The sequence below is a fragment of the Stutzerimonas zhaodongensis genome (genome assembly GCF_003696365.1).
In the GTDB taxonomy this organism is placed as follows: Bacteria; Pseudomonadota; Gammaproteobacteria; order Pseudomonadales; family Pseudomonadaceae; genus Stutzerimonas; species Stutzerimonas zhaodongensis.
On sequence record NZ_RFFM01000003.1, the window covers coordinates 288358 to 344780 of the forward strand.

47 protein-coding genes (1 of these 47 running past the window's edge) are annotated in these 56423 nt (G+C 58.7%); 21 read left to right on the forward strand and 26 right to left on the reverse strand.

All coding sequences use genetic code 11. The features are described 5' to 3' along the window. The 3 genes from EA797_RS15465 to EA797_RS15475 all read right to left on the reverse strand — a co-directional run. Nucleotides 1-371, reverse strand: the 5' portion of a protein-coding gene (locus EA797_RS15465; RefSeq protein ID WP_122166764.1) for a LysE family translocator. 223 nt of this gene lie to the left of the window's left edge; only the first 371 of its 594 coding nucleotides appear in the window; the start codon lies at nt 369-371; its stop codon lies off the left edge, out of view. Nucleotides 372-475: 104 nt separating this feature from the next. Beyond that, nucleotides 476-1327: an AraC family transcriptional regulator gene (locus tag EA797_RS15470; protein WP_122166765.1), complete on the reverse strand. Its 852-nt coding sequence runs from the start codon at nt 1325-1327 to the stop codon at nt 476-478. 141 nt (nt 1328-1468) lie between these two features. Further along, the gene (locus tag EA797_RS15475) at nt 1469-3487 is read right to left on the reverse strand and encodes a response regulator (RefSeq protein ID WP_122166886.1); all 2019 of its coding nucleotides are present in this window, start codon (nt 3485-3487) and stop codon (nt 1469-1471) included. 438 nt (nt 3488-3925) lie between these two features. Between EA797_RS15475 and EA797_RS15480 the strand changes: the two genes are divergently transcribed. Further along, on the forward strand, nt 3926-6505 hold the full coding sequence (locus EA797_RS15480) for a bifunctional diguanylate cyclase/phosphodiesterase (protein WP_122166767.1): 2580 nt from the start codon (nt 3926-3928) through the stop codon (nt 6503-6505). A gap of 44 nt (nt 6506-6549) precedes the next feature. Here EA797_RS15480 and EA797_RS15485 read toward each other — a convergent pair whose 3' ends face one another. After that, nucleotides 6550-9135, reverse strand: a complete 2586-nt coding sequence (locus EA797_RS15485) for a bifunctional diguanylate cyclase/phosphodiesterase (protein WP_122166769.1) — start codon at nt 9133-9135, stop codon at nt 6550-6552. Between the two features lie 428 nt (nt 9136-9563). Here EA797_RS15485 and EA797_RS15490 point away from each other — a divergent pair, with 428 nt between their 5' ends. Further along, the gene (locus EA797_RS15490; RefSeq protein WP_122166771.1) at nt 9564-10769 is read left to right on the forward strand and encodes an MFS transporter; all 1206 of its coding nucleotides are present in this window, start codon (nt 9564-9566) and stop codon (nt 10767-10769) included. A gap of 14 nt (nt 10770-10783) precedes the next feature. Here the strand turns inward: EA797_RS15490 and EA797_RS15495 are convergent, their stop codons facing one another. Further along, complete coding sequence (locus EA797_RS15495; RefSeq protein ID WP_122166773.1) at nt 10784-11695, reverse strand: LysR family transcriptional regulator; 912 nt, start codon at nt 11693-11695, stop codon at nt 10784-10786. A gap of 110 nt (nt 11696-11805) precedes the next feature. Here EA797_RS15495 and EA797_RS15500 point away from each other — a divergent pair, with 110 nt between their 5' ends. Continuing rightward, a complete protein-coding gene (locus EA797_RS15500; protein WP_122166887.1) occupies nt 11806-12231 on the forward strand; it encodes a VOC family protein in 426 nt (141 codons plus the stop codon). 15 nt (nt 12232-12246) lie between these two features. Here EA797_RS15500 and EA797_RS15505 read toward each other — a convergent pair whose 3' ends face one another. Beyond that, nucleotides 12247-12579: a gamma-glutamylcyclotransferase family protein gene (locus EA797_RS15505; protein WP_122166775.1), complete on the reverse strand. Its 333-nt coding sequence runs from the start codon at nt 12577-12579 to the stop codon at nt 12247-12249. Nucleotides 12580-12608: 29 nt separating this feature from the next. Beyond that, nucleotides 12609-13433 carry an AraC family transcriptional regulator gene (locus EA797_RS15510; protein WP_122166777.1) on the reverse strand — a complete coding sequence of 275 codons (825 nt, stop codon included), beginning with the start codon at nt 13431-13433 and terminating at the stop codon, nt 12609-12611. A 195-nt stretch (nt 13434-13628) separates the two neighbouring features. On the opposite strand from EA797_RS15510, the gene EA797_RS15515 reads away from it, so the two are divergent. Continuing rightward, entirely contained in the window at nt 13629-14426 is a 798-nt protein-coding gene (locus EA797_RS15515; RefSeq protein WP_122166779.1) for an alpha/beta fold hydrolase, read from the forward strand. A gap of 342 nt (nt 14427-14768) precedes the next feature. After that, on the forward strand, nt 14769-15185 hold the full coding sequence (locus tag EA797_RS15520; protein ID WP_122166781.1) for a hypothetical protein: 417 nt from the start codon (nt 14769-14771) through the stop codon (nt 15183-15185). Here the strand turns inward: EA797_RS15520 and EA797_RS15525 are convergent. After that, complete coding sequence (locus tag EA797_RS15525; RefSeq protein ID WP_122166783.1) at nt 15182-16822, reverse strand: Na+/H+ antiporter; 1641 nt, start codon at nt 16820-16822, stop codon at nt 15182-15184. The genes EA797_RS15520 and EA797_RS15525 overlap by 4 nt on opposite strands. A 564-nt stretch (nt 16823-17386) precedes the next feature. On the opposite strand from EA797_RS15525, the gene EA797_RS15530 reads away from it, so the two are divergent. Beyond that, nucleotides 17387-19066: a tannase/feruloyl esterase family alpha/beta hydrolase gene (locus EA797_RS15530; RefSeq protein WP_122166889.1), complete on the forward strand. Its 1680-nt coding sequence runs from the start codon at nt 17387-17389 to the stop codon at nt 19064-19066. A 264-nt stretch (nt 19067-19330) separates the two neighbouring features. Next, nucleotides 19331-21328: a methyl-accepting chemotaxis protein gene (locus tag EA797_RS15535; protein WP_122166785.1), complete on the forward strand. Its 1998-nt coding sequence runs from the start codon at nt 19331-19333 to the stop codon at nt 21326-21328. Between the two features lie 51 nt (nt 21329-21379). Here the strand turns inward: EA797_RS15535 and pcaD are convergent, their stop codons facing one another. The 7 genes from pcaD to EA797_RS15570 form a co-directional block, all read right to left on the reverse strand. Continuing rightward, nucleotides 21380-22168, reverse strand: coding sequence for a 3-oxoadipate enol-lactonase (pcaD, locus tag EA797_RS15540; protein WP_122166787.1), 789 nt, complete (start codon nt 22166-22168; stop codon nt 21380-21382). Nucleotides 22169-22337: 169 nt separating this feature from the next. Next, nucleotides 22338-23543 carry a 3-oxoadipyl-CoA thiolase gene (gene pcaF, locus EA797_RS15545; RefSeq protein ID WP_122166789.1) on the reverse strand — a complete coding sequence of 402 codons (1206 nt, stop codon included), beginning with the start codon at nt 23541-23543 and terminating at the stop codon, nt 22338-22340. Then, nucleotides 23540-24319, reverse strand: a complete 780-nt coding sequence (locus EA797_RS15550) for a CoA-transferase subunit beta (RefSeq protein WP_122166791.1) — start codon at nt 24317-24319, stop codon at nt 23540-23542. The genes pcaF and EA797_RS15550 overlap by 4 nt, the downstream gene beginning before the upstream one ends. After that, nucleotides 24316-25188, reverse strand: a complete 873-nt coding sequence (locus EA797_RS15555; RefSeq protein ID WP_122166793.1) for a CoA transferase subunit A — start codon at nt 25186-25188, stop codon at nt 24316-24318. The genes EA797_RS15550 and EA797_RS15555 overlap by 4 nt, the downstream gene beginning before the upstream one ends. A 151-nt stretch (nt 25189-25339) precedes the next feature. Beyond that, nucleotides 25340-26182, reverse strand: a complete 843-nt coding sequence (locus EA797_RS15560) for an IclR family transcriptional regulator domain-containing protein (RefSeq protein WP_122166795.1) — start codon at nt 26180-26182, stop codon at nt 25340-25342. Between the two features lie 237 nt (nt 26183-26419). Beyond that, complete coding sequence (locus tag EA797_RS15565; RefSeq protein WP_122166796.1) at nt 26420-28045, reverse strand: methyl-accepting chemotaxis protein; 1626 nt, start codon at nt 28043-28045, stop codon at nt 26420-26422. Between the two features lie 183 nt (nt 28046-28228). Next, entirely contained in the window at nt 28229-29122 is an 894-nt protein-coding gene (locus EA797_RS15570) for a LysR family transcriptional regulator (protein ID WP_122166798.1), read from the reverse strand. Between the two features lie 152 nt (nt 29123-29274). On the opposite strand from EA797_RS15570, the gene EA797_RS15575 reads away from it, so the two are divergent. From EA797_RS15575 to EA797_RS15590, 4 genes are all read left to right on the forward strand, one after another. Next, a complete protein-coding gene (locus EA797_RS15575) occupies nt 29275-29973 on the forward strand; it encodes a CoA transferase subunit A (protein WP_122166800.1) in 699 nt (232 codons plus the stop codon). A gap of 22 nt (nt 29974-29995) precedes the next feature. After that, nucleotides 29996-30652 (forward strand): CoA transferase subunit B, encoded by a 657-nt coding sequence (locus tag EA797_RS15580; protein ID WP_122166802.1) that lies wholly within the window; start codon nt 29996-29998, stop codon nt 30650-30652. A 188-nt stretch (nt 30653-30840) separates the two neighbouring features. Then, complete coding sequence (locus EA797_RS15585) at nt 30841-32022, forward strand: acetyl-CoA C-acetyltransferase (RefSeq protein WP_122166804.1); 1182 nt, start codon at nt 30841-30843, stop codon at nt 32020-32022. A gap of 134 nt (nt 32023-32156) precedes the next feature. Beyond that, on the forward strand, nt 32157-33497 hold the full coding sequence (locus EA797_RS15590; RefSeq protein WP_122166806.1) for a short-chain fatty acid transporter: 1341 nt from the start codon (nt 32157-32159) through the stop codon (nt 33495-33497). 258 nt (nt 33498-33755) lie between these two features. Here EA797_RS15590 and EA797_RS15595 read toward each other — a convergent pair whose 3' ends face one another. Next, entirely contained in the window at nt 33756-35438 is a 1683-nt protein-coding gene (locus EA797_RS15595) for a methyl-accepting chemotaxis protein (protein ID WP_122166808.1), read from the reverse strand. A 474-nt stretch (nt 35439-35912) separates the two neighbouring features. Between EA797_RS15595 and EA797_RS15600 the strand changes: the two genes are divergently transcribed. The 4 genes from EA797_RS15600 to EA797_RS15615 are packed head-to-tail and all read left to right on the forward strand — an operon-like array spanning nt 35913 to nt 40707. Continuing rightward, on the forward strand, nt 35913-37451 hold the full coding sequence (locus tag EA797_RS15600) for an MBOAT family O-acyltransferase (protein ID WP_122166810.1): 1539 nt from the start codon (nt 35913-35915) through the stop codon (nt 37449-37451). 21 nt (nt 37452-37472) lie between these two features. Then, a complete protein-coding gene (locus EA797_RS15605) occupies nt 37473-39392 on the forward strand; it encodes an HAD-IIIC family phosphatase (RefSeq protein WP_122166812.1) in 1920 nt (639 codons plus the stop codon). Continuing rightward, a complete protein-coding gene (locus EA797_RS15610) occupies nt 39389-39637 on the forward strand; it encodes an acyl carrier protein (RefSeq protein WP_122166814.1) in 249 nt (82 codons plus the stop codon). Before EA797_RS15605 ends, EA797_RS15610 begins: the two co-directional genes overlap by 4 nt. Before the next feature lie 2 nt (nt 39638-39639). Then, complete coding sequence (locus tag EA797_RS15615) at nt 39640-40707, forward strand: hypothetical protein (RefSeq protein ID WP_122166816.1); 1068 nt, start codon at nt 39640-39642, stop codon at nt 40705-40707. Nucleotides 40708-40774: 67 nt separating this feature from the next. Here the strand turns inward: EA797_RS15615 and fahA are convergent, their stop codons facing one another. Together fahA and hmgA are read right to left on the reverse strand one after the other, a co-directional pair. Beyond that, nucleotides 40775-42097 (reverse strand): fumarylacetoacetase, encoded by a 1323-nt coding sequence (gene fahA / locus EA797_RS15620; RefSeq protein ID WP_425275580.1) that lies wholly within the window; start codon nt 42095-42097, stop codon nt 40775-40777. Between the two features lie 16 nt (nt 42098-42113). Then, nucleotides 42114-43418, reverse strand: a complete 1305-nt coding sequence (gene hmgA, locus EA797_RS15625; RefSeq protein WP_122166818.1) for a homogentisate 1,2-dioxygenase — start codon at nt 43416-43418, stop codon at nt 42114-42116. Between the two features lie 100 nt (nt 43419-43518). On the opposite strand from hmgA, the gene EA797_RS15630 reads away from it, so the two are divergent. The 4 genes from EA797_RS15630 to EA797_RS15645 all read left to right on the forward strand — a co-directional run bounded on the left by EA797_RS15630 (nt 43519) and on the right by EA797_RS15645 (nt 46162). Next, nucleotides 43519-44292 (forward strand): IclR family transcriptional regulator, encoded by a 774-nt coding sequence (locus EA797_RS15630; protein ID WP_122166820.1) that lies wholly within the window; start codon nt 43519-43521, stop codon nt 44290-44292. Nucleotides 44293-44406: 114 nt separating this feature from the next. After that, entirely contained in the window at nt 44407-44601 is a 195-nt protein-coding gene (locus EA797_RS15635) for a hypothetical protein (RefSeq protein WP_122166822.1), read from the forward strand. Between the two features lie 548 nt (nt 44602-45149). Next, on the forward strand, nt 45150-45857 hold the full coding sequence (locus EA797_RS15640) for an AzlC family ABC transporter permease (protein ID WP_122166824.1): 708 nt from the start codon (nt 45150-45152) through the stop codon (nt 45855-45857). Next, entirely contained in the window at nt 45854-46162 is a 309-nt protein-coding gene (locus EA797_RS15645) for an AzlD family protein (protein WP_122166826.1), read from the forward strand. The genes EA797_RS15640 and EA797_RS15645 overlap by 4 nt, the downstream gene beginning before the upstream one ends. A gap of 78 nt (nt 46163-46240) precedes the next feature. Here EA797_RS15645 and EA797_RS15650 read toward each other — a convergent pair whose 3' ends face one another. Then, complete coding sequence (locus EA797_RS15650; RefSeq protein WP_122166828.1) at nt 46241-46450, reverse strand: hypothetical protein; 210 nt, start codon at nt 46448-46450, stop codon at nt 46241-46243. Nucleotides 46451-46764: 314 nt separating this feature from the next. Here EA797_RS15650 and EA797_RS15655 point away from each other — a divergent pair, with 314 nt between their 5' ends. Together EA797_RS15655 and EA797_RS15660 are read left to right on the forward strand one after the other, a co-directional pair. Beyond that, on the forward strand, nt 46765-48399 hold the full coding sequence (locus EA797_RS15655; protein WP_122166830.1) for an acyl-CoA synthetase: 1635 nt from the start codon (nt 46765-46767) through the stop codon (nt 48397-48399). Between the two features lie 183 nt (nt 48400-48582). Next, nucleotides 48583-49371 carry an alpha/beta fold hydrolase gene (locus tag EA797_RS15660; RefSeq protein WP_122166832.1) on the forward strand — a complete coding sequence of 263 codons (789 nt, stop codon included), beginning with the start codon at nt 48583-48585 and terminating at the stop codon, nt 49369-49371. Between the two features lie 182 nt (nt 49372-49553). On the opposite strand, the gene EA797_RS21890 is transcribed toward EA797_RS15660, so the two are convergent. The 7 genes from EA797_RS21890 to EA797_RS15695 form a co-directional block, all read right to left on the reverse strand. Next, on the reverse strand, nt 49554-49691 hold the full coding sequence (locus tag EA797_RS21890) for a hypothetical protein (RefSeq protein ID WP_208644460.1): 138 nt from the start codon (nt 49689-49691) through the stop codon (nt 49554-49556). Between the two features lie 1507 nt (nt 49692-51198). Then, entirely contained in the window at nt 51199-52146 is a 948-nt protein-coding gene (locus tag EA797_RS21705) for a hypothetical protein (RefSeq protein WP_147456821.1), read from the reverse strand. 133 nt (nt 52147-52279) lie between these two features. Continuing rightward, complete coding sequence (locus EA797_RS15680; RefSeq protein WP_122166838.1) at nt 52280-52918, reverse strand: SMI1/KNR4 family protein; 639 nt, start codon at nt 52916-52918, stop codon at nt 52280-52282. 694 nt (nt 52919-53612) lie between these two features. After that, entirely contained in the window at nt 53613-54584 is a 972-nt protein-coding gene (locus EA797_RS15685) for a hypothetical protein (protein ID WP_122166840.1), read from the reverse strand. A 78-nt stretch (nt 54585-54662) separates the two neighbouring features. Next, on the reverse strand, nt 54663-55436 hold the full coding sequence (locus EA797_RS15690; protein ID WP_122166842.1) for an HNH endonuclease: 774 nt from the start codon (nt 55434-55436) through the stop codon (nt 54663-54665). An 83-nt stretch (nt 55437-55519) separates the two neighbouring features. Continuing rightward, the gene (locus EA797_RS21710; protein ID WP_147456822.1) at nt 55520-55954 is read right to left on the reverse strand and encodes a hypothetical protein; all 435 of its coding nucleotides are present in this window, start codon (nt 55952-55954) and stop codon (nt 55520-55522) included. A gap of 74 nt (nt 55955-56028) precedes the next feature. After that, the gene (locus EA797_RS15695; protein ID WP_244214131.1) at nt 56029-56370 is read right to left on the reverse strand and encodes an immunity protein Imm33 domain-containing protein; all 342 of its coding nucleotides are present in this window, start codon (nt 56368-56370) and stop codon (nt 56029-56031) included. Nucleotides 56371-56423 lie beyond the last annotated feature (53 nt).

The window sequence follows — 56423 nt, forward strand, 5'->3', positions numbered from 1 at the left end:
GCCATCATCCACGTCTTCGGGTTTATCAGCTGCAAAGCCGCCCCGCCCCATGCCCCGATGCGCATGTCGGCCGCGTCTGTGTCCAAGGGCTCATCAGCGCTGCGCCAGAGTTTCCAGGCCAGCAGCGTGATCCAGCCAACGCCCAACCAGGCCATCGCATTTTGCACAGCAGGTAGCCGCATCAGTAATTCGCCCAACCCCAGGCCGACCAGCATGACGATCAGTGCGGCACTCAAGCAGGCGCCCGTCAGCAGAGGGAGAGCAGCGCGCCAACCGAAACGGGCGCTGCTGCTGAGCACGAGCATGTTGGTTGGCCCGGGGGTGATCGAAGCGACAAAGGTGAACAGTACAAACGGAAGAAGCTGGTTCATCGCCGCCCCCTTACAACGGGCCGGGTGGCGGTGAATGAAAGGTAATCGATGGCAGGCATGGGCAGGTCTCCAGTTTCGACCCTGCCACTTTGTCTGTGTTTGGCTCAGCGGTCTGGAAGGTTTGAGCAGCTTTTTCGATACGCCGCGGGACTAAGACCGTAGGCCCGGCGAAACCATCGTCCGAGGTGGCTCTGATCGGCAAAACCCAGCTCCATTGCAACGTTCGCAGGTGCCAACCCCTGCCGAAGCAATTTGCGAGCGGCGCTTAGTCGAAGCTGGACTAGATAGGCGTGGGGTGCCAGCCCGAAAGAAGCCTTGAACACTCGGGACAAGCGAAAGCGGTCGACCCCAGCCACAGCTGCAAGCTCATCGAGGCCGAGGTCCTGGTCAAGATGGGCATGGAGGTAATCCCTGGTCCTTATCGCAACCGCCGGCAGCGGCGCGGGAGTCTCCAGGCGCTTGCGCCAGTGCATCCGCCTCGACAGTACATCCAGCAAACCGTCGAGTGCGGCATGCCGAACGATGCGCAACTCGTCGAGGTGAACGGCCTGAAACGCGTAGGCGATGTGCCTTACCAGGCCCGGCTCATCGGCGAGGGTTTCCTTGAAACTGGGCAGGCAATCGCTCGGCGCGTCTTCGAACAACCCACGCAGTTGGGCCTCCAGCCAATGAGGCTGCAGGTAGAAAGTCGAATAGGTGAAGCCGCCGGGGGTCGGCGCACGGCCATCGTGGATCTCGCCTGGCTCCAGCAGAAACGCCTGCCCCACGACGCTGCTGTGCAGTGCCCTGCGGCATTGGAACTGCTGGACGCCCTGCTCCGTAACGCCGATGAGGTAGCTGTCATGCCAATGCGGATCGTAGGCATGACCTTCGAAATGCGCACGGATGGTCTCGATGCCTGTTTCGGCATCCAGCTTCAGGTCGATCCAGCTATTGCCAGATTTGCTGTCGCTCATACCTTCCCGCCACCCGCTCGCTTTCGAAATGAGGATTATGGTCTGAAGCCCAGGCTAGGGTTCTAGAACATCTGTGCAGACTACAGGGTGATCAGCGTGCAGCGCGTGCCTTCAAGCTTCGAACCGCATGCGGGCCACGAGCTATATCCGCAACACGCACGACACCGTCTCGGCCAGCGAATCCAGAGTGAAGGGCTTGGTCATCAACTTCATCCTCGGCCCCAGAAACTCCGAACGAGTGGCTGCGTTTTCCGCATAACCGCTGATGAACAAGACCGGCAGATCCGGTCGGTGCTGCTGAACGATTTCAGCAAGCTGCCGCCCATTCAAGCCGGGCAAACCAACGTCAGTGACGAGCAGATCAACCGCGCTCATCTGGCCCAGCAGCTTCAACGCTTGCTGGCCGTCTTCGGCGAGATGCACGCGGTAGCCCAAATCCTGAAGCGCACTGTCGAGCAGTAATCGAACGGAGTCGTCATCCTCCACGACGAGGATCGTCTGGCCGGCGCCGGCCACCACCTCAGCATTCGCCGCGCTGGAAACGGTTTCGCTGGATGACGGCTGCGCCACAGGGATGTGCAGCGTGATCGAAGTACCGACGTCCTCGGTACTGGTCACGGAAATGAACCCACTGCTCTGCTGGACGAAGCCATAGACCATGGACAACCCCAATCCAGTCCCCTGCCCCAAGGGCTTGGTCGTGAAGAACGGCTCGAAAACCTTCGCCAGCATGGAAGCCGGAATACCGACGCCCGTATCGGTCACATCGATGGCGACGTAGAGTCCAGCGCTGCCGCCCAGGTTGGCAGCTTCTGCGGCATCAAGCTGCGCAACGCGCGTTGCGATCGTCAAGGTGCCACCGTCCGGCATCGCATCGCGCGCGTTGATACTGAGGTTCAACAGCGCGTTTTCCAGCTGATTGGGGTCCACCTGCGCCAGGCCGATATCGTCCATCAGCCGAACATCCAGGCTGATTCGTTCTGTCAGGGTCCGCCGCAAGAGATCAACCAGCGAGTTGATCAAGGGATTCACAGCCACGGCGCGGCTTTCCAGCGATTGTCGGCGCGAGAAGGCAAGTAAGCGCTGGGTCAGTGCAGCAGCGCGGCTAGCCGATGCATGCGCGGCGGACATATACCGATCGAGGTCACCGTACTGTTGTCGGCCGATACGCAAGCGCATCAGATCCAGCGCCCCGATCACTCCGGTGAGCATGTTGTTGAAGTCGTGAGCGATGCCGCCAGTGAGCTGGCCGACCGCATCCATCTTCATGGACTGGCGCAATTGCTCCTCGGCGCGGGCGCGCTCCTGGCTTTCCAGCGTCAGCTTTTCCAGGGCGTCTTCCAATGCACGGGTGCGCGCCTTTACCTGGGCTTCGAGATCATCGTTGAATCGACGTAACGTTTCCTCGTTCTGTTTCACCGCGTTGATATCGATGACCACCAGTGCCGCGCCTTTGACCTTCTGATTGGAATCGTACAAGGGCACGGCGCTGATGCGGGTCCAAAGCTCGCCACCACCTTCCGGGTAATAACGGAAATCGGCACTCGCAACTACTTCGCCACGCAATGCACGTGCACCCGCAAACTGATCACGCGGCAGCGGTTGCCCGCTGCTATCCAGGCCAACCCAGCGTCCAGTGTGGGCAGGGTCATTTGATGGAATGAGCTTATTGGGGACGTAGCGCTCGTAGTGGGGGTTACTGAGTACGGTCGCTCCCTTCATGTCGATCAGACAGACACCAACAGGAAGATGCTCGACCAGGCTCTCCAGCGTGGTGCGCTGTTCGGCCAGTTCGATCATGCGGTCACGAATTTCGAGCTGACGCTGCCGAGATCGCCACACGGTTGCCACGGTGCTGAGCAAAGATGCTGGACCCAACGGCTGTTCCAGCAGCACCAGCTCGGTGATGCTGGACGGAAGTCGCGCTCGCAATGTCTGAAAATCGGCACGCGACATGCCCCGACACTGCGATATCAGAATGAAGGGAATCCCCGACCACCCGTGCCCATCGTTCACTGAAGCAGGAAGCTCGGTGAGTGCCGGAACGAAGGTATCCATGATGATGACAGCGCCGACCCGATGGTCCAGTTGGCCAAGCATCGCCGCCAGATCCGTGCAGACGACCGCCTCATAACCTTCTTCGCCAAGAAGCTGAACCATACCGGCGCACTCTGCGCCGTCGGACGCACCAATCAGCAAAGGCTTCCTTTCGGATGAAACGTGTAGGGTCACATCGATGCTCGTCAGTGAATACTCGGAACTACGCTTGGCCGTTCTCGACCACCGCACCAGACTCGAATTGGCGCATCGATGAAACCTTGACCAGATTTCAGATGCAGCAAGGGCGTTCGACCAGAGTTGGCTGAAACGCCCGGAGCGTCGGGGCACTCGTGGCGGGAATGGTACAGGGACCGAATCGTAGGTGGCGATGGGTTTCTTACCACCTGTTTGCATCCACGCAGCCAGAGACTCGGCTCTCCACGCCGCTCACCGCTGGTCGGAATCTGCTGCGGCAACACCAACGTCGCGTAGGTGGCCGCCGATATAGATTCTGCGACCTGTCGGTCGCGCATCCAGTACGAGTTCCGGCGAGATCAGATGACTCTTCATACCGCAGCGAATCCTGTTTCATCGTCAGCGGGTTATACCGCCATTACCCGCAAGGCGTCCCTCAGCTTTGTCTACGTCGTCGCAGCGCTGTTCATTACCGCAGGCCTTGCGCTGGTTTACCTGTGCCTTGCACTGGACGAGCATCAGGTCAGCCACAGCGAAACGGATGCTGCCAGAGCAATGGAAAGCCGCCAGGACAAGATAGGCACGGCACTGGCGGACTACGCATTCTGGTACGACGCCTACAAGTACATGCACGACGCCATCGACACGGCATGGGCCTATGAGGGGGACAATATCGGCCCGTCGCTGTTTTCTACGTACGGCCTGGACGGTGTGTTCGTTCTTGGTCCGGACGCCACGACCCGCTACGGCGTCATCAATGGTGCTCTGGGCGATACGCCGGCCACCGATTGGATCACAGGAGACATTCCTGCTTTGCTTCAAGAAGCGCGCGATAAATCTGCGGACGATGCGATCGCCTACGCCTATTTTTCCGTAGCGGGTGTTCCGGCCGTCATGTCAGCGGCGGTTATGCGCCCCGACAACAGCTTCGACGACTTCACTGCGCTGTCTTACCTGGTCTACGTCGACGTACTGACGGAGGCGAAACTCAAGGTCATCGATCAGGCTTTTGACCTGGATAACCTGAAAGCAACCCTGGGCAACCTGCCCGATGCGTCGAGCCCGAAATTGACGCTGCAAGCGAAGGTGGGTGCGCCCGTAACTCTTCAATGGAACAGCGAAGATCTTGGTTTATCGCTGCTGAAGACCTACTTGCCGTTGCTCTTTCTGGTCGGGGTACTGGTTGCGGTTCTGGTCTGCTGGCTGCGCAAGCGCGTTCTGCACGCTACCCATATGATCGATGCGGCTCAGCAGGCTTTGCAGATCAGCGAACAGCGTTTCAAGAACATCTCCGAGGCGTCATCGGACTGGATCTGGGAAACCGACTCTGAGCAGAACCTGACCTATCTCTCCGACCGGTTTTGCCAGTTGACCGGGCTGCCCCGCGAGCAATGGCTCGGCCGTCCGCTGTTCGAGTTGCTTGCGTATGACACCCGACTGTTGGCAGTAAGTGCGGAGCTCGGCGCCAGCAATGCACGCCGACCAATACCGTGCGAGATGAATGCCGCCAACGACAGCCTGCGCTATTGCCAACTTTCCGCTCGCGCGGTGCGTTCAGGCGCGCAGCTGTTGGGCTTCCAGGGCACCGTGTGCGATATCACCGAAGAGATCGAAGCCAAGGCACGTATCGAGCACATCAGCCAGCACGATGCCCTGACCGGCCTCGCCAACCGCCACCGCCTGAACCACTTCATCAACAGCCGTTTGAGCGAAGGCTTGAACGCTGATCGACCGGTGTATCTGCTGGCGCTGGACCTTGATCGCTTCAAACCCATCAACGACGCATTCGGTCACGCCGCGGGCGATCTGGTGTTGCGCGAAATCGCGAATGCATTGAACAGCTGCACCCGCTCGACCGACCTGGTAGCGCGGCTGGGTGGGGACGAATTCGTCGTGGTTGCTACCGACTGCAAGAGCCCCGAACAGGCCGAAGGGCTCTGCCAACGCCTCATCGATCGCATCAACCAGCCGATCACGATAGCCGGCAACGAAGTCAGCGTCGGTACCAGCATCGGTGTGGTGTGTGCTCCTTTCGATGGAATCACCGGCGAAGACCTGCTGCGCTACGCCGACATTGCCCTGTACGAGGCCAAATCCAGCGGTCGCAACATGTTCCGATTCTACGAGCCGGCCATGAACGAACGGATCATGGAGCGTCGACAGCTGGAAATCGACATGCGACACGCCTTGCGCAGGCGCGAGTTCCGCCTGGACTTCCAGCCGCGCTACGAAGCGGCCGGCCAGCACCTTGTCGGGGCCGAAGCACTGGTGCGCTGGCATCACCCTACAAAGGGGCTTCTGCCGCCGGACAGCTTCATCCAGTTGGCCGAGGAGACCGGTCTGATCATCGAGCTCAGCGATTGGGTAATGCAGGAGGCCTGCATGAACGCCTTGACCTGGGGAGACACCATGATGGTCTCGGTGAACCTCTCTTCTGTGGAGTTTCAGCGTAACGACCTGGTTGAGCGCGTCGCGGCTGCATTGAAGATCACCGGACTCTCACCCGAGCGACTGGAGCTGGAAATCACAGAAAGCGTAATGCTCGAAGATGCCGCCGCTGCGCTGATCACCATGAACCAACTCAAGGCACTGGGCGTTCGGCTGTCGATGGACGACTTCGGTACTGGCTATTCTTCGCTCAGCTACCTGCGCACTTACCCGTTCGACGGAATAAAGATAGACCGCAGCTTCATCTCGGGCCTTGATCACTCGCAGAGCAGCGAGGCTATCGTGCACGCCATCGTCAGCATGGGCCACGCCCTGTCCTTGACGGTCACGGCCGAAGGCATAGAAACGGTCACGCAGCTCGGAAAGCTGACCGAGCTGGCCTGCGATCAGGCGCAAGGGTTCTATCTGGGGCGTCCTATCGCATCCGAGCCGTTCAAGCGAGTCGTGTCTGAGCATCAGGCGCAAGCGACCCATCGAGCGACCGCCGGCCGCTGAGCGCTGAGCGCTGAAGCCGATTCGAACCGCTGGCTCGCGGCCAGCTAGCTAGCCTGTCGGTCAATAATGAAGTCGTCGAGCCTGGACAGCGGCATGGGTTGGGCAAAGAGGTAGCCCTGCGCCTCATCACATGAGGACCGGACGAGCTGCTGCAGCATGTTCGAATCCTCGACGCCTTCTGCCACGACCCGCATGCCGAGCGAATGGCACATCTCAGTCACGGCTTTTATGAAATCCATTGTGCTGTCCGTCCCGGACGATGGCCCAAGGAAGGATCGATCAAGCTTGACGACATCGATCGGGTACTGCCGAAGGTAGGCGATGCCGGCGTAACCCGTACCGAAATCATCGATGGCTAGCCTGACGCCGATATCGCACAGCTCACGCAGGAGCTGGTGTGAGGTGTCGGTGTCTTCAATCAGCCCGGACTCGGTGAGTTCCAGTTCCAGGTCGCTTGCCTTCATGCCCGACGCTTCCAGCGCATGGCGAACATCGCTGCAGAGGGTCGGCGATTTGAGTTGAACGGGCGACACGTTGACCGACAGCACCAGATCGATCCCGATGCGCTCGACCAACAACTGAATGTCTGCACATGCCTGCCGCAATACCCAGCTGCCGATCTTGCAGATCAACCCGGTGGCCTCGGCAATCGGAATGAAAGCGTTCGGCGGGATCAGTCCCTTGGTCGGATGATTCCACCTGATCAATGCTTCTACGCCGCAGGCCATATCGTCACCAAGGCGAATGCGCGGCTGGTAGTGCAGCACGAACTCGTCGCGCTCCAGCGCATCGCGCAAATCCAGCTCGAGCGCCATGCGGTTCTTGGTCTCTATGCTCATCTCCGCGGAGAAGAACTGGATTCGCGTGCCGCCCGCATCCTTGGCCCGGTACATGGCGATATCGGCATGCTGCAACAGCTCGTCGATCGTGGTGTCGGGGTTTGGGTACAAGCACATGCCCATCGAGGCCGAAGGATGGTAGCGGGTGCCCAGCACATCACAAGGCAGCTGAATGGCGCGCAGAAGATCGGTTGCAATCAGCTCGGCCGACCGTACACCGTCCGGCAGATGCGCAACCACGACGAACTCGTCACCACCCAGCCGCGCAACCAGATCCCCCGTGGGTAGAGCCTGGCGAAGCCGGTGCGCAATCTGCACCAGCAGCACATCACCATAACCGTGCCCCATCGAATCGTTGACTTCCTTGAACCGATCAAGGTCGATCAGCATGATCATCAGCTGCTGGCCTTCGGGAATGAAGTTGACCAGCTCGCGCAGATGGTCGTTCAGATAAGTCCGGTTGGGCAGTCCGGTCAGTGCGTCATGGGTCGCCAGGTGGTTGAGCCGGTGTTCGGCCTGCTTGCGGTCGGTGATGTCGGTCAAGCCACCGGACCACTCCTTGATATTGCCGCGTTCATCGAAGATCGGCACCGCATGCCCGGACATGTAACGGTACTGCCCGTCCCTGCGGCGTACGCGGTATTCGGCGCGCTTGTTGGTGAAGACCGAATGCATTTCACCTACCACCTCCTCAAGCTCGGGACGATCCTCAGGATGCACGGCATCCAGCCATCCCTTGCCGCAGGCTTGCTCGAAGGTCTGTCCAGTGAACTCGCTCCACTCGCTTTGCGGTTCGATGATGTCTACAGCAGGGCTCGTCGCCCAGGTCAGGCTGTTCGTAGCCTTCACCAACCCGCGGAAGCGACGCTCATTAGTCGCCATTCGTTGTTCGGCCTTGGCACGGGCGCGATTGGCTCGATCACGCTGTACCACCAAGGCCGCTGTATTGGCCAGCAGCGTAATGCCCTCCTGCTCCACTGCCGAAGGCACGGAGCGCACATTGCTGTAGCAGGCGATGGTCCCCATGATCTCCCGTTCGGTAGAGAGGATCGGGGTCGACCAGCAAGCGTGCAGGCCGTGCTCAAGCGCTTTGGCGCGATGTTGTTGCCATTTGGGATCGGTATCAATGTCCTCAGTGATGCTCGGCTGGCCAGTGCGGACCGATACGCTGCAGCTCGTTTCGTTGGAGCCGGTATCCATGCCGTCCAGTGACCTGACGAAATCATCGGGAAGGCTGGACGCTTCGATGAACCGTAATTTGCCGTCCTCGTCCAGTCTCATGATCGCCGCGCGGATGACTCCGGCCGACTGCTCCTGGGCAGACCGAGTGAGCTCAACCAATACCTCGGCCAGCGGTGCGCCAACTACTGCAAGCTCTAGCGCACGCATTTGGCCCTTGGCGATGGCCTCCGAGCGGCGACAGTCAGTCACATCCTGGCTGATGAAGTGCAGTGACCTGAACTCGGGATGCGCGGTAGAGCGCCCCATGACACTGACCGTCTGCACGCCTGTGTCACCGACCAGCACACGACATTCGAACCGCACCTCATCACCAGTCGAGAGCGCAATGGCGACATGTTCGGCGACGCCATCGCGGTCTTCGGGATGGATATGTTCGAGAAATTCGGTTAGCGAGGTGCTGCCCAGTGAACAGGCGTCAAGCGCGTGGGTGACCGCCTCGACCGCGGCTCTCGCGTCATTTAGCGAGTCGTCGAGTTCGACGTACCACTCCAGCAAACCAGCAGATTTGAGCGTAAAAGCCAAGCGGGATTGGAGATCTGGTTGAGCCATGCAAGTTCACCAACGAAGGGGCTGCGAATACCGTTTTCGACCCCTGCCGATACGCGCCGTTCTTATGGCGCGAAGCAAAGATGAGGGTTTCGTACAAGCGTAGTGCAAGAACACCACAATCCCCTGAGCTACGCCATTGAAAACCGGGTTGCCAACGTCCGATCCAGCCTGCCCCCGAGATGGATGGCAATTCGTATGCAGGCGATCGCAACGCCAGCGACCCATGCTTATCGGCCATGCCGTTCGACCACTCTGCGACAGACCGCCTGATCAATTCTGCCGCAACGCCAGAGGCACGCTTGGGCTCGGCCCAGGATGGACGCCACGAAACGGCAGCCTCTCGAAATTCGCCGTTCTAGAACAAGATGGTGCGCGCAGTTTGGCGGTGGCACATTTGCACACCTACCCACGCCCTCTTTTGGATTTTCATGGCCATCAGCAATGCCCGTGCCGGCTCAGCACCCTCATCCAGCAGCCCACTGGCGATGCGAATCATCGGCGGTGTTGCGCTGGCGCATCTGATCAACGATCTGATTCAAGCGGTGTTGCCGGCGATCTATCCGATGCTGAAGGCCAGCTATGGCCTGACATTCACCCAGGTCGGGCTGATTACCCTCACCTTCCAGCTGACCGCCTCGCTGTTACAGCCCTGGATTGGCTATCACACTGATCGCCATCCCAAACCATGGTTATTGCCAGCCGGCTCGGTGTGCACCTTGATAGGCATTGTGATGGTATCCATGGCCGGCAGCTTTTCCATGATTCTGCTGGCGGCCGCCTTGATTGGCATCGGATCTTCGACCTTCCATCCGGAAGCGTCCCGCGTCGCGCGATTGGCTTCCGGTGGCCGTTTTGGCCTGGCGCAATCGACTTTCCAAGTTGGAGGCAATGCAGGTTCGGCGTTCGGCCCGCTCTTGGCAGCGGCCATCATCATTCCGCACGGCCAGGGCAATATCGCCTGGTTCGCGCTGTTCGCCATCCTCGCCCTGTTCGTGCTGTACCGGATCAGCCGCTGGTACGCCGAGCACCTTGCCCTGTTCAAGCTCAAGCAGGGTCAAGCCGCCACGCATGGCCTGTCCAAAAGCCGGGTGATGAGCGCGCTGATCGTGCTCGGCCTGCTGGTCTTCTCCAAGTATTTCTATATGGCCAGCTTCACCAGTTATTTCACGTTCTACCTGATGGAAAAATTCGACCTGTCGATAGCAAGTTCACAACTGCACCTGTTCCTGTTTCTAGGGGCGGTGGCTGCAGGAACCTTCTTCGGCGGGCCAATCGGCGACCGGATCGGCCGCAAGGCGGTGATCTGGTTCTCGATCCTTGGCGTAGCGCCGTTCACCCTGGCGCTGCCACATGTCGACCTGTTCTGGACCGCCGCTTTGAGCGTCATCATCGGCTTCATTCTGGCGTCTGCGTTTTCGGCCATCGTTGTTTACGCTCAGGAATTGGTGCCTGGAAACGTTGGTATGATCGCGGGTCTTTTTTTCGGTCTGATGTTCGGCTTCGGCGGGATTGGGGCGGCGTTGCTTGGGCATCTTGCCGATATATACGGCGTCGAGTATATGTACTTTCTTTGTTCGTTCCTGCCGTTGTTCGGTGTGCTGGCGGTCTTTCTTCCGAGGACCAAAACGTCATGATGTTCTGCCGAGGTTCATCGCCGCTGGCCACTGGCAAGCACACCCAAGTCACCTTCACCACCTTCTACCCTCTCCTGCAGGCAGCGGCGGAACAGCTGATGCAGGGGCGAACGGTGCGTGCTGTAGCGGCTAACGAGCATCAGCTCACGATAGAAGGTCGCCGCACCTAGGGAAATAATGCGAACCGACGGCGTACGCTCCAGCCACAGTCCGGCTTTTGGTACCAGGGCAACGCCCAGCCCGCTTTCAACCATCTTGACGATGGCATCCAGCTCATCCAATTCGAGCCCGGGACGCACATCCAGATGGTGCTTGCGCAGGAACTGACTTACCTGGCGCCCACCGAATGAGCTGCGGTCGTAACGTACGAACGGATGCTCCTCGATCAGCTTGAGCGGGTCATCGCCCTGGATGGTCAACGGCGTAATCAACACGAATGGCTCCTTGACGATCAGCTCGGCGTGCAGCTCCTTCGCAAGTGCATGGGGGGGCCGGATCAGAATCGCCAGATCGATATCCCCAGCGTCGACCTGGGAAAGCAGGTTCAGCGAGACTCCAGGCACCAGCTTCGGCACAAGGCCTGGCGCCTCCTCGCGCAGCCGCAACAATGTGCCTGGCAAGAGTCCTGTTTGTACCGTCCCGATTGCGCCTATGCGCAGCTCGCCGCGAAAGTCGTCGAGCGACTCGGGCTGGCCCATCAGTGCAAAGGTTTCGATGATCTGTTCGGCCAGTGGCAGCGCGCGCAACCCGGCGGCATTCAGATGCGCCGAGCGGCCGGTTCGATCGAAAAGACGAAGGCCCAACGCCTCTTCGAGGTTCTTCATCTGAGCGCTCACGGCGGACTGCGTGAGGCCGACCGTGTTGCCTGCTGCAGCGAAACTGCCGCACTTGGCAATGGCCAGTAAAGTTTTCAATTCACGAATCATAGGCGCTTCACTGATCGAAATTTTCGAGGCTCGGCTAGAAAGATACGCGCTGTAGGGAGGTGCGACAAATTGGCAAGATGGCCTTCACGTCGACTGCACAGGTAGCCCTGATGAGCCTTTCACCCTTTCACCTTGCGATACCCGTTTATGACCTGCCCTCTGCCCGGCGCTTCTATGGCGAAGTATTTGGCCTGGCAGAAGGCCGCTCATCCGAGCACTGGGTGGACTTCGACTTCTATGGCCATCAACTGGTCATTCACGAGCATCCGCGAACCGCATCGCAAGAAGCTGCCCATACCAATGCCGTGGACGGCCACGACGTTCCAGTCCCGCATTTCGGCATCATTCTGAGCTGGCCTGAATGGGAGGCACTGGCCAAGCGATTGCGCGCCCGTGATACGCAGTTCGTCATCGAGCCGTATGTCCGATTCCAGGGTCAGGTGGGCGAGCAAGCTACGATGTTTCTCTTCGATCCCTGCGGCAATGCCCTTGAATTCAAGGCTTTCAAGGACATGAGCCAGCTGTTCGCCAAGTAGCGTTTCCAGAAGCAATCAGCCAGATTTGAGTGCGTAGAGATAGGCTTGGACGTGCTCGCCATTGGCAAGCCGAACGGTGGTCAGGATACGCCGATAGGCGTCTCCCTCGAGCTCGTCGAGCCTGGCCCAATGCTTGGGCAGCTCATCTGAGCTGAACACCAAACCCTCTATAGCTTGGCCGTGGTCGTCCAGGTCGAGGCCAGGATAGCCCATCGCGGCTCCCCACCCTTCGGCTCGCAAAGTGCCCGTAACACTGGCGGGCAACCAGGTACCCGGAACGTCAGCGAGGATATGCGCATTGGGGCGGCCAGGCGCAAGCGTGCCATATACGAATAGTCGCTCAGTCATGTCGTGCCCTCGTAGAACTACCGTGCCTTTTATGCGTTGGCTGCGGCTTGCCATTCCCTAGGGCTCGCACCTGTCTTGCGACGGAACGCGCGGGCGAGCGCGGAGGGGCTCTCGTAGCCAACCTCATCGGCAATCAGAGCGATGGGCCGCCCTTCGCGCAGACGCTTCTGCGCCAGGCTGATCCGCCAACTGGTGAGGTAATCAGCAGGCGTCTGCCCGACCACAGCGCGGAAACTGGCGGCGAAACTTGCGCGCGACATGTTCGCTTCAGCCGCCAGTTCGGCGACGGACCAAGCGCGCTCAGGCTCGGCATGCATCATTGTCATCGCGCGGGCCAGACGTAGATCCGCCAGGCCAGCCATCATCCCCGACGTCATTGCATGGCTGGCCATGAGATGACGCAGCATTTGCACGATAAGCAGCTCGAACAGACGCCCCATGACCGCCTCTCGGCCGCAATTGCTGGCCAGCGCCTCTTCGAACAGCCAGCTCAGGGCGCCGTCGAGAATAGGCGCTTCGGCCACCGGCAGTAACAGCACGTCTGGCAATGCCGCCGCCAAAGGATTGTTCTCACCGCCGTCAAAGCGCAACGTCGCGCAGACCAATCGCGCATGCTCGGTTTCATCAGCAATCATCCGATGCCGATAGGGCCGTGGAAACACCATGACAGTCGGTTCGGTCAGCTTGACCTCGCTGTTGTCTGCCAGGCGCAGGGTCATGCTGCCTTCTCGCAACACATGGATGTAGCCCACCTGATCCCCGGTTTCAAATGCCGCCACGCCACAAAGGGCTCCGCTGTGATAAAGCCCTGCACTCATGCCGAAATGAGTCAGCAGGCTGGATAAACGATCCATGAAAATCCTCGATTAGACGATCAGTTGCATATTGTCGACGTTTTGAATCCTAAGCACCGGTGCAGCTGCGCATTATGTCCCTGCACCTGACGCAGGCATCGAGAAGTACCGGCGGTTTCAGTGAGGGTGCGCCGCCCCGGATACAGCCTGGGTAAACCGAAACCTAGCCATCTCAACGAAAGGTAGATCAACGTCATGACCAGTGCATCCAAAACTCGCAAAGCCGTAGCAGCCACCGTTCTTGCAGCCGCGTCCACGCTCGGTAGTGCCATGGCCGTCGCCGCCAAGCCAACCGTAATTCTTGTGCATGGGGCGTTCGCAGAATCATCCAGCTGGAACGGCGTAGCTGCCCGCCTCATCGACCAGGGTTACCCGGTAATAGCGGCCGCTAACCCGCTGCGTGGCGTGGCAAACGATGCGAAGTACGTATCCGATCTAATCGAACACACTCCAGGGCCGATCGTTCTGGTTGGCCATTCCTACGGCGGCAGTGTCATCACCAATGCCGTGAAGGGCAGCAGCAAGGTCAAAGCACTGGTCTACGTTGCCGCATTTGCCCCAGACATCGGCGAGAGTGCGGCGACGCTGGCAGGTAAGTTTCCGGGAGGCACGCTCGGCCCAACGCTGGCGGAACCGGTGCAACTGAGCGATGGCAATGAGGACCTCTACATCCAGCGGGACAAATTTGCCGAGCAGTTCGCCTCGGATGTCCCACCGGCTGAAGCAGCACTCATGGCGGCCACCCAGCGGCCAATCACCGCCGCGGCCCTCAATGAGGAAAGCCTGGACAACGCTTGGAAATACGTCCCGTCCTGGTTCGTCTACGGCACTGGCGACAAGAACATCCCCGAAGCTGCGCTGAAGTTCATGGCTGATAGGGCCGGATCGCAGAAAACGGTAAGCATCCCAGGTGCTTCCCACGTTGTGATGACCTCCTACCCTGCCGAAGTCGCCGCGCTGATCAGCGAAGCTGCCGAGGCCACGAACAAGTAGGAGATCGCGAAAACAGTACCGACCAGTGAGCGCTCACTGGTCGGTGTTTTCTATTTCAACAGAACGCTGATTACCGCTATTGAGATCGCAACGGGCCCAAGCTTCCAAGGGTTATGTGGAACGCAACGGTCAGGAGCGAGAACGGCTTCGCCAAAAAAGATCGCCGTTTCGCTGTACGGCGTTAAACAAAAACGCTGCCGTACCGATAACCCGGCATGCCAAGCGGACCTTGCAAAGTGGATGTAGGGACGCCTTGGATTTCTCTGCTGGTTTCGTCGCTCCGCAGCCCTATCGCAAGGCTTTCGGAACCAGCATCACACCCTGCATACGGAAGCCTTCACTGTGCAACTTATCGATAACCGAGCGCTGATCAACGATGCCCTGAGCCAGTCCGCGACACTTACTGGGGGGCGGTTCGATCATCGATACTGGTTGAGAAAGGTGACGGATGTGAAGTTGGTGATCATCTCCAAGCCGGAGGTGCTGTTCGACCTCTCGATCAAGGTATTCATCCCGCTGGCGCCAGGCCAGAAGGCGCCACTGACTTATGGCGACGGCTGGTTCAACTGGCATTTCCTTGGAAGCAAGAGCGCTGTGGTGACTATTGCGCGGGAAATACTTTCCATCGCGATGCGCAATCAGAAGGCCAATTCAGCCGTGCTACAGGCTTGGTTGATCGAACTGGTGTCATTCAAGAACAGCGATCACACGATCGCTGTGCTCGAGCCCGAACCTCAGCAGGATCAGGCGGGGCGCTAAGCCGTCTCACCTGCACCTAGCGCGGCCTCTTCATAATCGAGTTCGCGCAGCAGCGTCTGCAGCATCTGCTCATCGATCTGATGACGTTTTCTCATCCGATACATTTCCTTGCGCTGAACAGCGATGGCCTGGACGCGAATGTCACGCTCGAGTGCCAGCGTTTCTCGCGCCTGGTTGGCCCGATCGTGATGGTCCATCAGCGCCTCGATGTCATGCCGGTAGGATTCGGTAACCCGCGCGGTGACCTCGCTGCGTAACAAGGCATCATCCGCGTGCTCGGCCGGATTGGCCTGCTTCCAGTTCTCCAGCCAGCTGACCGCCGCCTGAGCAGCCAGCCGGCGTGCTTTCTTCAATTCTTCCCGATGCTCTTCCAGCTCGTTGTTCGGCAAGTGCCTGAGGAAATAGGGGATGCCCAACGCACCGACCAGCAATGACAGGATGATGACCGCCGCAGCCAGGAAGATCATCAGGTCCCGACCGGGGAATGGCGTGTCGCCAATCATCAGCGGAATGGAAAGCACGCCCGCCAGCGTGATCGCACCGCGCACTCCGGCCACCGCGCTGAGTGCAGAGAACAAGCGCAGCGGCTTGGGTTGAACCGTCTTGCCGAGCATGCGTCGCACCCGCCCCTCGCCCCAGTGGTAGGCATAGACAAATACGAAGCGCACCACCAGCAGCAGCGCCATGATCGCCAAGGCACTGAAAACCAGCATCGGCATGTTGTAGCTCTCTTGCCCAGCCCCTTCCCAGACGCGCTGCACGATGCGCGGGAACTGCAAGCCCAGCAGCAGGAACACCAGGCCATTGAAGCTGAAGTCGAGCATTTCCCAGATGCTGCGATTGAGAATACGCGTACTGGTTTTCACCGGCAGCATGTCGATCCGGCTCTGAACCATACCCGCCGCCACTGCCGAGAGAATGCCCGACATACCGGCGTGCTCGGCAAGAAAGAACGCGGCAAATGGCAGCAGCAGGATCATCACCACGTACGTGGCGGGATCGAACAACCCCCGCGCCGTCATCCACTGCTTGCCCTTGCCCACCGCCCAGCTCAGCCCTGCACCGATCAGCAGCCCGCCGACCGCGATAACGAAGAACTCACCTGTCACCGTAACCAGCGAAAAGCTGCCGGTAATCGCTGCGGCCAACGCGAACTTGAAAGAAACCAGGCCGGTGGCGTCGTTCATCATCGCCTCGCCTTCCAGCTGGTGGGCCATATGCCGAGGCAGCCGCCCCTGAGCGATGGCGATGACTGCCAGCGCATCGGTTGGCGACAGGATGGCAGCCAGCGCGAATGCTGCTCCGAGTGGGATCGCTGGCAGCAGCCAATGAATGAAGTAACCGACTACCACCAGAATGATCAGCACCAATACCAGTGCCATTGCGGTCATTTCAGCGCCGTGCTCGGTGAACTCGCGCTTGGGGATCTTCCAGCCGTCGTAGAAAAGCAGGGGCGGAATGAACAGCAGCATGAAGATCTCGGGACGCAGTTCGACCCCCATGCCGAACGGCGGGAGTGCCAGCAGGCTTCCCATGATGATTTGCAGAATGGGCAACGGCAGCGGAACGACGTTGGCCAGGATGCGGCTGATGCCTACCGCCAGCAAAAGCAGAAAAATCAGATAAAGCGTTTCCATGAGGCAAGCAGGTCTCGACAGAGAAAAGAACTCGCGACGCGGCAATTGCGCGCATGCGACAAAAGTATAGTCAGTGGTTTGGGAATATCCCGATCATCTGTCAGATCGGATAGAGCTAAACGGCGTAAGCACTTGAGCCAGTGCAGTACTAGCGAAGACGTCACCTACCTGCCCTGTCGTCACGCAGCTGAAAGCATTGAGGGGGCATTCAACCGTACCGCCTGTCGAAAACGTCCAGACTGTCAGACAGGGTGTCCAGCCGGCGTGACAATTCTGCGATTGATGTAGCGAAAGCTGGACCTTTCTGGTGACCCGACGTGGCTTATGGATCGTTGCGTGGGCCGCCAGAGCGCGCGGATGACTGTATCCGACCGGCCATCGGCAATTGCCTGCCAATCGGCTCGGCTGGCATAGCTTTGGCTCGGCTTCCGTCAGCCCGACCGCTGCCCTGCGTTCTATTCGGGCACTTCAGCTCGAGAGTCGAGCATGACCAACAACAAGAAGAAGGATGCCCACATGACTGCTCCCTGCCCCTTCAGCAGCAACCGCAGACGACCGCCCCGGATGCTGCTCGCCACCCCTGCCCTGCTGGCACTCGTGATCGCCGAGTCGAGTCTCGCGGCCAGCTGCAACGAACTGCTCGGCACTCGCATAGCTGCCGACGCCATCGCTCTGCCCACTTCCGGCGCATCTGTAACCTCGGCCGCACTGCTGCCGGGAGGCGGCACCGCGCCGCAGGCCTACGGCGCCTACTGCGAGCTGAACGTCGAGATTGCACCAGTCGATCCGAGCGCGCCGACGATAAAGATGCGTATCGCTCTGCCAGAGCAGTGGAACGGCAAGGCAATGATGTTCGGTGGCGGGGGCTATAACGGCACGGTGCCCAACGTTGCCGGCAACGTACCGGCCGGGCCGCTGGACCAACCAACCCCGCTGGGGCGAGGGTATGCAGTTTTTGCTAGCGACTCGGGCCACGTCGCCAACCCGGTCAACCCTGGCGACTTCGCCTGGAATGAAGAAGCGCTGGCCAATTACGCCCATGACGCGCTGAAGAAGACCCGCGATACGGCAGTTCACTTGATCCAGCTGCGCTATGGGCGTGAGCCTGTGCGCAGCTACTTCGCTGGCGGCTCGACGGGCGGCCGCGAAGCGCTCGCGGTGGTGCAGCAGTGGCCAAGAGATTTCCAAGGCGCAATTGTCCTCTACCCAGCTTACAACGCCGCAGCGCTGGACTTGCAGTTCGGACGCATTACCCGTGCGCTGGCTGCGCCGGGCGCCTTCCCCAGCCTGGAGAAGCGATCAGTACTGCTAGAAGCCGCGATGCAAGCCTGTGACGGGCTTGATGGCGCTCTCGACCGGGTGATCAGCAATCAGGCCGGCTGCAACGCCTCGTTCGATCCTGCCAAAGCCAAGCTAAACGGCCGCCCGCTGCGCTGCCGCAGCGGAGCCGACACCGGTGATGATTGCCTGTCCGATGCTCAGATCAACGCACTCAGGGTGTTCAATACGCCGATTCGCTTCAGCCAAACTTTGGCCAGTGGCGAGCGCGGCTATCCGGGTTTCAACACTTGGGGCACGGATCTTGGACGTCCCGGGACCGGGCTGCAGTTGGTAGTCAACCGCCTGGGTCTCAATACCCTCCAGCCGGACTATCCCATGCCCGTGCACGGGACCGGCTTTGCTGACGGCGCGCCTTATCATTCCGGCTTCTGGGATGATAAGGCGCGCTACTTCGTCACCCGCAATCCGTCTTTCAATTCGCTCACACTGGATCCGGCCAACCTCGGACCATGGCAGGCGCGGGTGGATTCGCTGTCGCTGCGCCAGGACGTCAATCAGACCGACCTCACCGCTTTTGCGGCCAATGGCGGCAAGATCCTTATGGCCCATGGAACCTCGGATCAGCTGGTCAGCACACGCGCCACGGCTGACTACTATCGGCGGGTACAACAGGACATGGGCATGGGTCGCACCCGGCATTTCATGCGCTATTACGAAATCCCCGGCTATGCCCACGCAGCCAGCACGGTATTCAACGCCGCCTGGGACTCGCTGACAGCGCTGGAAAACTGGGTCGAGTCTGACGTTGCACCCAGACGGCAAGTCGTGACCGACACCGTCGCCGTGCCCGGCCGCACTCGCCCCCTTTGCGAGTATCCCGCCTGGCCGAAATACAAGGGGCGAGGCGACGTAAACGATGCCTCGAGATTCGTCTGCGTGCGTAGCCGCGGTCATCACAACTAGCTAGCGAGCCGAGACGGAGTGACTTGGTACAGCCGAGCCGCTCCGTTCTTTTTGGTACTCGACCGTGAAGGCCATTGCCCTAGCGTGAAAACGCACACCCCGGCAACTACCTAGTCGATAGCACTCGCCGGATAGGCTCATGCACCAGGGCGCCTGCAGCTCGACCATCTATCCAGTCTTGATCAAGCTTCTTGAGCTAAAGCCGATACCTCACCGTTGCCGCGTCCCAACCGGACGGCCGACTTGACTAGAGGTTGCTCATTCATGTTCTCGCTTCAAACCATCAAGGCTCGCTATACGGTCGCGTTCGTAGCCTTCGTGCTCGTGATCGTTCTTTTTACCGTGCTGGGTATCAAACGTTTCGTGACGCCCCAGCTCATTGCGGCTGGCGAGTCCATCGTGATCTCAGAGGTCAACGAAATCGGCCAGCGCATTTCGATCGAACTGGCGCAGGTCGCTGCGCAGGCACGAAGCATCACCCAAACCGTTCCCATGCTGGACAGCGATGAAATCGACCGCGTTCTACCTGGTCTGGTGGACCAGTACGGTGACGTGAAGGTGTTCGGCGGCGGCATCTGGCCCCTGCCGGACAAGCGCACCCCGGGTCGCGCCAAGCACAGCACCTTCTATCATCGCGATCAGTCCGGAAAGCTGGTGGTCAACACCCACTGGAACTCCCCTGAATCGCTGAACTATTTCGAACAGCCCTGGCACCGTGGCGGGCTGCAGGCGCCGCGTGGCCAGTGCGTCTGGGCAGCCGCCTACAAAGACGACGCAAGTGCTGAACCGCGCACAAACTGCGCGATGACCATCTACAAGGACGGTGCCGCCTGGGGCGTCTCCACCATCGACCTTACTCTGGGCTTCTTCAACCGCCTGGTTGCGGAAAAGCAGGACGAGATCCAGGGTGAGGTCATGGTCGTCGAAGCCGATGGCAAGATCCTCAGCAACCAGCCGCAGTTGAGCGGCAACATGGTGCTGCGTAACGTATCCGAGCTCTCCAGTCAGTCGCCCTTCATCGCCACCATTCAAAAGGCGCTTGCCGGCAGGTCGCAGCAGCTGCACCGCGAAACCTACAGCAGCAAGGCCGGCGAGGAGTTCAGCTTCTTTCTGACACCTATCGAAGGGACCCCCTGGCTGCTGGCCGCCGCGCTTCCCACTGCTCATCTCGAAGCGAAAAGCGATGCCATGCTCAAGGCCCTGGCTTATCTCCAGATCCCCATGGTGCTGATCCTGATGGCCCTGATGATCGTGGCGTTGAACCAGCTAATGAAGCGCCTTGGTGTGCTGCGTTCGAACATCGATGCGCTGTCGGCTGGCGATGCCGACCTGACCAAGCGAATCGACATCAAGGGCCATGATGAAGTCGATCAGGTTGGCCGTTCGGTCAACGGATTCATCGGTTATCTGCAGAACATGATGATCGACGTGAGCGATGCGACGACACAGATCCAGAGCGAGATTGGCCAGCTCAAGCAGCTTTCCCGATCGACCAACGATGCGCTGGCACGGCATGCGTCGGAAACGGATCAGGCAGTTACGGCCATCAACGAGATGAGTTCGACTGCCGAATCTGTCGCCCAGAGCGCAAGCGATACCGCCGCCTATACACAGACCGCCAACCACAACGCATTGTCTTCGAAAATGGTGGTCGATGATGCCTCCAACAGCGTCCGCGCATTGGTAAGCGAAGTCGAAAGCGCTACCGCGAAGGTGCAGGCAATGGAAACCGACGCCAAGCGTATCAATGATGTGCTGGGCGTCATCGGCGATATCGCCGGGCAGACCAACCTGCTTGCATTGAACGCGGCCATCGAAGCGGCGCGCGCTGGTGAACAGGGCCGCGGTTTCGCGGTGGTCGCTGACGAGGTTCGTGCCCTGGCCGCACGGACTCAGCAGAGCACTTCAGAAATCAACGAGATGCTTCACCGCCTGCAGCAGGCCGTGGGTTCAGCTGTTCAGGCTATGGAGCAGACCAAAGTCAGCTGCCAGGCGACTGCTGACAAGACGGCTCAGGTCACGGTTGGCCTCGACGAGATGACCAGCTCGGTCGTCCATATCAATGATCTGAGCACTCAGATCGCCACCGCAGCGGAGGAACAAAGCGCCGTGGCCGAGGAAATCAACCGAAACATGGTTGCGGTTCGCCACGTTGTCGATGAGCTGGTGGAAAGCGGTGTGAGCGTCGATCGAAGCACCGAGTCGTTGCTCAGTTCGAACGGCCGCCTCACCGCAGTCGTGAGCCGCTTCAGGGTGCGCTGATTTTCAGCCTCATAAACAGAAAGGCCCTTCGGGGCCTTTCTTGTTGATCGATCAGCTGCGCAGAAAGTCGAGAACCTGCTGGGTAAAGCCCTCTCCCATTTCAACGTTGGACAGGTGTGCTGCGTCCAACTCAACCAGCGCGGCGTTTGCGATGTGTGCTTGCATGAAGCGGCCATGCTCAGGTGTGGTGACCGGGTCGCGAGTACCGCATACAACCAATGTTGGCACCTTGATTGCGCCCAGCTGCTCACGGAAGTCGGCGTCGCGGACCGCCGCGCAGTTTGCTGCATAGCCCTGGGGTGAGGTGCCGGCGATCATCTGGGTTATGCGGTTGACCTCCGCAGGCTGCTGCTTGGCGAATGCCGGAGTGAACCAGCGGGATATGGAGGCGTCTCGCATGTCTCGCATGGCCTGCTCGCCACCTTGTAGCACGGTCTCGATGCGGTCGCTCCATACCTCATCGGTTCCGATCTTCGCACCGGTGTTGCAGAGCACCAGGCGCGTCAGCCGTTCGCCAGCGTTGATTCCAAGCCACTGGGCAATCAGGCCGCCCATGGACAGCCCGCAGAAGGCGAAGCGGTCGACACCGAGCGAATCCACCATAGCCAGCACGTCACGGCCCAAGTGCTCGATGCTGTAAGGGCCGGGTGTGACGGACGAGCCGCCATGGCCTCGGGTGTCGTAGCGCAGAACGCGAAAGTGTTCAGTGAACGCCGGAACCTGCGCATCCCACATACCGAGCGATGTGCCCAGCGAGTTGGACAGCACCAGCACCGGGGCGTCGACCGGGCCATCGAAACGATAATTCAGTTCGCCATCGGCGAGCTTTACGGTGGGCATCGCAACCCTCCTGGAGTCGAATTTTAAAGGTTTGCAATGAGTGAGCCGGGCGCTGCACAAGCGATGCGCGGCAAACCCATCAAGGCTGTGAAAACAGTGGTGGGCTTCATCCCACCCTACCAGCGCACAGTTCTTGTAGGGTGGGCTTCAGCCCATCACGGCGCGCCGCTTAGACTTTCTCGACCGCCAGGGCCAGGCCCTGCCCTACGCCTACGCACATGGTCGCCAGCCCGAGTTTGCCGCCGCATTTCTCCAGCGCATGTACGGTGGTCAACACCAGACGCGCGCCGCTCATGCCGAGCGGGTGACCCAGGGCGATGGCGCCCCCTTGCGGGTTGACCTTCGGGCTGTCGTCTTCAAGACCCAAATCACGCGTGACCGCCAGCGCCTGAGCGGCGAACGCCTCGTTCAGTTCGATCACGTCGAAGTCGCTTACCGCAAGGTTCAGCCGCTCACACAGCTTGCGCACTGCCGGCACCGGGCCGTAGCCCATGATGCGCGGCGCTACGCCAGCGCTGGCCATGCCGAGCACCTTGGCACGCGCTTTGAGGCCGTATTTCTGTACTGCTTCGGCACTGGCGAGAATCAACGCAGCGGCGCCATCGTTGACGCCGGAGGCATTACCCGCAGTAACGGTTTTATCCGGCCCGTTGACGGGTTTCAGCTTGGCCAGCGCTTCGGCTGTGGTATCCGGGCGCGGGTGTTCGTCGACGTCGACCACGGTGTCGCCCTTGCGGCCCTGAATCACCACCGGGACGATTTCTTCTGCGAAGAAACCTTCAGCCTGCGCCTTGCCGGTGCGCTGCTGGCTGCGCAGCGCAAAGGCATCCTGATCTTCGCGGCTGATCTTGTGCGCTTCAGCGACGTTGTCGGCGGTCTGCGGCATGGCATCGACGCCGTACATTTCCTTCATCTTCGGATTGATGAAGCGCCAGCCGATGGTGGTGTCCTCGATCTTCTGGGTGCGGCCGAACGCAGTGTCGGCCTTGCCCATGACGTAAGGTGCGCGGGTCATGGATTCGACGCCGCCTGCGATCGCCAACTCCATCTCGCCACAGGCGATGGCGCGAAAGGCACTGCCCACGGCATCCATGCCGGAGGCGCAGAGTCGGTTGAGCGTCACGCCTGGTACGGTTTCCGGCAGTCCGGCTAGCAGCGCGGCCATGCGCGCGACGTTGCGGTTGTCTTCGCCGGCCTGGTTGGCGCTGCCCATGAACACTTCTTCGATAGCCGCAGGGTCGAGCCCGGGGTTGCGCTCCAGCAGCGCCTTGATCGGGGTTGCGGCCAGGTCATCGGTACGCACGGCGGCCAATGCGCCGCCGAAGCGGCCGATGGGCGTACGTACGGCGTCGCAGATAAAGACTTCGCGTGTCACTCGTCACCTCCAGCTTGTCCGTGGGCGGCGGCGGTGCGGGCCTCGAGGGCACGCAAGGCCTCCAATTCATTGTCGGTCGGCGGCGTGGTCTCGCCGAGCTCATCAGCGAAACGGATCGCCCAGCCAGTGTTCTCGATCACCTGCTCGCGGGTCACGCCCGGATGCAGCGAGGTCACTACGAACTCGTTGGACCCGGCTTCCGGCTCCATGATGCAAAGATCAGTGATGATTCCGACTGGCCCCTGCCCCGGCAAGCCCAACCGCTTCCTGTGATCGCCGCCTTCACCGAAGCCCACCGAGGTAATGAACGCCAGCTTATCCACGAAGGTGCGATGGGACTGCTTGAGGATGATCAGCACCTGCTTGGCCGACCCTGCAATTTCCGGCGCACCACCCGCACCTGGCAAGCGAACTTTCGGTTGGTGATAGTCGCCGATCACCGTGGTGTTGATATTGCCGTACTTGTCCACCTGCGCCGCGCCGAGGAAGCCGACATCGATACGCCCGCCCTGCAGCCAGTAGCGGAAGATCTCCCCGGTGGGCACCACGGTATCGGCAGTCTCGGCCAGCTCACCGTCACCGATGGAAAGCGGCAGTACCGAAGGCTTGGCGCCGATCGGCCCGGATTCATAGATCAGCACGACGTCCGGCGCGTGGGTCAGGCGCGCCAGGTTGGCCGCCTTGGATGGCAGGCCGATGCCGACAAAGCAGACGCTGCCATTGCCCAGACGACGGGAGGCGGCGACAGTCATCATTTCGTTAGTGCTGTAGTTCATCGCTTGGCCTCCTGCTGTGCGGCCAGCTTGGCCCCTATCTTTTCTTGAAAGACTGAAAAATCGTCGGTGCCGCGGATGAACTCGTCGACCCATGCGCAGAACGTGTCACGGTCCCGAGCGATGGGGTCCCACTGTTGGTAGAAGCGATTGTCGCGTTCGTAATAGCCATGGGCGTACGAAGGACGTGCGCCACCGGGCACCACGCAAACGGCGGTCAGCGCCCAGGTCGGGAGGACACAGGCATTCATCGGCGCCTCTAGATCATCGACCACCTCCTCGACCGTAACGATGCAGCGCTTGGCCGCCAGCGCAGCTTCCTTCTGTACGCCAAGAATCCCCTGTATCAGCACGTTGCCCTTGCGATCAGCCTTCTGTGCATGAATGACCGTTACGTCCGGACGCACGCTGGGTACGGCTGCGAGGGTCTCGCCAGTAAAGGGGCACTCGATGAACTTGATCATCGGGTTGACCTTGGGCAGATCGGAACCGAGGTAGGCGCGCAGCACCGCGAACGGCAGACCGGAGGCGCCAGCAACATAGGCATTGGCCAAGTCCGCATGGCTGTGCTCTTCGATTTCCAGCGGCTGCGGCCACTGCTTCTCCACCGCGTCGCGCAGCCGATGCAGCGAGCCTACGCCCGGATTGCCGCCCCAGGAAAACACCAGCTTCCTGGCACAGCCGGCACCGATCAGCAGGTCGTAGACAAGGTCGGGCGTCATCCGCACGAGGGTCAGGTCTTTTTTGTTCTGGCGGATCAGTTCATGTGCAGCTGCAGTGGGGATCAGGTGTGTGAAGCCTTCGAGTGCAACGGTGTCGCCGTTGCTGACGAAGCGATCTACCGCGTCACGAAGGGAAAGAAGTTCGGCCATGGTCTGTCTCAGGTTGATGTCTGGATGCGCCAGCGAACGCGCTTGCGACCCACACTAACCATCGAACAAAACCCGGACAATCCGATAATCGCTTACCTGTGCGATTAACGAACGGAAATACAGCTTCACGACTAGGGTGGCTAGTGAGCCGTCAGTGAAACAGTCTCGTGCTCAGTTCTTTGCTGGCCTCGAGCAATACCGGCAGAAAGCGCGCTTCCAGCTCTTGCCTGGACACGCGGCTGGCGTGCGTACCGACATTGAGCGCAGCCAGAACCTGCCCGGCAGAGTCCTTCAGCGGCACGGCCAACGAGCGCAGTCCGACCTCCAGCTCTTGATCGATGATGACCCAACCCTTCTGCCGAATCTCTTCCACCGACGCCCGTATGGCCTCTGCGGTATGCAACGTTCGGCTGGTCTTGATCTGCAGATTGGCATGCTCGAGATAGTCGGTCAGCGCGGCATCGTCCAGCGCCGCAAGCAGGATGCGCCCCATGGACGTGCAGTACGCCGGCAGACGGCTGCCAACGCTCAGATCCACCGAAATCAAGCGCTGTGGTGTAGCCGAACGCGCGACGTAAAGGACCTCGTCGCCCTCCAACGTGGCCATGGAGCAGGCCTCGTGCAGCTCATTGCTGAGCCGGTCCAGAATGGGTTGAGCAGTGACCGCCAGCGGCGTTGAGGACAGATACGCATGACCGAGCGTCAGCACTTTGGGCAGTAACGAATAGGTGCGCCCGTCAGTGGTGGCGTAGCCGAGTTTGATCAGCGTATGCAGGCAGCGCCGCACCGCTGCACGCGGTATTTCGGTTCGGTGGCTGATCTGTGCGATGGTCAGGTGGCGCTTGCGCTCCTGAAAGGCATGGATCACAGCCAGCCCGCGGGCCAGCGACGTCATGAAGTTGGGATCGCCGGTCAACGCCTCAATGCGTTTGGCGGGCGAGGCGATAATCGCCGGTGCCATCGATGCAATGCTGGGACGGGTTTCATCACTCATGGTCAGGCCGCTGGGTCAGATGCGATGGGCGATTATCGTCCGATGGGGCGATAATCGCAAAAGCGTACCTGTGGTAATGCCAACGATCGGCTCATGCAGCAATCCCACTGGCTTATAGGTCGTCCGGGACAATGCTCAAGCATAGAGGCCGAGACTGTCCCATCTTTGCGAGCGAGGATTGCTAAGCGCCTGCCCCGCCGTGAGTGTGCGGGGCGTTTCCATCAAAAGGCCTGACTCCTACACGGAGAAGCGACCAACCAGGGCGCGAAGCCCGACGGCGAGCTGTGCCAGTTCCTGGCTGGCAGCGCTGGTCTGGTTGGCGCCAGCGGAGGTTTGCATGGATAGATCGCGGATGTTCATCAGGTTCCGGTCTACTTCACGTGAGACCTGTGCCTGCTCTTCCGATGCGCTCGCAACGACCAGGTTGCGCTCGCTGATGGTCGCAATCGCAGCGGCGATCTGATCCAGTGCCTGCCCGGCGGCCTGTGCCACAACCAGAGTCGAGTGCGCCTGCTGGTTGCTCTGCTGCATGGCATGCACTGCACTTTCGGTCCCGTGTTGGATGCCGCCAATCATTTCTTCGATTTCCTGCGTTGACTGCTGGGTTCGGTGAGCCAGGGCCCGCACTTCATCGGCTACCACGGCAAAACCACGTCCGGCGTCACCGGCACGGGCGGCTTCGATCGCGGCGTTCAGCGCCAGCAGATTGGTCTGTTCGGCGATGGCGCGAATGACGTCGAGTACCTTGCTGATGTCGCGGACTTTCTCGGCGAGCTGGCCGACCTGGCCAGCCGTCGTGGTGACACCTTGCGCCAGTTCGTTGATGGACTGAACGGTACGGCTGACTTGCTGCTGACCCTCGCGCCCTGACTGCTCCGATTGCCTGGACGCTTCGGCAGTGGCAACGGCATTACGCGCAACCTCATCGACCGCTGCGGTCATCTGGTTTACGGCAGTGGCAGCTTGTTCGATTTCGCTGTTCTGTTGCTGCAGACCGCGACTTGAGTCCTCGGTCACCACGTTGAGTTCTTCAGCGGCTGATGCCAGCTGAGTGGACGAGTCCGAGATGCTCATGATGGTTTCACGCAGGCTGGCCTGCATGGCTTTCATCGACTCCAGCAGACGAGCGGGTTCGTCCTTGCCGACCACCGTGATGGTCTTGGTCAGATCGCCTGAGGCTACGATCTCAGTCACTCGTACAGCTTCAGCCAATGGTTGAACGATGCTGCGAATCAGCAGCCAGGCCAGGAGCGCGGTAACCAGCATGGCCACAACAATGGTAGAGATAACAGCGATACGGGAGCTGTCGTAGGTATCAGCTGACAGATCGGCCGCCACTTTGAGTCCAGCGTTGTTGAAGTCACCGAGAGCGATGAGGGTCTTCATCAACGCGTCGGCATTACCCAGCAGGGTCACATTCAGGTATTCACGTGCTGCATCGGCTTGGCCCTGGCTTACATAGTCCAGGACCTGCTGTTGGTCTTTCAGATATACCTGGTATGCACGGCTGTAAGCGTCATATAAGGCCTGCTCTTCAGCGCCGGTAATGTAGCCCCGGTACTCCGTGCTCAGTTTTTCGACGGACGCTTTCAGCTCACTGATGTTCGACGCGTTTTTCGTCAGCGCAGCCTGATCGGTGAGCACCATCGAGCGAAGCGTGAAGATCCGCTGACGCAGGATCGCCTGGTTGATTTCCTTGAGCGTCGCCAGCGACGGCATCCAGTTCTGGCTAATGTCATCCGAGGCGCTGTCCATCTTCGCCATCTGCATCAGTGAAAACGTACCAAGGCACAGCAAGAGGAGCGCAACCAGACCGAAGCCAAGTGCAGCGCGCGGAGCAATTCCGATGTTGCGTAGAGACATGAGTGTCACCTATCCGAAAGTTAGCCAACTGCGCACCGAAAGGCGGAGACGCCATGGTGCTGGCGGACGCGCGGCCGAGCCGAAACGGTCCATGCTGACTTATCGGTCGATATCGCAGGCGCTCCAGCACCGTCGATCTGTTTGTTGATTTAGATCAATAAGCGGGCACCTGCTGAATCGTCGTCAGCTTCGCGGATAACCCGTGGCAGCACAGAGCGCATCTGCAATCGCCTGGGCCGCAACCGAGAGTTCATGGCCGGGTTTGGTCAATATGCCCACCCGCTTTTCGATAACGGGATCGCTCAGAGCAACGCATTGCGCGCCGACCTCCAGCATCTGCGCGCAGCACAGGGCGGGCACCGCACTGACGCCCAGACCGCAGGCCACCATGCGGCCAACGGTTGCGAGCTGGTGGCTTTCGAATTGCACTGGGAGATTGCGGCCGCGCTGACGAAGATGGTCCTCAAGCATGAAGCGCACCGTGGACGGTCGCTGCAAGGTGATGAAAGGCTGCTCGAGCAGGTCATCCCATACCAGCCCATCGCTGACAGCAAGCGTTGAATCTGCCGGAACAACCGCCACGAAGCGATCCGTGTAGAGCGGGATGAAACTCAACGGCATGCTCGATTCCGGCTCGAAGGCGATGCCCAGCTCTACCTGTCGATCACGCACCATCTCCATCACTTGCTCGTTGATTACGTCATGCACCGTGACACTGATCGATGGATACTGATCGCTGAAGGCACGCAGTATTGCCGGCAACAGGTTGCCTGCGAATGACGGCATCGAGGCAAGCGTTACCCTGCCCTGTTTCAAGGTGAAGCGCTGACGCAATTCGTCCTCGGCATTGTCCCAGTCGGCCAACAACCTGCGTGCCAGTGGCAGCAGCGCCTCACCTTCGGGCGTCAGGCTCACCGCACGCGTCGTACGACTGAACAAACGCCCGCCCATGCCGTCTTCCAGCGCCTTGATGGTCAGGCTCAAAGCCGATTGCGACAGATGCAGCCGCTCGCAGGCTTGAGCGAAGCTCAAGGTATTGGCTACCGCTAGAAAGGCACGCAGCTGTTTGACGGTCATGCTTGGTTCACTCTGCACGCTGTGAAGCGCACGTATTTATTGATTTATTAGTTCAATTAATAGCGCTTAAAAATCAACTTAACAAATCCACAGAGGAAAGGAACACTCGGGAGCACGACCTTCGGGTCACCAACAACAAGAAGGAAAGGTTTATGGCTGGTTTCGACAAGCGCGTGAATTCCTATGCCGAGGCGCTAGAAGGCCTGGAGGACGGCATGACTGTCCTGGCCGGTGGCTTCGGGTTGTGCGGCATCCCTGAAAACCTCATTGCCGAGATCAAGCGCAAGGGCACTCGCGATCTGACAGTGGTTTCCAACAACTGCGGCATCGACGGCTTCGGCCTCGGCGTTCTGCTGGAAGACCGGCAGATCCGCAAGATGATCGCGTCCTATGTTGGCGAAAACGCCTTGTTCGAAAAGCAGTTGCTCGATGGCGAGCTCGAAGTCGAGCTGACGCCTCAGGGCACTCTGGCCGAAAAAATGCGCGCAGGCGGCGCCGGCATCCCTGCGTTCTACACCGCGACCGGGTACGGCACGCCCATCGCCGAGGGCAAGGATGTGCGTGAATTCAACGGCCGTCCGCATATCCTTGAGCACGCCATCACTGGCGACTTCGCCATCGTCAAAGGCTGGAAGGCCGACCGCTACGGCAACGTCATCTACCGGCACACCGCGCAGAACTTCAACCCGCTCGCTGCGGCAGCCGCCAAGGTCACCGTGGTCGAGGTCGAGGAAATCGTCGAGCCCGGAGAGATCGACCCCGCCCAGATCCACACGCCCGGCATCTACGTCGACCGCATCATCTGCGGCACCTTCGAAAAGCGCATCGAGAAGCGCACCGTCCGCAGCTGATCACAAGAATAAGGAACTGACGATGGCACTTTCCCGCGAACAAATGGCTCAGCGTGTCGCCCGCGAACTGCAGGACGGCTACTACGTGAACCTTGGTATCGGCATCCCGACTCTGGTCGCCAACTACGTGCCCGAGGGCATGGAAGTGATGCTGCAATCGGAGAACGGCCTGCTCGGCATGGGCGCCTTTCCCACCGAGGCGGAGCTGGACGCCGACATGATCAACGCCGGCAAGCAAACGGTCACGGCACGCGTCGGCGCCTCGATTTTCAACTCCGCCGAATCCTTCGCGATGATCCGTGGTGGGCATATCGACCTGACCGTCCTGGGCGCTTTTGAAGTCGATGTGCAGGGCAACATCGCCTCTTGGATGATCCCCGGCAAACTGGTCAAGGGCATGGGTGGTGCCATGGATCTGGTCGCCGGTGCCGAGAACATCATCGTGCTGATGACCCATGCTTCGAAAGACGGTGAGTCCAAGCTGCTGCCCAAATGTACGCTGCCGCTTACCGGCGCCGGCTGCATCAAGCGGGTGCTGACCGATCTCGCCTATCTGGAGATCGAGAACGGCGCCTTCATCCTCAAAGAGCGGGCGCCGGGCGTGAGCGTCGAGGAAATCATCGCCAAGACAGCCGGTGAGCTGGTGGTGCCGGATCATGTTCCGGAAATGACGTTCTAGATACGCATGACATTCTTTGGGAACGCAAGTTAGACCCATCGACTGTGAGGGCCAGCGGCTGGTTATTGCCAGCAAGCTGGCTCCTACGGAGGGGTGCGTGTTCAGCAACGCATGCGTTGACGACTTCCGTAATTTAGAAAACGACACACCAGCATCACAACAACATCCAATTCAACTGGAGCCCGACTATGCAAGACGTCGTTATCGTCGCAGCAACCCGTACCGCTATCGGTGCCTTTCAGGGCGCACTGGCCAACATCGCCGCGCCGGACCTTGGGGCCGCCGTTATCAAACACCTGCTGGAACAGACCGGGCTGGACCCCGCCGAAGTCGACGAAGTCATCCTCGGGCAAGTCCTGACAGCCGGCTCCGGCCAAAACCCAGCCCGCCAGGCTTCGATCAAGGCGGGCCTGCCCCACGCGGTGCCCTCCTTCACCCTGAACAAGGTCTGCGGCTCGGGCCTCAAGGCGCTGCATCTGGCTACTCAAGCGATTCGCTGTGGCGATGCGGATGTGATCATCGCTGGCGGTCAGGAAAACATGAGCCTGGCGCCCTATGTACTGCCCAAAGCACGAACCGGGCTGCGCATGGGCCACGCCGAACTGGTCGACAGCATGATCAGTGATGGTCTATGGGATGCCTTCAACGATTTCCACATGGGCATCACCGCCGAAAATCTGGTCGACAAATATGGGATCAGCCGCGAGGCACAGGACGCCTTCGCCGCGTCATCCCAACAGAAAGCGGTTGCTGCCATCGAGGCTGGTCGTTTCAAAGATGAGATCACACCGATCGAGATCCCTCAGCGCAAAGGCGAGCCGCTGCGCTTCGACACCGACGAGCAACCGCGTGCCGGCACCACAGCCGAGGCGTTGGCCAAACTCAAACCCGCTTTCAAGAAGGACGGCTCGGTCACTGCCGGCAATGCCTCCAGCCTCAACGATGGCGCCGCCGCGGTACTGCTGATGAGCGCAGACAAGGCCAAGGCCCTGGGCCTGCCTGTGTTGGCAACCATCAAGGCTTACGCCAACGCAGGCGTTGATCCGGCGGTCATGGGCATCGCACCGGTGTCGGCGACCCGCCGCTGCCTGGATAAAGCGGGTTGGTCGCTGAACGAGCTGGACCTGATCGAAGCCAATGAGGCTTTCGCCGCCCAGGCGCTGTCGGTCGGCCAGGAGTTGGGCTGGGATGCGGAGAAAGTCAACGTCAATGGCGGTGCCATCGCGCTCGGCCATCCCATCGGTGCGTCCGGTTGTCGGGTGCTGGTCACCCTGCTCCACGAAATGGTTCGTCGCGACGTGAAGAAGGGCCTGGCAACGCTGTGCATCGGCGGTGGCCAAGGCGTCGCCCTGGCCATCGAACGCAATTGAACTAACGCATCGGCTCATCAGTGGAGGGTTAACGCCGCAGCCAGGAAAGATCGCAACGATGTATAGATAAAATCGCGGCGCGCGCGATTCGCGCGCCGCCTATAAAAAAGAAGAACAACATAGGATCAACGACCATGCTCAGCTCCGTTACCGCCTTGAGCGTAAAGCTCATTCAGCGATATCTACCCTCACCTTTCGTTTTCGCGATCATCCTCAGCCTCATCGTGCTGGTCGCCAGCATGCTGGTGACCGGCCAAGGCGTGCCCGCCATGGCCAAACATTGGGGGTCGGGTTTCTGGAACCTGCTCACCTTCGCCATGCAAATGGCGCTGATATTGGTCACCGGGCATGCGCTGGCCAGCGCTCCGGCGATTCATCGGTTACTGGCAGGCCTTGCTCGCACTGCGAGGACCCCAGGTCGCGCTGTGGTCATGGTGACCCTGGTCGCACTGGCCGGTTCGTGGATCAACTGGGGTTTCGGCCTGGTCATCGGTGCGGTGTTCGCCCGCGCCTTGGCCCGTGAAGTGAAAGGGGTCGACTATCCGCTGCTGGTCGCAGCGGCGTACTCAGGCTTTCTGATCTGGCACGGCGGGCTCTCCGGCTCCGTTCCATTGTCGCTGGCTACGGGCGGCGCGGATCTGGAGCGCATGACCGGCGGCGTGGTTACCACGGCCATCGGTGTTGGCGACACGCTGTTCACCACCATGAACCTGACCATCATCGGGCTGCTGGTGATCGGCCTGCCGATCCTGAACTGGGCGATGCACCCGAAAGACCCCAAGGTCGCCGACCCCGCGCTGCTGCTTGATCCGGAACATGAACCGCTGCCGCGCAACACCCTGGCGCAGCGTATGGACGACAGCCGCATTCTCAACCTGATCATCGTGGCCCTGGGCGTGGTGTACTTCGGTTACTACTTTGCCGAGAACGGCTTCGCCCTGACCCTGAACATCGTCATCGGCCTGTTCCTGTTCATCGGTCTGGCGCTGCACGGTTCGCCCGAGCGCTACATGCGCGCGGTGCAGGATGGCATCGGCGGCATCAGCGGCATCGTCATCCAGTTCCCCTTCTACGCCGGGATCATGGGGATGATGGTCGGCGCCAACGCGGACGGGCTGTCATTGGGCCGGCAGGTCACCGACACCTTCATTGCCTGGTCGTCTGCCGATACCTTCCCGGTGCTCGCCTTTCTCAGCGCCGGCTTGGTCAACGTCTTCGTACCGTCCGGTGGCGGTCAATGGGCGGTGCAAGGCCCGATCATGCTGCCTGCAGGGCAAGCGCTTGGCGTGGCGCCAGCGGTAACGGCCATGGCGATCGCCTGGGGTGATGCCTGGACCAACATGATCCAGCCATTCTGGGCGCTGCCGATCCTCGGCATCGTCGGCCTGGGAGCGCGCGACATCATGGGCTACTGCCTGCTGATGCTGGTGTACTCAGGCATCGTCATTTCTGGCTGCCTGTACTTCTTTGGCTGACGCGGAGTCCGGTAGGCTGGATGGCGCTTTTTACATTCACCGTCACTCCGTTCGGTGGATCAGTGATCAGTGAAGCGTGATCCACCCTGAGATTGCGCGGCAGGGTGCTTTCTCTGTCGCGCTTTGAAGGGCTGCCTCTACTCCTTCGCCTAATAAAGACCGGCACTTCAAAAAGCTGGCCTGCACTAATGGAAAACCCCGCAAATGCGGGGTTTTTTCATGAAACCAACTTGAGCTATCTGGCGAGATAGAGCCGCATCAGATGCGGAACTGACGAACCAGCGCACCGAGGCGGTCGCCCACACTAGCCAAGTTGCGTGCGGTCTGCGCACCCTGCTGGGTTTCCACCGCGACGTTCTCTACCGCGTTGGCGATCTGGTGAACGCTACGGTTGATCTCTTCGGCAACGGCGGTCTGCTCTTCGGCGGCGCTGGCGATCTGGGCGTTCATGCCGTTGATGGTCGCGATCAGATGAGAGATCGCATCCAGCGATGCACCGGCCTGATTGGCCTGCGCGCTGCTGGCATCGCCCGCTTCGCTGGAACGGCTCATGGCTGCTACAGCCTGCTGTGTGCCGGTCTGCAGGCGATCAATCATGCCCTGGATTTCCTGAGTACTCTTCTGCGTGCGGCTGGCCAGAGCCCGTACTTCGTCCGCTACCACCGCAAAGCCCCGACCGGCTTCACCCGCACGGGCCGCTTCAATGGCGGCGTTGAGTGCCAGCAGGTTGGTCTGCTCGGCAATCGAGCGAATCACATCCAGCACACCGACGATGGCGCGAACATCCTGCTGGAGAGAATCCAGCGAGGTGCCGCTGCTACGGATTTCTTCAACCAGCGAGTGAATCTGACGGATGCTGGAATCGACCACCGCCTTGGCCTGCTGGCCTTCCTGATCGGTCTTCTGGGCCGCTTCGGCCGCACCCTGGGCGCTATGGGCCACTTCCTGCGCCGCAGCGGACATTTCGTTGATGGCGGTGGCGACCTGATCGGTTTCCTGCCTTTGGGTTTCCATCGCTTTTTCAGAGCGCTGGGCCTGGGAAGCCACCTCGGCGACCATGCCGGTCAACTGGCCGGTCATTTCGGCGACCTGAGTCACCATGGTGTGGATCTTGCCAACGAAGCGGTTGAAGGAGCCAGCCAGCTGGCCTAGTTCATCCCTGCCATGCTCCGGCAAACGATGTGTGAGGTTGCCATCGCCGGCGGCGATTTCGTCCAGCTGGTCCTTGATGACCTGAATCGGGCGAACGATAGAGTTGCTTACCACTACACCGGCAATGCCAAGCCCAACGAGCAACACAGCGGCGATTACCAGAATGCTGGTGAGAATGGACTGCACGCGCTCCTCGATGTCCGCCCGGACTCCATCGAGTGCCAGTTCGATGCCATCCAGGTTGATGGCAGTACCCAGAGCCATGTCCCACTTGGGCAGGTAATAGCTGTAGGCAAGCTTGGGCACCTGAACCTTGTCGTTGCTTGGCAGGGGCGATGAGTAATTGACGTAGTAGGTGTTGTTCTTCGCGACCGCAACCAGCTCACGGTTGATATAGACGCCATTGGAATCGCGACGATCATTCAGATTGGAGCCGACATCGACCGGGCTGTCGCCACGGAAGAGGCGAACCACATTCGAATCATGTCCGAAAAAGTAGCCGTCTTTGCCGAACTTGATCTTGGAGAGAATGGCGATGGCTTGCGCGCGGCTGGCCATGTCGCCTTGAGCGGCGGGCTCGTAAAGGTGAGCGACGCTGCTGATGCCGATACGGATGTAATCCTCAAGCCGTGCACGGCTGTCCTGGATCATCCGCTCGCGGGTATCAGCGACTTCTTCCTCGGCCATTCCGTTAAGAATTTTTGCCACCGCTCCGCTGAGCACCAGCGCGAACAAGGCAACGGGTATCAGTGCCAACAGCAGCACTTTGAGTTTCAAGGTCATACGCATGGTGGATCTCGAGTGAGTTGTTGGTACTCACGGGTCATCGGCTGACCGTCCGGATACTTCAATGCTCAATCTCGGGAATGACGACCGGTTCCAACTTCGGCGCTGACGTGAGGTTGCTGACTCTGAGTTGGAATAAAGACCAATCTTTACCGAGCATGCTTGCTCTCAGCCCAGCCTGACCGCTCGTCGCAATTTATGTAAGCCACACCGAACGGGCACTCTATCTCCGCCGTTTCGCTTGTTTTCGGCGCCATATCCACTCGTCTGAACGGAGATATCGGCCAGTTCACCTTCGCAACTTTTTATTTCAGACTTGAGTCGCAGTTAACAGACAGAGCTAAGCATCCATGAATTGAAAGGAATTAGACCTGCTGCGGCGTCATCCTCGTGTGAGCCGGAAATGAAGGAATTCGACAAGCGTCGCAGTAGCTTTCTAGTGCGGTGTGGTGGGTCTTCAGGGATAGGGAAAGGACGATGCTCTTCAACTCCGTGATCTTTATCGCCGGATTTCTTCCGGTGGTTCTATTTGGCTTCATCATTCTCGCGGGCACCGGAAGGCAACGATACGCAGCAATCTGGCTGACGCTCGCCTCGCTGGTTTTCTACGGATGGTGGAACCCCGCCTACGTACCCTTGCTGGTCGGCAGCATGGTCGCGAACTACCTCATCGGCGGCTATCTGATGCGCCGCCCTTCGCGATTGCTGCTGATACTCGGTGTCGCGGCAAACGTCGCCTTGCTCGGGTACTACAAGTACACGGGCTTTCTCTTCGGCTCGCTCGATAGCCTGTTAGGGCTGGGTTGGTCAGTGGGCGACATCATCCTGCCCCTGGCGATCTCGTTCTTCACCTTTCAGCAGGTCGCCTATCTGGTGGATGCCCACGATGGCGAAGTGAGCGAGCACGACTTCGTCAATTACTGCCTGTTCATCAGTTTCTTCCCGCAGTTGATCGCCGGGCCTATCACTCACCACGGCGAAATGCTCAAGCAGTTCAAGGATGGCAGCACATTTCGGCCGCGCATCGACAACATCTCGTTGGGCATTACCGTGTTCGTGCTGGGGCTGTTCAAGAAGGTGATCATCGCCGACCCGCTGGGGGCCAATGCCTCACCGATCTTCGCGGTCGCGGCCGACGGCACCGTGCCCGCGCTTTACGACGCATGGTTTGGCGCCCTGACCTACACGCTGCAAATCTACTTCGACTTTTCCGGCTACAGCGACATGGCCATCGGGCTGGGCCTTATGTTTGGTCTGCGACTACCAGTCAACTTCAACAGCCCATTCAAGGCGCATAACGTCATCGACTACTGGTCACGCTGGCACATGACGCTGACGCGCTTTCTCACCGCCTACATCTATAACCCAATCGTCATGCGCATCACGCGGTCACGGATGGCTGCAGGCAAGCCGATGCCGCGGCGAGGCAAGATGAGCCTCGGCACCTTCGCTGTTCTGGTGGCCTATCCAACGGTGCTGACCATGTTCATCTCCGGCGTCTGGCATGGCGCAGGGTGGCAATTCGTGGTGTTCGGCCTGCTGCATGGTTTCTATCTGGTGGTCGCACATGGGTTTCGCGCCTACAAGGCCCGCCGTGGTTTGCCGCTGGACAGCAACAAACTTGTGCATCACTGCGGGGCCGTCCTGCTGACATTTCTTTGCGTGGTCGTGGCAATGGTGTTCTTCCGCGCCGAGAGCGTGACCGCAGCGATGGCCATGCTGTCAGGCATGGTCGGCCTGAGCGAGCAGACCACCAAGTTCGACAAGTCCGACTTCCTCACCATTGCCCTGCTGCTCGCATTCGTCTGGCTGATGCCCAACGTGCAGCAATGGATCACCCGCTTTCAAACCGCCCTTGACGCAAGACCAGAGCAAAGCTGGCTGCTGCGCTGGTTTCCCGTCTTCTCGTGGAGCCCGACCCCGGTCATTGGTGTCGCGATTGGTGTACTTGGGTTCTTTGCGCTGGCGGTGGCGTTCTCCGTGGCGCCAACCGAGTTTCTCTACTTCCAGTTCTAAACGACAAGGAGTGAATGGCTAATGGATCAGCTTCTCTGGCTGGCTCAACATCCGGACCTCGGCGCTGCCATCGGTGAAGCAAAGCGCGTCGCCGACCCGGTCGAACGATTGACCGAAGCCGCGAGGCTGGCTGGCTTTCGTCGCGACTTCACTCAGACCGCGCGGCTTGATCGGCTCGCAACCGATGGCCTGCGTGCCGTGACACAGGGCGATGCGAGCGTGCCCGGCCTGCGCCCGCTGCGTATCGCCTTGCTCGCTTCCCATACGGTCGATCACCTTGTACCCGCCATCCGCGTCGCCGGGCTTCAACGGGGCTTGGCGATCTGCGCATACGTTGCCCCATATGGAATGTACCGTCAGGCATTGCTGATGGAAGACGCAGCCCTCAACGACTTTGGCCCACAGCTGATCGTGCTGGCCCTGGACGCCCGCGATGCGCCGCTGCAATTGCCGCTGGAAGCATCGCTGGACCAGGTGGACGCCGCGATCGCCGAGCGAGTCGATGAATTACGCCTGCTCTGGCGCCGTGCCCGCGAGCGTCACGCTGCGCAGGTGGTGCAGCAGACCATCGTCCCTGCTGATCCGCCCCTCTTCGGCTCCTTCGACGCGCTTGTCCCAGCCGCGCCCTATGCCGTGATTGATCGCCTCAACGCAGCCATACGCGCCGCGGCGCGGGAAGACGGCGTCCTACTGATGGACCTCGCTTGGGAAGCGGCGCGCAGCAGCTACGGTGACGGGCTGGCTGAACCGCTGCGCTGGCATCAGGCCAAGCAGCTGGTGAGCCCGAACCTCGCACCGCTGTATGGCGACCAACTAGCCCGGATCGTGGCGGCAAGCGTCGGCCTGTCACGCAAATGCCTGGTGCTGGATCTGGACAACACGCTGTGGGGCGGTGTCATCGGCGACGATGGCATTGACGGCATCCACCTCGGCCAAGGTTCGCCAAGCGGTGAAGCCTTTCTCGCCTTTCAGCGTTACGCGGCACAGCTGGCCCGGCGCGGAATCATCCTGGCGGTGTGCAGCAAGAACGATATGAGCGTCGCAGAAGCGGCTTTCGAGCACCCCGAAATGGCGCTCAAGCGCAGCGATATCGCCGCATTCGTCGCCAACTGGGAAGACAAGGCCGGCAACCTGCGGCGCATCGCCTCGATGCTGGATATTGGCCTGGACAGCCTGGTATTCGTCGACGACAACCCGGCCGAGCGCGACATCGTTCGTCGCGAACTACCCGAAGTCGCAGTGCCGGAATTGCCGGATGACGTGGCCGACTACCCGGCCCGCGTCGCTGCTGCAGGCTTTTTCGAGGCCGTCTCCTTTACGTCGGATGACGCCAGCCGCGGTCGCAACTACGCGCTGAACGCTGAACGCAAGGCCGCGATGGGTCAGTCCACTGACATGGAAGGCTATTTGCGCGGGCTGGAAATGGTGATGACCGCAACGCCCATCGGCGCCTCCGAACTTGCGCGCAGCACACAGCTGATCAACAAGACCAACCAGTTCAATCTCACTACGCGCCGCTACAGCGAGGCAGAAGTCGAGCGCATTGCCAGCGACCCGCGCTCCGTGGCCTTGGCTATCCGCCTGGCCGACAAGTTCGGTGACAACGGCCTGATCAGCGTCGTCCTGGCGCGCCCGGACAGCGCCTTCGCTGACGACGAGTTGCTGATCGACAGCTGGTTGATGAGCTGTCGCGTGCTGGGCCGCCAGGTCGAAGAAGCGGTCCTCGAAGTCATCACCAGGGCTGCAATCGCAGCAGGCTACAACGCCCTCATCGGCGAGTACGGCCCCACCGAACGCAACGGCATGGTCGCTGAGCATTTCCCGCGATTGGGCTTTACCCAACACCAGATTCCGGCAGGCGCGCCCAGCGACGCGACCTTCTGGCGTCTGGACCTCACACACGACACCCCTTCCCGCCACTTCATCGAGGTAAAAGCATGACCGAGGCAGACGCACTCAAGGAACTCACGGCGGTTTTTCACGATGTGTTCGACGACGACAGCATCGTGCTCTCCCCGGAGATGACCGCTAACGACATCGACGGCTGGGATAGCCAGACCCACGTCATGCTCACGGTGGCGGCGGAGCAGCGCTTCGGCATCAAGTTCAAGACGGCCGAACTGGAATCGCTGCGTAATGTCGGCCACTTCGCCCAGGTCATCAGCGCCAAACTCGAAGGAAAATAATCATGGTCCATGCCGCCGATTTCCCGAAGGACGGGAGCGCCACCGATAACAGGAAAGACACCACGGCCAGCGCGCCGGGTAAGGTGCGGTCGCGGTATCTGATCTCCTTTTTCGCAGGGCTTACCGGCGCACTGATGCTGTTTTGCGCGACCCTGTTCGGACTGGACCGAACAGGCAACCTGCCGCCGCCTGCCTTTTCCAACAATCTGTGCGTAGACGAGAAACTCAACTTCTTGCGGGACAACCCGATCCAGTCGCCCAACCTGCTGGTGATCGGCTCGTCGGTCGCTTGGCGGCACGTAGACAGCCAGATCCTCGCCAGTGCATTGCCGGAGATTCGCCCCATGAACGGCGCGTTTTGCGGGCTGTTCGCCAATCAGTCGACCTATGTCGGGCACTGGTTGCTGGACCGCGCGCCAAGCATTCGCAGCGTGGTGATGATCGCCGATCCACAGGATTTCGCCGGCTGCTGGCGCGTGCCTGCCGCTGTATTCAACCGCGAGCATGTGGACCCTTACGTGTACGAGGGTGACGCGCGCTGGGGTTATTACATGCGCTACTTCTCGCCCAAATCCCTGGCGCGCAATGCATTGACCGTCAAAGCGCAACGCGCTGGCCAGATCGAATGGGACCCACTGGTGTTCAACCGTTACGGCGACGGCCCCCTGATCACCAATAACACCCGCAAATTGCTCTACGGCCGGCCCGACCCACTGGATCGCAGCTGCTTCGCAGCCCTGCGGGACATGGGCGCGCGCTTGGCGCAGGAAGGCCGCCAGCTGATGGTCGTCTCCACCCCGCTGCACCCGGACTGGAAGGAAAAGTACGACCCGGACGGCACCTTTATGGCCGATTTCGACAAACGCATCGCCGACGCCCTGAATGTGCACGGCGGCACCTATTGGAACGCCGACAAGGATTGGCACACACCGACGCACTCCTTCGTCGATGCCGTGCACATGCGATGGTCCGCCGTGCAGGATTTCACCGTCGCCCTGGCCGAACAGATCAGCAATGCCGCGACCGGCCCGACCAAACCGCCAGGGCTGGAAACGGCAGCCCTGCGCTGACCTCCTTGTCGATAAAAAAAGCCCGGCGACCTCGAACAGGCGACCGGGCTTTGTCGTTACGGGCAACTTAGCTCGAGGCGGGAATCACGCGGCCGCGACACTCGCCAAAACCGATCGAGGCCTGCCCTTCACGGCGGCAACGGGCCTTGAGGATGATTTCATCGCCGTCCTCCAGGAAGGTGCGGGTCTCACCGCTGGCCAGTTCGAGTGGTTGCTTACCGCCTTGGGTGATTTCCAGCAGGCTACCGAGGCTGTCGGCACTGCTCCCTGACAGGGTGCCCGAACCGAACAGATCACCCGGTTGCAAGCTGCAACCGTTGACGCTGTGGTGCGTAACCATCTGCGCGACAGTCCAGTACATGTTGCGGGTGCAGCTCAGGGCAATGCGTTGCGCAGGCAATCCTTTCTCGCGCATGGCGTCGGTCAACAGCAGGACTTCCAGCTCGATGTCCAGTGCCCCGTGCTGCTGATCCTGCTCGTCATAGAGGTATGGCAGCGGCTGAGGATCGCCTTCGGGGCGCGGTGGTTGAGCGCAGCGGAAAGGCTCCAGAGCTTCGGGCGTGACAACCCAGGGCGACACGCTGGTGGCGAAACTCTTGGAGAGGAACGGGCCCAGCGGCTGGTATTCCCAGGCCTGCAGATCGCGGGCCGACCAATCGTTCAACAGGCAGAAACCTGCGACATGGCCACTCGCTTCGCCGATCGGTATCGACTCGCCACGAGCATTGCCCTGGCCAATCCAGATACCCAGTTCCAATTCATGGTCGAGTCGTTTGCTCGGTCCGAAAGAAGGCTCGCTGGCACCCGGCGGCAAGGTCTGACCATTAGGGCGCTTGACGGTGGCACCGGACACATCGATGGTCGACGCGCGGCCGTGATATCCGATGGGCACATATTTGTAGTTGGGTAGCAACGGATTATCCGGGCGAAACAGCTTGCCGACATTGTTGGCGTGATGGATGCCGACATAGAAATCGGTGTAGTCGCCCACCTTGGCCGGCACATGCATCTGGCAACGGTCCATCGGCTGCAGCAAGGACTCGCCCATGCCCTTCAGCCGCTCACGCTGCGAGTTGCCTTCGCCAAGCAGTTCCTGCAGCGCGCCGCGCAGAGACTTGCGTGCCGTTGCGCCCAAGGCGAAGAAGGCGTTGAGGCTGTTGCCGCTGGCCGCTTGAGCGGCAGACAGCGCCTCGCCGCCGAAGAGGCCTGCCTCGCACGCGGCGCGTAGATCCAGGATGAAATTACCGATGGCCACTCCACCGCGTGGCTCGTCGCCGTCACGGCTGAAAACTCCCAGCGGCAGGTTGGCAAGGGGGAAGTCGGGATGGCCATTGGCCGATTCGACCCAGCTGCGCGATCCCTTTTCTGCGGTCATGTTTTGTTCGGTCATGGTCTGCGCCGTCCTGTCATTTCTGATTCTTGTCGAAGGTCTTTGTCAGGCCAGCCCAGCAGCTGTCGTAATCGCTTTGCAACTGCGGGCTCTCCAACGCCTGACGTGTGGGGCGAAGCACCTGGCCGGTCTCGAACATGAAGGCCATGGTGTTCTCGATCTTGTGCGGTTTGAGTTCAGCCTTGATCGCCTGTTCGGTCGAAACATGATCCGGCCCGTGGGCACTCATGCAGTTGTGAAGTGAGGCACCCCCAGGCGAGAACCCATCTGCCTTGGCATCGTAGGCGCCAGCAATCAGCCCCATGAACTCGTTCATCAGGTTGCGGTGGAACCACGGCGGCCGGAAGGTGTTCTCCGCGACCATCCAGCGTGGCGGAAAGATCACGAAGTCGATGTTGGCCATGCCGTGAATGGCGCTTGGTGAGGTGAGCACCGTGAAAATCGATGGGTCTGGATGGTCGAAGCTGACCGTGCCGATGGTATTGAAGCAACGCAGATCGTATTTGTAGGGCACGTTGTTGCCGTGCCAGGCGACCACGTCCAGCGGTGAGTGATCCAGCTGAGTCGTCCAAAGCTCGCCGAGGAATTTCTGCACCAGTTCTACCGGGTCGTCGCGCTCTTCGAAGTGCGCAACCGGCGCGAGAAAATCCCGTGGATTGGCCAGGCCATTGCTGCCGATAGGCCCGAGGTCAGGCAGACGCAGCGCGCAACCATGGTTCTCACACACATAGCCTCGCGCCGTAGCCCCCAGCAGCTCGGCGCGAAAGCGCATCCCGCGCGGGATCACGGCGATCTCCAGCGGCTCGATTTCCAGCACGCCCAGTTCGGTAACCAGCTTCAATTCCCCTTCCTGCGGCACGATGAGCAGCTCGCCGTCCGCATTGAAGAACACCCGCTGCATCGACTGGTTCGCCACATAACGGTAGATGCTCGCGCCAGCCGGCTGATCGGGTTCGGCGTTGGCTGTCACGCACTCCAGCCCGTCGAGGAAGTCGGTCCCTGCCTGGGGAAAGGGAGCAGGATTCCAGCGTAGGCGGTTGGGCGTTATCGGCCCCAACGCCGCGCCGAGCTGCCGGTCCATACGCTGATACTGCCCGTGATTGGCCGAGGGACGAATGCGGTACAACCAGGTACGGCGCGCTTCACTGCGTGGCACCGTGAAGGCGGTTCCTGAAAGCAACTCGGTGTAAAGCCCATATGGGACCTTTTGAGGTGAGTTTTGCCCGACCGGCAGCGCGCCCGGCAAGGCTTCACTGCTGAACTCATTACCGAATCCGGAAAGGTAGCGAGAGCTTGCACTGGTTTTTTCTTGTGATTGCATAGCTTGTCTCTCATTTGCGTAACTCATTTACGCAAAAAGTAATTTGAACTCACCTAAGCGTCAAGCTATAAACAGCGCCTACTCGGGCAGGCAGCGAACCATGGCAGACAGTAACGTTGAAGCAGCGCCCCGGCGCCAGAAGGTCCAGGCCGCGGAAGTGGGCACTGACATCCTCACTGCATTGGCCGAACTGGCTCCGGCGACATCACTTTCGCGCCTGGCAGACCATGTCGGCATGCCTGCCAGCAAGGTGCACCGTTATCTGCAGGCATTGATGGCCAGCGGTTACGCCGAGCAGGACCCTACAACCAATCATTACGGGTTGGGGCGCGCCGCCCTGTTTGTCGGGCTGGCAGCGCTGGGTCGACTGGATGTCGTAAAACTGGCCACGCCACACCTGGCACAGCTGCGTGATGAGCTCAACGAAACCTGCTTTCTCGCGGTATGGGGTAACCGGGGACCGGCTGTGGTGCATGTCGAACAGGCGGTTCGGGCCGTAACCCTGGTTACCCAGGTCGGGTCGGTGCTGCCGTTGCTCGGCTCCTCGACGGGGCTGGTGTTCAACGCGTTCATGCCGAACGCGGAAACCGCGCAACTGCGCGATGAAGAACTGAAGCTGCCATCTGCCCCCTCCTCCGACGCCCTGCTTGCGACCATGAGCGAGCTGCAACGTACTCACATCCAAGCGGTACACGGCTTGCTGATGGCTGGCGTCAACGCCCTGTCCGCGCCGTTATTCAGCGGTGGGCAGAAACTGGTGGGCGTCATCACTATTGTCGGTGCCGAACCCGGCTTTTTGGCCGATGCCAATGGCGAAGCAGCGAAACGTCTGCTGGAAATTGCGCACAAGATCAGTGCACGAATGGGCGCCTAGCTCGGGGGTTGTAGGCGAACTGACGGACGGCTGGCACTGCGTCAAAAGTGCAAATTGACGGGGGGCGGTCAGGCGACTAGCGTACGTCTGACTTTTTTCCGACCCGGAGGCACCATGGATATCCAAGTCCGACCGCTTACGTCATTCGAAGGAAGTAATTGGGAAGTACTCATGGGCCGAAACAAGGTCACGTTTCGCAATGAGGCCGAGGCACGTGCTTTCGTCGAGCTACTCGAGTCGCGCTTATCAGCGCCTCATCATCTACCGGACATCCCCATCGACCATCAGCTGCGTAGCCAGGCAGGCTGACCATCACCCCATTGGTTGCCAGCGCCACGCTGGCAACCATGCCCTCATCTTCGTCCCCCGCCCGCAGGTCAGCTCGCAAGCCTCCCATCCGACCGGACAAAGATCGTACGTCCCAAACCACCGCCAGTATTACCGCGCCGCTACCGCCGTACTCGGCATAGTCCTATTCCAGGCGGTGCGGGATTCTACATAAACAGTCGGCTCTTGATCCGCTCGGATTGCGGTGAAGGCGGTCACGGCCTCAAGCCAGACGGTTGCGAGCTAGTTGCTGGTCATTCATTAGCTCGAGAGATGAGAATCATCAGCAACATTCGTTGGATTGATCATTACGCCTGCCCGATACTTGGGGCCTCGCCAACGGCGGAGTTATCAGTAATAACCCCCTAATCGGGGTCAATGGCTAACCCGTACTGCTCGGGCAATGACGACAGTCAAAGCTCGTACCTCTTACTCGACCATCTGCGATGCCGACCCAGTGATTGCGCATCCCTCGCCCCTCCAGCCGGCAACGGCACCACTTATCAAATCGCAAACCAAAGGGCTGCTACGTGACTAATAGCGATTCAAACCTGCATGACTTCACCCGCTACGATGTATGGCGCGGATTCAAGCAGCTGGTACCCATCTCAATTTTCGTGGTCGCCTTCGGCGCAGCGTTCGGGTTGGCCGCGACGCAAACCGGCCTTGGCGAACCCATATCCATGATCATGAGTATTCTGGTGTTTGCCGGCGCTTCGCAGTTCGCCGCGCTGGACCTCTGGGGCACACAGATTCCCGTCGTACCGCTGGCGATTACGGTTTTTGCCATCAACGCGAGGCACTTGCTGATGGGGGCCTCTCTCTATCCATGGCTGCGTCACCTGCCTCCAGCCAAGCGCTACGGAGTGATGATCGTGGCCTCGGATGCCAATTGGGCAATGGCGCTGCAGGCCTTCAACCGCGGCCAGCCGGGTTTCGGGCTACTACTTGGCGGTGGGCTCGCGCTGTGGTCGTTCTGGGTACTCGGCAGCTGGCTGGGCCTTCACTTCGGCAGCGCGATCAGTGATCCGAAGAGTTTCGGACTGGACATGGTGATGGGCTGCTTCCTGCTGGCGATGGCGGTAGGCGGCAACAAGAACTTGCGCATCCTCGTTATTTGGACCGTAGCGGCCAGCGCAGCGCTGCTGGCGTACTGGTACTTGCCGGAGAACAGTCATGTCGTCGTGGGCGCGCTTGCGGGTGGTGTGCTGGGCGCCGTGTGGACGGAAAAGAAATGAACCTTGAAACCGCAGGTTCCGGCTCACTGATCATCATTCTCGTCATGGCGTTGGTGACGCTGGCGACCCGTTGGGGTGGCGTTTTCGTGATGTCGTTCGTGCCCATCAGTTTCAGGGTGCAACAGTTCATCAGCGCAATGTCGGGATCAGTATTGGTCGCGATCCTCACACCGCTCGCCATCGAAGGCGACACCAGCGCCCGCCTGGCACTGCTCACGACCGCAATCATCATGTTGGTGCTCAAGAAACCTCTACCGGCAATCGCCGGAGGGATTTTGGTTGCGGCAATCATCAGGCAGTTCTGATCGGCAAAGATCGCGCGGTTTCTGCCCGGGAGCCAGGTCAGAAGAGCCCAGCACTGAGCTGGGCTCCCTGCCCGATCGTCAAGGCAAAGGGTTACCGAGCCCCGGTTCGTTGGGGTCATTTTCGTTTCCGGCGCGAGGTTTCTCAGAAGGCTGGCTGCCGTTTCCCGATCCCGGCTGAACGTCCGGGTTATCGGTTATGAAATCCGGCTCCGGGGAGTGGCTGGGGTTCTGGTCCTGCCCAGGGACGGGCTGCTGGTCGTGGGGCCGGTCGAGCGGATCGATACTCATGGATCACCTCCGATAGGGCCGAAGATGGCCCTGAAACTTTGAGTGAACCCAGTTGGATAAGTGCGCTCCGCATGTCGGCCAGACTCAGGGCAAAGGCACGCCGGAACGCCCCTGCTCCGGCTGATGCCCAACGATGTTTTTGCGTGCTGAGGGCGGCATTCCAGAGAGCCTGGCTGCCTAATGATCAGCACCTTGGTTCAGCTCTTCAGCTTGTCCAAACCGCTCATCCAGATTGGCAGCTTTAGCCATTGTTGCAGGGTGCCGCCGACGCCAATATCCAGAAGCACCCATAACAAGAAAATCAGGAGCCAGCCATGCGCGACTACGCAACCGCGGCCAGTGAATTCGATTACCACCAGACCGTCTCAGCCATTCTCTCTGGCGATCTTGCGGCCATGAATGCCTGCGTCGAGTGCTGCGATCGCCATGCTGATACGGACAAAGTGGCGCTCATCTGGGAGGGTCGCGAGGGTCAGCGCGCCACCTGGACGTTCTCACAGCTCAAGGATGCCGCTTCGCGTTTCGCCAACTTTCTTGACAGTCATGGGATCAAGCCTGGCGATACTGTCGCTGGGCTGCTGCCGCGCACGCCTGAGTTGCTGATCACCATTCTTGGCACCTGGCGCGTCGGTGCAATCTACCAGCCTCTTTTCACTGCATTCGGGCCCAAGGCAGTCGAGCATCGGCTCAAGGAGTCTGGTGCAAAACTAGTGGTTACAAACACTGCTAACAGCGAAAAGCTGGACGGTATCGAAGCCGCGCCGTCCCGACTCGTTGTTGGCAATGGCGCCGATGATTTCTGGACGCATGTAAATCGGGAGTCGCCCGATTTCGCCCCGGTTCTGCTGGACGGCGATGCACCATTTCTGGCCATGTTCACCTCCGGCACCACCGGGCCAGCCAAGCAATTGCACGTTCCGCTCAAGGCCATCGTCGCCTTCGTCACCTATATGCGTGACGCAGTGGACCTGCAGCCCGAAGACAACTTCTGGAACATCGCCGACCCGGGCTGGGCATACGGTTTGTACTACGCCGTTACCGGCCCCCTCGCCATGGGACACAGCACGCTGTTCTATGAAGGCGGCTTCACGGTGGACAGTACCTGCCGGGTAATAAGCGAATACAACATCACCAACATGGCGGGCTCACCCACTGCGTTCCGCCTGCTGCTGGCTTCACGTGACGAAGTGGAAAGCAAGATCAAAGGCCGTCTTCGCGCAGTGAGCAGCGCCGGAGAACCGCTTACCCCAGAGGTCATCCGTTGGTTTGCAGCAGGCCTCGGCTGCAAGATCCACGATCACTACGGCCAGACCGAACTTGGCATGGTGCTCTGCAATCATCACGCATTGAGCCATGCGGTCAACATCGGCACCGCCGGCTACGCCATGCCAGGGCACCGCGTCGTAGTACTCGATGACCAGCATCGCGAACTTGGGCCAGGCGAACCGGGGATGCTCGCTCTTGATCGCAACCAGTCTCCTCTACTCTGGTTCAACGGATACGCCGGTACCCGCACCAAGGCTTTCGTCAGTCATTACTACCTGAGCGGCGATACGGTGGAGTTGAATCCCGACGGCAGCATCAGCTTCGTGGGGCGCTCCGATGATGTGATCACCACCTCCGGTTACCGCGTGGGCCCATTCGATGTTGAAAGTGCGTTGGTCGAGCACCCTGCAGTGATCGAGGCTGCTGTCATTGGTAAACCCGACCCGGAGCGCACCGAGTTGGTGAAGGCCTTCGTTGTGCTGCATGCAAGCCACCAGGGTGACAAAGCACTGGCCGAACAGCTGCAGCTGCACGTGCGCCAACGCTTGTCCGCGCACGCCTATCCGCGGGAGATCGAGTTCGTTAGCGAACTTCCGAAAACACCTAGCGGCAAGATCCAGCGATTCCTGCTGCGCGACCAGGAAAAGAACGCAAAGCAGGCGTCCACGGCCGCGGCGAGTTAGGCCTGTCAGAACGGGGCCGAGCGATAGGCCCCTCTATCAAATCAACTAGTGCATCAGCGGCTGCACCACAACGCTGCCCGGTGATAGTGCGCTCACGTCTTCTGCCTAACGATTCCCACCCTACCCTGGCGCGCCGCTGAAATATCAATCCAAACGATGCGCACTAGCGGCTCGAGGACTTCAATGACCGTCACCACCGAAGACCGTTACCTGCCAACCGAACATGGCGACGTGTTCTCCCGCCGCTGGCGCACGGGCCATTCGCAACGCACGCCCATCATTCTCATGCATGACTCGCTTGGCTGCGTCGAACTCTGGCGCGACTTTCCCGAGCGGCTCGCGGTCGTCACCGAGCGCGATGTGATTGCCTACGACCGCCTCGGCTTCGGCCGCTCCGCAGCGCACCCCGGCGGTTGGTCGAACAGCTTCATTCGTGACGAAGCGCTGAAGTTCTTTCCGCCGGTATGGCAGGCGCTCGACGTCGAACACTTCATCGCTCTCGGCCACAGCGTTGGCGGCATCATGGCCGCCAGCCTCGCCGCACATTACCCGCGCAATTGCCGCGCCCTGATCACAATCGCCGCCCTCGCCTTCGTCGAGGACAGGACCTTACAAGGCATTCGCCGGACCCAAACCGCTTTCGCCGAGCCCGGCCAGCTAGAGCGGCTGCGCAAATATCACGGCGACAAGGCCGAATGGATACTTTGGGCGTGGATCGACACTTGGCTGTCAGAGAGCTACGCCAGCTGGACTATCAAAGACAGCGCGCCTGCGGTGAACACCCCGCTTCTAGCGATACATGGGCTGGAGGATGAGTACGGTTCGGTGGCTCATCCCCAACAGATCGCGGCATTGGGAACAAACCGCGTCGAGAAGCTTTTGCTGAAAGGCTGCCAACATGTACCGCATCGTGAACAGCCAGAGTTGGTTATCGAAACCATCAGGGTATTTGTTGATGCGATGGAGCCGTAGCAAACTGGCTAGAAGACCAGTCCTAGTGGCGGTCTCTAGCCCGTCCCAGTGAGCGAAGCGAACGGTTTGAACGAATTGTTATACGATACTAATTGTAGATTCCAGTTCCCATGTTATCTTCCAGTGCCTCACCAATCTGATGTAACCCAATGACAGTGGAATTTTCAGCTCCCCAATGTAAATTACTGATAATTTCCGCCAAAGCTTTCTTGTCCATTTCTTAATGAAAGTTCAGATGCAAGACTTTCCAGCTCTTTACTCAGCGCCATCAATTTCGAAGCAATTTTTTCAAACTTTTCTTGAGTGGTATTGGGGTTCATATTTCCCTAAGTCGTATAACGTTTGGTTAAGGGGTGGGCTTTAGCCCGTCCCAGTGAGCGAAGCGAACGGCTTGAACCGCTTGTTATGTACAGACCACTTCGCAGCACTTGAACTCTTCGAACTGCACCTCAATTTTTGAGCCGGAAACAAATGTGATGCAGTGAAGGAACTTTGATTCACCGCATGCAAGGATTGCGTGTGCGCTTACATCACCGTGAAACGTGTCTGCCCAGTTGTACTGGTTCATCGCTCCGGATATTTGGTATGAATGAACCTCTTGATACTGAAGTACTATGGTTCGGTCGTGCATCGGGCCGAGCAATTCAATTTCGATCGAGGGCAGGTTCCTGCCCTCGCTTTCCGGGCGCCTAAGCTCTCTAATGCTAATCGATGATAGCCAACTGTCGTGCAATGAGTGAGGACTGGTTAGATTGTGCCGCTCCTCACTTGAGGCGAATGCATAGATATGCTCTGGGAACGAGCTCTTGTGAGCTTCCAAATAGGATACGTAATTATCGAACGACTCAAACAATCGCGGCCGCCTGTACATAACGTTTGGTTAAGGGGCGGGCTTTAGCCCGTCCTAGTGAGCGAAGCGAACGGTTTGAACCAAGTGTTAGCTGAACGCACGCAGGATATCAGCCAGACTACCAAGCCCCTCGTGAATACGCTTTAGTGTTCCATCCTTTAAATAAAGAGCTATTACCAGAAACGGCGCATTTATACAGCTGAATGCAAGTATGCCCCAGAAGCCTTTGGAAAGAAGAAAGACTGCGGTAGCGATAAGTACGAGCGCAGAGATGGACATATAAACGACTCTCAGCGGGATAAAGCTTCTGCGGTCTGTATCAATATTGCGCATTAAGAGCCTTCAGCTAACGTTTGGTTAAGGGCGGGCTTTAGCCCGTCCCAGTGAGCGAAGCGAACGATTTGAACCAGTTGTTAGGCAGTTCATGTCGTGCGCTCGTTCTGAGGCTTCAGGCTAGGTACGCCTGCATAGAAAGAATGGGCAATAGACATACTTCTGGATCTTAACGAAGGAAGCTCATTGTGCAGAAAGGCTACTTGTGCTTCAAGAGTGCAGCAATCCTCAAGCTGGTAGCAAAATATGACTATTGGATCGTCAAGGTTTTCGCCTATACATTTAACATTCGCCCACTTAATAAAATTGTTAACCTCAAACTCAGATTGGATATTTAGCGCTGATACTCGCAAGCCAAATTCTTCGGTAAACGTAAGCTCTATTGGCCTATAAGGAAATTCATAAATTGGGCGTTTAAGACAAGCACCGGGGCCTTCAAGTGATAGCTGGACTAGAGCCTCGTCGGGATTGTTGGATACTCCAATGTGAGCATCAACCCACGCGATTAGCTCTTCTGAGCTTACAAGCCCAAGCTTCCATAATGACAGAGCGATACTCAAAGTTTCCATACAGAGCCTAACGTTTGGTTAAGGGGCGGGCTTTAGCCCGTCCCAGTGAGCGAAGCGAACGGTTTGAACCACTAGTTAGAGGGATGTAGTAAAAATGCGAATACTGCTATCCCTTCTTATGCAGCGCTCTACTTTTTTGTATGCATGGTCAATTTTTTGAGTGAATCCTACGGCGAAATATCGGTGAAACGCTATTTCTAAGCAAACGAGTTGCAAGAAAATTGCTTCATCGCCGAAGTGGCGCTGCTTTTCTGGATTCCAATTATCAGTTCTATTCTTATTTGGATGATGTAACGAGCCTCTGGCAAGAATTAATATTTCCAGAATTTTTCTTGTATCCGATGCTCGCAGCTTTTCTACGAAAGATCTTGAGAGTAACCCGTTGAGTTCAGGCTTCTCTAAGGTGTTCTTAATGCTAGATGTTAGCTCAGTGGATTTCATGAATTCATCTAGAGTTGCATTTTTCCCTGACTTGCCATTTCCGTACAAGAACTCTAGAAAAAAGAAAAGATTGTAATATGCTTCAATAAAGCGATGAGAGTTTGCATCGGTGCTTCCGCGGCTGAAAAATGTCAATGCAGGGTCGTGATTTTTTTCTATGCAGCCTACCAATACTGAACGTATAAATAATGGTGTTGTTAGATGCTTGGCAGATGTGGCAGCGGCTGGTCCACCATTGATATCAACTTGGATGCTGGATGGTTTATCGTTGATTATCCATTGGACACGTCTCTTTTCAAAAAGAAACTCTACACAACTATGGCTAAATAAAGAAAAGCCGTTACCTATCTGAAGAACTATTTCTTCAATTTCACGAGCTCTAGGCTCATTAGTTACTAGATTGTCACCTATCCTTTCTTCGGTTGTCGGCGAGCTTGGAATAGGGCAATTTATTACAAGATAGCTCAATATTCCTGAGCGCATAAAGAATTCAATTTCAATATCGTCTATTTGAAAAGCTAAAGGCTTATCAATAGATACATTCCCAGCTATAGGGATTGTGTATACGCAGTAGGAGGTCACTTTTCCCTCTAACGTTTGGTTAAGGGGCGGGCTTTAGCCCGTCCCAGTGAGCGCAGCGAACGGTTTGAACCAATTGTTAGGCCGTGCGTGCTCGCGACCTGCACGAAATTTCCCATCCGCGCCGTATTTACGCTCAGTGCCAGTCTACGATCTGCGTGTCCATTTTTCCGACGCGCGCAAAGTACGGCGAGTCGCCGTACAGGGGCCCAGCTTCCAAGAGGAAACGCGGATGCTCGGGCAGGAGCATGCCATCGTCGTATCGAATGAACCCTTGAACAATCGCAGCGGTGCCCGCGTCCAAAAACTCCGTTAAAGACGACGCGATGCGGTTGAGACCAACACCATCGGTCATCTCGTATACGGCGCCGAAAGTGGGCGAACTCGAGATGCAGTTCACCGCTACTACCGAACCGGCGCGGTCCGAGAGGATCGGAAGGAATCCGTCAGCCCAGTAGTTGGGCGCTTCATCGGTAATTGCGAACTGGAGCTGATCATGTTCACGCAGCGCACCGTCGACCGACAACGCCTCCATGCCCCACGCGAAACTCGGCTCGAACAAGTCCTGTTCCGACAAAGCTTCGTAGTTGTAGCCGTCAATGCGGCGGAAGTACGCGATCAGCTCATTCGAAAGGGTTACATTGTCAAGGGCGCGAAGAGCGTCCAGTGCACCTTGATTGACGAGTGGGAGTATCAGTTCGCGAACCGGGCTGCCAAGCTGGGCAGTGGCGGCAAGGTAGCGGTCGAGAGCATTGTCAAGCGTTTCGAGAGTCATCGCAGTTGTTCCGGGCTGTTTGCGTAAATTGACCACGAGTCGAGCAATGTCACCGCTCTCTATGGCCTAACGAAGCTGTAGAAAAACCCCAAAAGCACTTACCCCTTCAAGGTCCGCGCCGTTTTTTTGAAGTGGCCGGACAGGTATTGAGGTGTGGCTGCTCTTGAGGTGTTGGGGTTGTTTGTTTCGGCTCGTAGCCGCTATCGATCCACTGTATCGCCCTGTTGGTGTTGTGCACTCTATTTTTGTAGCAGCTAACGTTTGGTTAAGGGGCGGGCTTTAGCCCGTCCCAGCGAACGGAGTGAGCGGCTTGAACCGCTTGTTAGGCAGCGGAGCAAACCGGGCCTCGGTGGCTGATGCCGCACGGTGGCCGAACGGCTTCGAGTGTTCAAGCCAGCACGTGAGGACTGAATCACACCGCTGTATGCCTCTGGTCGCCATACCCGGAGCCAAGGCGAGCACAGACGACGCAGTAGATGGAAACGCAACGGACGCGTATTAAAAGAGGTACATGCGGCGGCGAGACAAACTTCCATGTATGCACGAGCCTAAAAAAGAAATGACGCCTAACGTTTGGTTAAGGGGCGGGCTTTAGCCCGTCCCAGCGAGCACAGCGAGCGATTTGAACCACTTGTTAGAGGATTACTCGCAAATTTGGATGAGTCGCTATCGAGCTAGACTAAAGGCGAGCATGTTAACGGTGCGTTCCCTGAAGCGTAGGGTTAGAACCTTCTTGAGAAAGAACATTCAATTTCCCACCAATGCCAGCGACGTCAATTTCTTGTACTTCCAGCGCTGATGGAGAATCAGGTAGAAAGAGCGCGATTCCATTTTTTATACCACTTATGAGCATGTAATGCTCAACCTGCGCTAATACGTTCTGGAAGTTCTTACGATCAAGACGCCGCTTTAACTCAACGACAAGTTTTTCCTCGCCTCTTTCAATAATCAAATCCGCTCGGAATGGACGGTCTTTTGCGAGCTTTACCTCTGTGAGCACTCTTAATTCGGGCGCTGCAGAAGCCAAGAAACCATGCAGTGCACCTATAAACTGGGCTTCAGTGTGTTGCAGTGGTGAGCCGGTTGGTGGCGTGTAGGTAGAGCAGAACTGGCGCAGAACATCTACGGTACGCATGAGTAAGCTTGCGTCCACCGAACCTGCAAGAGTTTCAGCAATCTGCTGCTTTTGAGCTTCAGCCTCAGCTTGAGACTTCAAATAAGCAAGCCTCTCAGCGATTTGATCTAGGAGCAGGCATGCGAATGCTGAAACTGAAACTATTGCTAGAAAAGCTTCGCTGGCGTCGAAGTCTAGTTTGTAATCATGTGCGGACGGATTGCGCCATTCAGTACGGTATGTGGTGAATTGGCTAAGAACCCTGCTGCGGAAAACTTTGTTAGTTTCGAGATAACCTTCGATGTCAAACGGCCTTTTCTTGGCTGGGTCCTGCCCCGCTAAAACCCTGTAGGCTTCTTTGATGCTTCCTTCGAACGCTTGATTTGTTCGATAGATAGCATCGGTAAATGCAGTGTCGTCGTCAGACTCTTGTCCTCTCGATAGATGCCGAAACCCTGTTTCAATATGAAGCAGTACAGCCTTTAGTCCCGCGATGTACTCGCCGTCATCTAGGACGTCTATCTTGTTTCGCAAGGTAGCTACGAGATCCATTTGTAAGCCTCTAACGTTTGGTTAAGGGGCGGGCTTAAGCCCGTCCCAGTGAGCGAAGCGAACGATTTGAACCAGTTGTTAGCGTTCTGTGCACTCGTTGCGCTGCTCGAATTCACGATATTGGACACGCAGGTTGGCTTCGGTAACTCTCAAGTTTCTGTTACGCGGTTCGCCAAGCTCTTTGTCTTGGTAGATGCTGTAGTCGCCCAAGGCGTCCGCTGCCACTACCACTTTACGAGTATTAGGGTGGATTGCGATTAACCTCGCGTCGAACAGTGAATGAAGGTCTGCCCTAAGAGGTAGCCCATTCGTAGGCTCATAAGCGTGATCATGGCGATATGGCACTACATGTGCCGCCTCGACTGCGGGTTCAGTTCGACAGCCTGAGATTGCACAACTCCCTGCATATTCCTCAAAAAGTAAGGTTCTGAAGTCGCTTTGCCCCCGCCTATTCCATGCGGGCCGATTAACAAGTGAGTCTGAAAGTCGATCACGTACCGTCCGCTGATCTTCGTTATCTAGAGCATACTCGCGAAGACAGAGAATTAGTTGCGCGAGCTGAGCATCGTTTGCAATGGCGACTCGTGGATATTTCTGAGAAAATTTCGGCTTTGCATAGGCACCAACGCAGTTCTGCAAATACGAAACCCATAGCCAAAATAATGGGCTACTACGCCCTAAACCTTTGGGTGATAGTGCTACTTCAGGAATCTCTTCATGATCAAGGCGGCTCGTGTAAACAGTAATTTTTGTCTGAGTGCCAAACTGATAGTTTCGTCCATTCTTAATGTCTCGGACGTTACTCCAGAGAAGTTCGGATGCTAGTGAATCCATCAGGGAAAGTACGTTCATGATCACCTGTAGACGCTAACGTTTGGTTAAGGGGCGGGCTTTAGCCCGTCCCAGTGAGCGCAGCGAACGGTTTGAACCATTTGTTAGGCCAAACGCCGAGCTAACGCCTTGCCGAATAAAAATAAGATACACGCTGCACCTGTTGTTAGTGTGACGAAAACTGTGGCCTTGATTTGATGCAGTGCCGTGAACAAAGGCAGCAGATGCCAAGTATTTATATCTGCTGTTCCCGCCCCGAAAAATGTTGCTCCGTTGATGTAAATAGACGCCGATAGCACAGCTGCAAATGTTGCAGCAAGCAAAGTCACTGCCGGATAGATGCTCTTAAAGAAGCGATAGTAGACCTCAGTGCATAGGGCCATTATCACAACTGATGCAACAACCCATGCGGAACTTAGATAAATGGCCTCACCAAGCCATTCTGATTTGTCTCGAAAGTATATATACAGGCTTGGTACAACTGCCAAGGCCATTCCAATGCTGAGCAGTATTCTACTGGCGAAGATGATTTTCCGCATAAAGCCTAACGTTTGGTTAAGGGGCGGGCTTTAGCCCGTCCCAGCGAGCGGAGCGAGCGATTTGAAACAGTAGTTTATGCATCGAGTAACTCGGGATCAAACCATACGTCTTCGAAATTATTGCCGTCGATTTGAAAGCGGTAACCGGCAGGTAGATCAAGGTAGCCGGCCACCTCTGGAAGATAGCTGCCAATGTGTTCTATATGCAACGGAGAAAAGAAATCGTCAGCGTCGGACAGCTCGGTGCCACACCAGATGTACCAGCCATTAGTGCCATTTTCTGGTTTATGCCTTAGTCCATTAATGGGGAGCTGTCCTAGGGTACTTAAAGCAACTCCAAGTTTTGACCCGCTCTCTGGTTTTTGAGGGGCAACATTCTTCCATTCGCAGATGGTCTGTTCCTTCAGGATTTTCACGGTATTACTCCGAAGGTGCATAACGTTTGGTTAAGGGGCGGGCTTTAGCCCGT

Coding starts and splice junctions, on each gene's coding strand:
- EA797_RS15600 (WP_122166810.1), top strand. CDS start 35,913: ATGCTCTTCAACTCCGTGATCTTTATCGCCGGATTTCTTCCGGTGGTT.
- EA797_RS15505 (WP_122166775.1), bottom strand. CDS start 12,579: ATGACTGAGCGACTATTCGTATATGGCACGCTTGCGCCTGGCCGCCCC.
- EA797_RS15595 (WP_122166808.1), bottom strand. CDS start 35,438: ATGCGTATGACCTTGAAACTCAAAGTGCTGCTGTTGGCACTGATACCC.
- EA797_RS15690 (WP_122166842.1), bottom strand. CDS start 55,436: ATGAACGTACTTTCCCTGATGGATTCACTAGCATCCGAACTTCTCTGG.
- EA797_RS15555 (WP_122166793.1), bottom strand. CDS start 25,188: ATGGCCGAACTTCTTTCCCTTCGTGACGCGGTAGATCGCTTCGTCAGC.
- EA797_RS15635 (WP_122166822.1), top strand. CDS start 44,407: ATGGATATCCAAGTCCGACCGCTTACGTCATTCGAAGGAAGTAATTGG.
- EA797_RS15610 (WP_122166814.1), top strand. CDS start 39,389: ATGACCGAGGCAGACGCACTCAAGGAACTCACGGCGGTTTTTCACGAT.
- EA797_RS15575 (WP_122166800.1), top strand. CDS start 29,275: ATGGCTGGTTTCGACAAGCGCGTGAATTCCTATGCCGAGGCGCTAGAA.
- EA797_RS15585 (WP_122166804.1), top strand. CDS start 30,841: ATGCAAGACGTCGTTATCGTCGCAGCAACCCGTACCGCTATCGGTGCC.
- fahA (WP_425275580.1), bottom strand. CDS start 42,097: ATGACCGAACAAAACATGACCGCAGAAAAGGGATCGCGCAGCTGGGTC.
- EA797_RS15590 (WP_122166806.1), top strand. CDS start 32,157: ATGCTCAGCTCCGTTACCGCCTTGAGCGTAAAGCTCATTCAGCGATAT.
- EA797_RS15660 (WP_122166832.1), top strand. CDS start 48,583: ATGACCGTCACCACCGAAGACCGTTACCTGCCAACCGAACATGGCGAC.
- EA797_RS15550 (WP_122166791.1), bottom strand. CDS start 24,319: ATGAACTACAGCACTAACGAAATGATGACTGTCGCCGCCTCCCGTCGT.
- EA797_RS15470 (WP_122166765.1), bottom strand. CDS start 1,327: ATGAGCGACAGCAAATCTGGCAATAGCTGGATCGACCTGAAGCTGGAT.
- EA797_RS15530 (WP_122166889.1), top strand. CDS start 17,387: ATGCTGCTCGCCACCCCTGCCCTGCTGGCACTCGTGATCGCCGAGTCG.
- EA797_RS15535 (WP_122166785.1), top strand. CDS start 19,331: ATGTTCTCGCTTCAAACCATCAAGGCTCGCTATACGGTCGCGTTCGTA.
- EA797_RS15495 (WP_122166773.1), bottom strand. CDS start 11,695: ATGATTCGTGAATTGAAAACTTTACTGGCCATTGCCAAGTGCGGCAGT.
- EA797_RS15685 (WP_122166840.1), bottom strand. CDS start 54,584: ATGGATCTCGTAGCTACCTTGCGAAACAAGATAGACGTCCTAGATGAC.
- EA797_RS15565 (WP_122166796.1), bottom strand. CDS start 28,045: ATGTCTCTACGCAACATCGGAATTGCTCCGCGCGCTGCACTTGGCTTC.
- EA797_RS15525 (WP_122166783.1), bottom strand. CDS start 16,822: ATGGAAACGCTTTATCTGATTTTTCTGCTTTTGCTGGCGGTAGGCATC.
- EA797_RS15605 (WP_122166812.1), top strand. CDS start 37,473: ATGGATCAGCTTCTCTGGCTGGCTCAACATCCGGACCTCGGCGCTGCC.
- pcaD (WP_122166787.1), bottom strand. CDS start 22,168: ATGCCCACCGTAAAGCTCGCCGATGGCGAACTGAATTATCGTTTCGAT.
- EA797_RS21890 (WP_208644460.1), bottom strand. CDS start 49,691: ATGAACCCCAATACCACTCAAGAAAAGTTTGAAAAAATTGCTTCGAAA.
- EA797_RS15615 (WP_122166816.1), top strand. CDS start 39,640: ATGGTCCATGCCGCCGATTTCCCGAAGGACGGGAGCGCCACCGATAAC.
- EA797_RS15650 (WP_122166828.1), bottom strand. CDS start 46,450: ATGAGTATCGATCCGCTCGACCGGCCCCACGACCAGCAGCCCGTCCCT.
- EA797_RS15645 (WP_122166826.1), top strand. CDS start 45,854: ATGAACCTTGAAACCGCAGGTTCCGGCTCACTGATCATCATTCTCGTC.
- EA797_RS15515 (WP_122166779.1), top strand. CDS start 13,629: ATGACCAGTGCATCCAAAACTCGCAAAGCCGTAGCAGCCACCGTTCTT.
- EA797_RS15580 (WP_122166802.1), top strand. CDS start 29,996: ATGGCACTTTCCCGCGAACAAATGGCTCAGCGTGTCGCCCGCGAACTG.
- EA797_RS15510 (WP_122166777.1), bottom strand. CDS start 13,433: ATGGATCGTTTATCCAGCCTGCTGACTCATTTCGGCATGAGTGCAGGG.
- EA797_RS15560 (WP_122166795.1), bottom strand. CDS start 26,182: ATGAGTGATGAAACCCGTCCCAGCATTGCATCGATGGCACCGGCGATT.
- EA797_RS15655 (WP_122166830.1), top strand. CDS start 46,765: ATGCGCGACTACGCAACCGCGGCCAGTGAATTCGATTACCACCAGACC.
- EA797_RS15680 (WP_122166838.1), bottom strand. CDS start 52,918: ATGACTCTCGAAACGCTTGACAATGCTCTCGACCGCTACCTTGCCGCC.
- EA797_RS15570 (WP_122166798.1), bottom strand. CDS start 29,122: ATGACCGTCAAACAGCTGCGTGCCTTTCTAGCGGTAGCCAATACCTTG.
- EA797_RS15500 (WP_122166887.1), top strand. CDS start 11,806: ATGAGCCTTTCACCCTTTCACCTTGCGATACCCGTTTATGACCTGCCC.
- EA797_RS15485 (WP_122166769.1), bottom strand. CDS start 9,135: ATGGCTCAACCAGATCTCCAATCCCGCTTGGCTTTTACGCTCAAATCT.
- EA797_RS15630 (WP_122166820.1), top strand. CDS start 43,519: ATGGCAGACAGTAACGTTGAAGCAGCGCCCCGGCGCCAGAAGGTCCAG.
- EA797_RS21710 (WP_147456822.1), bottom strand. CDS start 55,954: ATGCGGAAAATCATCTTCGCCAGTAGAATACTGCTCAGCATTGGAATG.
- EA797_RS15490 (WP_122166771.1), top strand. CDS start 9,564: ATGGCCATCAGCAATGCCCGTGCCGGCTCAGCACCCTCATCCAGCAGC.
- EA797_RS15480 (WP_122166767.1), top strand. CDS start 3,926: ATGACTCTTCATACCGCAGCGAATCCTGTTTCATCGTCAGCGGGTTAT.
- EA797_RS15475 (WP_122166886.1), bottom strand. CDS start 3,487: ATGGTTCAGCTTCTTGGCGAAGAAGGTTATGAGGCGGTCGTCTGCACG.
- hmgA (WP_122166818.1), bottom strand. CDS start 43,418: ATGCAATCACAAGAAAAAACCAGTGCAAGCTCTCGCTACCTTTCCGGA.